The organism is Plantactinospora sp. GCM10030261, assembly GCF_042666615.1.
GTDB lineage: Bacteria > Actinomycetota > Actinomycetes > Mycobacteriales > Micromonosporaceae > KBS50.
Map to the genome: position 1 here is coordinate 1 of NZ_JBHTDD010000031.1, position 56509 is coordinate 56509.

General features: G+C 71.9%; 53 protein-coding genes. 27 read left to right on the top strand and 26 right to left on the bottom strand.

Going from position 1 to position 56509, the window contains the following annotated elements:
• Window positions 1–36: 36 nt before the first annotated feature.
• On the bottom strand, window positions 37–2328 hold the full coding sequence (locus tag ACFQUZ_RS27225) for an ATP-binding cassette domain-containing protein (protein WP_377447231.1): 2292 nt from the start codon (window positions 2326–2328) through the stop codon (window positions 37–39).
• Window positions 2329–2390: 62 nt separating this feature from the next.
• Here ACFQUZ_RS27225 and ACFQUZ_RS27230 point away from each other — a divergent pair, with 62 nt between their 5' ends.
• From ACFQUZ_RS27230 to mshC, 5 genes are all read left to right on the top strand, one after another.
• Window positions 2391–3116 carry a helix-turn-helix transcriptional regulator gene (locus ACFQUZ_RS27230; protein ID WP_377447232.1) on the top strand — a complete coding sequence of 242 codons (726 nt, stop codon included), beginning with the start codon at window positions 2391–2393 and terminating at the stop codon, window positions 3114–3116.
• 89 nt (window positions 3117–3205) lie between these two features.
• Entirely contained in the window at window positions 3206–3931 is a 726-nt protein-coding gene (locus ACFQUZ_RS27235) for a histidine phosphatase family protein (protein WP_377447350.1), read from the top strand.
• Window positions 3932–3995: 64 nt separating this feature from the next.
• The gene (locus tag ACFQUZ_RS27240) at window positions 3996–4589 is read left to right on the top strand and encodes a DUF3090 domain-containing protein (RefSeq protein WP_377447234.1); all 594 of its coding nucleotides are present in this window, start codon (window positions 3996–3998) and stop codon (window positions 4587–4589) included.
• Window positions 4586–5404 carry an SCO1664 family protein gene (locus ACFQUZ_RS27245; RefSeq protein ID WP_377447236.1) on the top strand — a complete coding sequence of 273 codons (819 nt, stop codon included), beginning with the start codon at window positions 4586–4588 and terminating at the stop codon, window positions 5402–5404. Before ACFQUZ_RS27240 ends, ACFQUZ_RS27245 begins: the two co-directional genes overlap by 4 nt.
• A 127-nt stretch (window positions 5405–5531) precedes the next feature.
• Complete coding sequence (mshC, locus tag ACFQUZ_RS27250) at window positions 5532–6770, top strand: cysteine--1-D-myo-inosityl 2-amino-2-deoxy-alpha-D-glucopyranoside ligase (RefSeq protein ID WP_377447238.1); 1239 nt, start codon at window positions 5532–5534, stop codon at window positions 6768–6770.
• 192 nt (window positions 6771–6962) lie between these two features.
• Here the strand turns inward: mshC and ACFQUZ_RS27255 are convergent, their stop codons facing one another.
• Entirely contained in the window at window positions 6963–7754 is a 792-nt protein-coding gene (locus tag ACFQUZ_RS27255) for a GntR family transcriptional regulator (RefSeq protein WP_377447240.1), read from the bottom strand.
• A gap of 88 nt (window positions 7755–7842) precedes the next feature.
• On the opposite strand from ACFQUZ_RS27255, the gene ACFQUZ_RS27260 reads away from it, so the two are divergent.
• Entirely contained in the window at window positions 7843–8883 is a 1041-nt protein-coding gene (locus tag ACFQUZ_RS27260) for an aldo/keto reductase family protein (RefSeq protein WP_377447242.1), read from the top strand.
• A gap of 9 nt (window positions 8884–8892) precedes the next feature.
• Here ACFQUZ_RS27260 and ACFQUZ_RS27265 read toward each other — a convergent pair whose 3' ends face one another.
• A complete protein-coding gene (locus tag ACFQUZ_RS27265; protein ID WP_377447244.1) occupies window positions 8893–9762 on the bottom strand; it encodes a PAC2 family protein in 870 nt (289 codons plus the stop codon).
• A 384-nt stretch (window positions 9763–10146) separates the two neighbouring features.
• Here ACFQUZ_RS27265 and ACFQUZ_RS27270 point away from each other — a divergent pair, with 384 nt between their 5' ends.
• Both ACFQUZ_RS27270 and ACFQUZ_RS27275 read left to right on the top strand, forming a co-directional pair.
• Window positions 10147–10425, top strand: a complete 279-nt coding sequence (locus tag ACFQUZ_RS27270; RefSeq protein ID WP_377447246.1) for a hypothetical protein — start codon at window positions 10147–10149, stop codon at window positions 10423–10425.
• 104 nt (window positions 10426–10529) lie between these two features.
• Window positions 10530–11360, top strand: a complete 831-nt coding sequence (locus ACFQUZ_RS27275; protein ID WP_377447247.1) for a hypothetical protein — start codon at window positions 10530–10532, stop codon at window positions 11358–11360.
• Here the strand turns inward: ACFQUZ_RS27275 and ACFQUZ_RS27280 are convergent.
• Entirely contained in the window at window positions 11342–11920 is a 579-nt protein-coding gene (locus ACFQUZ_RS27280; protein ID WP_377447249.1) for a hypothetical protein, read from the bottom strand. The two genes, ACFQUZ_RS27275 and ACFQUZ_RS27280, sit on opposite strands and share 19 nt — an antisense overlap.
• A 199-nt stretch (window positions 11921–12119) precedes the next feature.
• Between ACFQUZ_RS27280 and ACFQUZ_RS27285 the strand changes: the two genes are divergently transcribed.
• Complete coding sequence (locus tag ACFQUZ_RS27285) at window positions 12120–13364, top strand: hypothetical protein (protein WP_377447251.1); 1245 nt, start codon at window positions 12120–12122, stop codon at window positions 13362–13364.
• Here ACFQUZ_RS27285 and ACFQUZ_RS27290 read toward each other — a convergent pair.
• Complete coding sequence (locus ACFQUZ_RS27290; protein WP_377447252.1) at window positions 13327–13863, bottom strand: GNAT family N-acetyltransferase; 537 nt, start codon at window positions 13861–13863, stop codon at window positions 13327–13329. The genes ACFQUZ_RS27285 and ACFQUZ_RS27290 overlap by 38 nt on opposite strands.
• A gap of 53 nt (window positions 13864–13916) precedes the next feature.
• Between ACFQUZ_RS27290 and ACFQUZ_RS27295 the strand changes: the two genes are divergently transcribed.
• Window positions 13917–14699 carry an endonuclease/exonuclease/phosphatase family protein gene (locus ACFQUZ_RS27295; RefSeq protein ID WP_377447254.1) on the top strand — a complete coding sequence of 261 codons (783 nt, stop codon included), beginning with the start codon at window positions 13917–13919 and terminating at the stop codon, window positions 14697–14699.
• Between the two features lie 67 nt (window positions 14700–14766).
• Here ACFQUZ_RS27295 and ACFQUZ_RS27300 read toward each other — a convergent pair whose 3' ends face one another.
• Window positions 14767–16278 carry an LLM class flavin-dependent oxidoreductase gene (locus ACFQUZ_RS27300; protein WP_377447256.1) on the bottom strand — a complete coding sequence of 504 codons (1512 nt, stop codon included), beginning with the start codon at window positions 16276–16278 and terminating at the stop codon, window positions 14767–14769.
• Between the two features lie 34 nt (window positions 16279–16312).
• Window positions 16313–16879, bottom strand: coding sequence for a hypoxanthine phosphoribosyltransferase (gene hpt / locus ACFQUZ_RS27305; protein ID WP_377447258.1), 567 nt, complete (start codon window positions 16877–16879; stop codon window positions 16313–16315).
• A gap of 178 nt (window positions 16880–17057) precedes the next feature.
• Between hpt and ACFQUZ_RS27310 the strand changes: the two genes are divergently transcribed.
• On the top strand, window positions 17058–18080 hold the full coding sequence (locus ACFQUZ_RS27310; RefSeq protein WP_377447260.1) for a GNAT family N-acetyltransferase: 1023 nt from the start codon (window positions 17058–17060) through the stop codon (window positions 18078–18080).
• Window positions 18081–18088: 8 nt separating this feature from the next.
• Here ACFQUZ_RS27310 and ACFQUZ_RS27315 read toward each other — a convergent pair whose 3' ends face one another.
• Window positions 18089–19408 carry a hypothetical protein gene (locus ACFQUZ_RS27315; RefSeq protein WP_377447262.1) on the bottom strand — a complete coding sequence of 440 codons (1320 nt, stop codon included), beginning with the start codon at window positions 19406–19408 and terminating at the stop codon, window positions 18089–18091.
• Window positions 19409–19549: 141 nt separating this feature from the next.
• Here ACFQUZ_RS27315 and ACFQUZ_RS27320 point away from each other — a divergent pair, with 141 nt between their 5' ends.
• The 3 genes from ACFQUZ_RS27320 to ACFQUZ_RS27330 all read left to right on the top strand — a co-directional run bounded on the left by ACFQUZ_RS27320 (window position 19550) and on the right by ACFQUZ_RS27330 (window position 21714).
• Window positions 19550–19918, top strand: a complete 369-nt coding sequence (locus tag ACFQUZ_RS27320) for a hypothetical protein (RefSeq protein ID WP_377447263.1) — start codon at window positions 19550–19552, stop codon at window positions 19916–19918.
• A gap of 172 nt (window positions 19919–20090) precedes the next feature.
• A complete protein-coding gene (locus tag ACFQUZ_RS27325) occupies window positions 20091–20831 on the top strand; it encodes a neutral zinc metallopeptidase (protein WP_377447265.1) in 741 nt (246 codons plus the stop codon).
• 166 nt (window positions 20832–20997) lie between these two features.
• Window positions 20998–21714: an HAD family hydrolase gene (locus ACFQUZ_RS27330; protein WP_377447352.1), complete on the top strand. Its 717-nt coding sequence runs from the start codon at window positions 20998–21000 to the stop codon at window positions 21712–21714.
• Window positions 21715–21771: 57 nt separating this feature from the next.
• On the opposite strand, the gene ACFQUZ_RS27335 is transcribed toward ACFQUZ_RS27330, so the two are convergent.
• The 5 genes from ACFQUZ_RS27335 to ACFQUZ_RS27355 all read right to left on the bottom strand — a co-directional run bounded on the left by ACFQUZ_RS27335 (window position 21772) and on the right by ACFQUZ_RS27355 (window position 28449).
• Window positions 21772–24324: an ABC transporter permease gene (locus ACFQUZ_RS27335; protein WP_377447267.1), complete on the bottom strand. Its 2553-nt coding sequence runs from the start codon at window positions 24322–24324 to the stop codon at window positions 21772–21774.
• Window positions 24324–25091 (bottom strand): ABC transporter ATP-binding protein, encoded by a 768-nt coding sequence (locus ACFQUZ_RS27340; protein WP_377447268.1) that lies wholly within the window; start codon window positions 25089–25091, stop codon window positions 24324–24326. The genes ACFQUZ_RS27335 and ACFQUZ_RS27340 overlap by 1 nt, the downstream gene beginning before the upstream one ends.
• A gap of 275 nt (window positions 25092–25366) precedes the next feature.
• Complete coding sequence (locus ACFQUZ_RS27345) at window positions 25367–26065, bottom strand: response regulator (RefSeq protein WP_377447270.1); 699 nt, start codon at window positions 26063–26065, stop codon at window positions 25367–25369.
• Window positions 26062–27270, bottom strand: a complete 1209-nt coding sequence (locus tag ACFQUZ_RS27350; protein ID WP_377447272.1) for a sensor histidine kinase — start codon at window positions 27268–27270, stop codon at window positions 26062–26064. Before ACFQUZ_RS27350 ends, ACFQUZ_RS27345 begins: the two co-directional genes overlap by 4 nt.
• Before the next feature lie 96 nt (window positions 27271–27366).
• Window positions 27367–28449 carry a RecB family exonuclease gene (locus ACFQUZ_RS27355; RefSeq protein ID WP_377447274.1) on the bottom strand — a complete coding sequence of 361 codons (1083 nt, stop codon included), beginning with the start codon at window positions 28447–28449 and terminating at the stop codon, window positions 27367–27369.
• Window positions 28450–28543: 94 nt separating this feature from the next.
• On the opposite strand from ACFQUZ_RS27355, the gene ACFQUZ_RS27360 reads away from it, so the two are divergent.
• The 9 genes from ACFQUZ_RS27360 to prcA all read left to right on the top strand — a co-directional run bounded on the left by ACFQUZ_RS27360 (window position 28544) and on the right by prcA (window position 39487).
• The gene (locus ACFQUZ_RS27360; protein ID WP_377447275.1) at window positions 28544–29680 is read left to right on the top strand and encodes a M50 family metallopeptidase; all 1137 of its coding nucleotides are present in this window, start codon (window positions 28544–28546) and stop codon (window positions 29678–29680) included.
• 4 nt (window positions 29681–29684) lie between these two features.
• Window positions 29685–30722, top strand: a complete 1038-nt coding sequence (locus tag ACFQUZ_RS27365) for a tRNA (adenine-N1)-methyltransferase (RefSeq protein WP_377447354.1) — start codon at window positions 29685–29687, stop codon at window positions 30720–30722.
• Window positions 30719–31291: a hypothetical protein gene (locus ACFQUZ_RS27370; protein WP_377447277.1), complete on the top strand. Its 573-nt coding sequence runs from the start codon at window positions 30719–30721 to the stop codon at window positions 31289–31291. The genes ACFQUZ_RS27365 and ACFQUZ_RS27370 overlap by 4 nt, the downstream gene beginning before the upstream one ends.
• Before the next feature lie 164 nt (window positions 31292–31455).
• Window positions 31456–33237 (top strand): proteasome ATPase, encoded by a 1782-nt coding sequence (arc, locus tag ACFQUZ_RS27375; RefSeq protein WP_377447279.1) that lies wholly within the window; start codon window positions 31456–31458, stop codon window positions 33235–33237.
• A 158-nt stretch (window positions 33238–33395) separates the two neighbouring features.
• A complete protein-coding gene (locus ACFQUZ_RS27380) occupies window positions 33396–35387 on the top strand; it encodes a hypothetical protein (RefSeq protein ID WP_377447281.1) in 1992 nt (663 codons plus the stop codon).
• 139 nt (window positions 35388–35526) lie between these two features.
• Window positions 35527–37044 carry a depupylase/deamidase Dop gene (gene dop, locus ACFQUZ_RS27385; RefSeq protein WP_377447282.1) on the top strand — a complete coding sequence of 506 codons (1518 nt, stop codon included), beginning with the start codon at window positions 35527–35529 and terminating at the stop codon, window positions 37042–37044.
• Window positions 37045–37241: 197 nt separating this feature from the next.
• Window positions 37242–37457 (top strand): ubiquitin-like protein Pup, encoded by a 216-nt coding sequence (locus ACFQUZ_RS27390; RefSeq protein WP_377447284.1) that lies wholly within the window; start codon window positions 37242–37244, stop codon window positions 37455–37457.
• A gap of 208 nt (window positions 37458–37665) precedes the next feature.
• Window positions 37666–38505 (top strand): proteasome subunit beta, encoded by an 840-nt coding sequence (prcB, locus tag ACFQUZ_RS27395; protein WP_377447285.1) that lies wholly within the window; start codon window positions 37666–37668, stop codon window positions 38503–38505.
• 55 nt (window positions 38506–38560) lie between these two features.
• The gene (prcA, locus tag ACFQUZ_RS27400) at window positions 38561–39487 is read left to right on the top strand and encodes a proteasome subunit alpha (RefSeq protein ID WP_377447287.1); all 927 of its coding nucleotides are present in this window, start codon (window positions 38561–38563) and stop codon (window positions 39485–39487) included.
• Between the two features lie 36 nt (window positions 39488–39523).
• On the opposite strand, the gene ACFQUZ_RS27405 is transcribed toward prcA, so the two are convergent.
• The 7 genes from ACFQUZ_RS27405 to ACFQUZ_RS27435 are packed head-to-tail and all read right to left on the bottom strand — an operon-like array spanning window position 39524 to window position 45430.
• A complete protein-coding gene (locus tag ACFQUZ_RS27405; protein ID WP_377447289.1) occupies window positions 39524–40546 on the bottom strand; it encodes a glycosyltransferase family 2 protein in 1023 nt (340 codons plus the stop codon).
• Window positions 40543–41841 carry a polysaccharide biosynthesis protein gene (locus ACFQUZ_RS27410; protein ID WP_377447291.1) on the bottom strand — a complete coding sequence of 433 codons (1299 nt, stop codon included), beginning with the start codon at window positions 41839–41841 and terminating at the stop codon, window positions 40543–40545. The genes ACFQUZ_RS27405 and ACFQUZ_RS27410 overlap by 4 nt, the downstream gene beginning before the upstream one ends.
• A 2-nt stretch (window positions 41842–41843) precedes the next feature.
• On the bottom strand, window positions 41844–42545 hold the full coding sequence (locus ACFQUZ_RS27415) for a glycosyltransferase family 2 protein (protein ID WP_377447293.1): 702 nt from the start codon (window positions 42543–42545) through the stop codon (window positions 41844–41846).
• Entirely contained in the window at window positions 42538–42918 is a 381-nt protein-coding gene (locus ACFQUZ_RS27420) for a DUF2304 domain-containing protein (RefSeq protein ID WP_377447295.1), read from the bottom strand. The genes ACFQUZ_RS27415 and ACFQUZ_RS27420 overlap by 8 nt, the downstream gene beginning before the upstream one ends.
• A complete protein-coding gene (rfbD, locus tag ACFQUZ_RS27425; RefSeq protein ID WP_377447297.1) occupies window positions 42915–43802 on the bottom strand; it encodes a dTDP-4-dehydrorhamnose reductase in 888 nt (295 codons plus the stop codon). The genes ACFQUZ_RS27420 and rfbD overlap by 4 nt, the downstream gene beginning before the upstream one ends.
• Window positions 43799–44779 (bottom strand): dTDP-glucose 4,6-dehydratase, encoded by a 981-nt coding sequence (gene rfbB / locus ACFQUZ_RS27430; RefSeq protein WP_377447299.1) that lies wholly within the window; start codon window positions 44777–44779, stop codon window positions 43799–43801. Before rfbB ends, rfbD begins: the two co-directional genes overlap by 4 nt.
• A 15-nt stretch (window positions 44780–44794) precedes the next feature.
• Complete coding sequence (locus ACFQUZ_RS27435; RefSeq protein WP_377447301.1) at window positions 44795–45430, bottom strand: class I SAM-dependent methyltransferase; 636 nt, start codon at window positions 45428–45430, stop codon at window positions 44795–44797.
• A gap of 147 nt (window positions 45431–45577) precedes the next feature.
• Between ACFQUZ_RS27435 and rfbA the strand changes: the two genes are divergently transcribed.
• The 4 genes from rfbA to ACFQUZ_RS27455 all read left to right on the top strand — a co-directional run bounded on the left by rfbA (window position 45578) and on the right by ACFQUZ_RS27455 (window position 48745).
• Window positions 45578–46447, top strand: coding sequence for a glucose-1-phosphate thymidylyltransferase RfbA (rfbA, locus tag ACFQUZ_RS27440; RefSeq protein ID WP_377447303.1), 870 nt, complete (start codon window positions 45578–45580; stop codon window positions 46445–46447).
• Window positions 46448–46451: 4 nt separating this feature from the next.
• Window positions 46452–47075: a dTDP-4-dehydrorhamnose 3,5-epimerase gene (gene rfbC, locus ACFQUZ_RS27445; RefSeq protein ID WP_377447305.1), complete on the top strand. Its 624-nt coding sequence runs from the start codon at window positions 46452–46454 to the stop codon at window positions 47073–47075.
• Between the two features lie 68 nt (window positions 47076–47143).
• Window positions 47144–48502: a Pup--protein ligase gene (pafA, locus tag ACFQUZ_RS27450; RefSeq protein ID WP_377447307.1), complete on the top strand. Its 1359-nt coding sequence runs from the start codon at window positions 47144–47146 to the stop codon at window positions 48500–48502.
• 45 nt (window positions 48503–48547) lie between these two features.
• Complete coding sequence (locus ACFQUZ_RS27455) at window positions 48548–48745, top strand: hypothetical protein (protein WP_377447309.1); 198 nt, start codon at window positions 48548–48550, stop codon at window positions 48743–48745.
• Window positions 48746–48914: 169 nt separating this feature from the next.
• Here ACFQUZ_RS27455 and ACFQUZ_RS27460 read toward each other — a convergent pair whose 3' ends face one another.
• The 6 genes from ACFQUZ_RS27460 to ACFQUZ_RS27485 all read right to left on the bottom strand — a co-directional run bounded on the left by ACFQUZ_RS27460 (window position 48915) and on the right by ACFQUZ_RS27485 (window position 56449).
• Window positions 48915–49391, bottom strand: a complete 477-nt coding sequence (locus ACFQUZ_RS27460) for a S26 family signal peptidase (RefSeq protein WP_377447310.1) — start codon at window positions 49389–49391, stop codon at window positions 48915–48917.
• Window positions 49384–51219, bottom strand: a complete 1836-nt coding sequence (locus ACFQUZ_RS27465; protein WP_377447312.1) for an ABC transporter ATP-binding protein — start codon at window positions 51217–51219, stop codon at window positions 49384–49386. Before ACFQUZ_RS27465 ends, ACFQUZ_RS27460 begins: the two co-directional genes overlap by 8 nt.
• Window positions 51216–51779 (bottom strand): hypothetical protein, encoded by a 564-nt coding sequence (locus tag ACFQUZ_RS27470; RefSeq protein WP_377447314.1) that lies wholly within the window; start codon window positions 51777–51779, stop codon window positions 51216–51218. Before ACFQUZ_RS27470 ends, ACFQUZ_RS27465 begins: the two co-directional genes overlap by 4 nt.
• A 96-nt stretch (window positions 51780–51875) precedes the next feature.
• Window positions 51876–52118: a hypothetical protein gene (locus tag ACFQUZ_RS27475; RefSeq protein ID WP_377447316.1), complete on the bottom strand. Its 243-nt coding sequence runs from the start codon at window positions 52116–52118 to the stop codon at window positions 51876–51878.
• 167 nt (window positions 52119–52285) lie between these two features.
• Window positions 52286–55342: a BTAD domain-containing putative transcriptional regulator gene (locus ACFQUZ_RS27480; RefSeq protein WP_377447318.1), complete on the bottom strand. Its 3057-nt coding sequence runs from the start codon at window positions 55340–55342 to the stop codon at window positions 52286–52288.
• A 9-nt stretch (window positions 55343–55351) separates the two neighbouring features.
• Window positions 55352–56449 carry a DUF3866 family protein gene (locus ACFQUZ_RS27485; protein WP_377447319.1) on the bottom strand — a complete coding sequence of 366 codons (1098 nt, stop codon included), beginning with the start codon at window positions 56447–56449 and terminating at the stop codon, window positions 55352–55354.
• Window positions 56450–56509 lie beyond the last annotated feature (60 nt).

Here is a 56509-nt window from a genome sequence, read left to right on the forward strand (position 1 = left end):
GGGTGGGGTGGGGCGTGGGGTGGGGTGGGGGTGGGGTCAGTCGGTGGACCGTAGGATGGCGCCGGTCCGTGAGTCCGGGTGCCGGGCGAGTTCCTCCGGGGTGCCCTCGAAGACGATCCGGCCGCCGTGCCGGCCCGGACCCGGGCCGAGGTCCACGACGTGGTCGGCGCGCCGGATCACATCGAGGTTGTGCTCGACGACGACGACGCTCCGGCCGGCCCCGATGAGCTCGTCCAGCGCCCCGAGCAGCACGTCGATGTCGGTCAGGTGCAGGCCCGTGGTGGGCTCGTCGAGGACGTACAGGTCGCCGGGGGTGCCCTCGGCGAGTTCCTTGGCGATCTTGACGCGTTGGCCTTCGCCACCGGACAGCGTGCTGAACGGCTGGCCGAGCCGGAGATAGCCGAGACCGACGGCGCTGAGCTGGCGGAGCGCGCGGTGGATGACCTTGTCGTCCCGCCAGGCCATGGCCTCGTCGATGGTGAGGTCGTCGACATCGGCGATGCTGAGCCCGGCGACCCGGTAGCCGAGCACCTCGGGCCGGAACCGCCGCCCGCCACAGGCGGCGCAGGTGACCTCCTGGGTGTCCAGGAAGGCGAGATCGGTGCGGATGACCCCGAGCCCGCCGCACTCGGGGCAGCCGCCCGCGGAGTTGGCGCTGAACAGCTTCGCGCTCACCTCGTGCGCGTCGGCGAAGATCCGCCGGACGGCGGCGGCGATGCCGGCGTAGGTCATCGGGGTGGACCGCCGGCCGGTACCGACCGGCCGCTGGTCGATGATGGTGGCGTGGTGCCGGTCCACGATCTCGGCGGCCAGGCTGGACTTGCCCGACCCGGCGACGCCGGTCAGGACGGTGAGTACGCCGGTGGGGATGTCGACCCGCACGTCCCGCAGGTTGTTCCTGGTCGCCCCGGCCACGGTCCGCGAGCCGGTGGGGCGGCGCCGGCTCCCGGCGGGGCGGGACCGGGTCCGGCGCAGGGCCCGGCCGGTGGGCGTGTCGGCCCGCCGGAGGTCGTCCCAGGTGCCCCGGAATACGAGTCGGCCGCCGGCGCCACCGGCACTGGGTCCGAGTTCGACGATCTGGTCGGCGGCCCGCATCACGTCGGGGTCGTGCTCGACCACGAGTACGGTGTTGCCGTCGTCGCGCAGCCGGCGCAGCATGTCGATCATCGCGGTGACGTCGGTCGGATGCAGGCCGACGGTGGGCTCGTCGAAGACGTACAGCATCTCGGTGAGGCTGCTGCCCAGGTGCCGGACGGTCTTGACGCGTTGCGACTCGCCGCCGGACAGGGTCGTCGTGGCCCGGCTCAGGCTGAGGTAGCCCAGGCCGATCCGGGTCAGGGCGTCCAGCCGGTCGCGCAGGCCCGACAGGACGGGCGCGACGGCCGCGGACCGGACCCCGGCGATCAGGTCGGCCAGATCGCTGATCTCCATTCGGGTCAGTTCGCCGATGGTGTGCCCGTCGACGGTGGCCGTCCGGGCCGCCTCGTTGAGCCGGTCGCCGTGGCAGTCGGGGCACGCCGCGGACCGGGTGAACCGGTCCAGCGCCTGCTGCTTGCGTTCCGAGAGGTTGTCCGACGTGCGCAGGTGGATCCGTTCGAACCGCTCGACGATGCCTTCGTAGTCCTTCGGTGGTCGCGTGCCGAGCCGGGCCGCGGCCGCGCCGCCGTACAGCAGCGCCCGGCGTTCGTCCTCGGACCACTCCCGCAACGGCGTGTCGGCGTCGAAGGAGCCGATGTCGGCGTACTTCCCGTACCAGTAGCGGCCCGCGCCGAAGCCGGGCAGCAGGATCGCCCCGTCGGCCAGTGACCGGTCCAGGTCGAGGAAGCGGTCGACCGCGCTCACCAGCGTCTCACCCAGGCCCGAGCAGGTGGGGCACATGCCGGCCGGATCGTTGAACGAGAAGTGGTTGGCCTCGCCGACGTGCGGCTCACTCAGCCGGGAGAACAGTAACCGCAGGTAGGCGTACGTGTCGGTGATGGTTCCGACCGTCGACCGCGCGTTGCCCCCGATCCGGCGCTGGTCGACCACCACGACCGGGGAGAGCCCGCTGATGTGGTCCACCTCCGGCCGGCGCCACCGGGGCAGTCGGTTGCGCAGGAACGGGGGGTAGGTCTCGGTCAACTGGTGCCCCGCCTCGGCCGCGACGGTGTCGAACACCAGCGACGACTTGCCGGACCCGGACACCCCGACGAACACCACGAGGGCGCCGCGGGGCAGCTCGATGTCCACCCCGTCGAGGTTGTTGGTCCGGGCGCCCCGGATCCGGATCAGCCGGTGGGCCGCCGGGCGCTCGCTGGGCATCGACGCGGTGACTCGTTCGGGTGCCATGTGGTCGACACTAGGATCAGATGTGGTCGGATTCTGACCGCGTCTGCTGGAGAATGGGCGGCATGGCCGATGTCACCCGGCGCATGCTCGCCCTCCTGGCGGTCCTCCAGAGCGGCCGGAGTTTCCCCGGCGACGAACTGGCCCGCCGGCTCGACGTGAGCCCGCGGACGCTGCGCCGCGACGTCGAGCGGCTGCGGTCGTACGGCTACCCGGTGACCACCCAGCCGGGGCCCGGCGGTTACTACCGGCTGTCGGCCGGTAGCCGGCTTCCGCCGTTGCTGCTCGACGACGACGAGGCGGTCGCGACGTTGGTCGGGCTGGCTGCCCTGGCGGCGACCACGGCGCCGGACGGACCCGCCGGGCTGGACATCGCCGCGCGCACCGCGTACGACAAGATCGATCAGCTGCTGCCCCCGGCGTTGCGGCCCAAGGTCCGCGCGCTGCGGGGCACGCTGGAGGCCGCCCCGCAGGTGGGAGCGCCCGCGGAGCCGCGGGTGCTCACCGAACTCGCCACGGCGAGTCAGCGGCACGAGATCGTCACGTTCGACTACCGCACGGTGCGCGGTGTCACCGGTCGCCGCGAGGTCGAGCCGTACCGTCAGGTGCTGCGCCGCCTGCGCTGGTACCTGTTCGGCTGGGACCGCGACCGCGCCGACTGGCGGGTGTTCCGCACCGACCGGGTGGTCGACCTGCGCCGCACCGGCCGGTTCTTCGCCCCGCGGCCGCTACCCACCGACTCCGCGCAGGCCTACCTGCGCGACGTGATGGGAGCGCCCGATCCTGCGTGATCTTGCATTTTCGGTGTCGCGAAACACGGATGGAAGGCACGTAACAACCACCCGAAGTGCAAGATCGCGGGAGGGATGGTCCGCGTAGGCTGGTGACCGTGGCGACCCTCCTGCTTCTGCGACACGGCCGAACGACCGCCAACGCCGACGGCGGCCTCGCCGGACGGCAACCGGTCGAACTCGACGACACCGGCCGGACCCAGGCCCTCGCCGTCGGCGCCCGGCTCGCGGGCCTGCCGCTGGCGGCCGTGGTGACCAGCCCGCTGGTGCGGTGCCGGCAGACCCTGGCGCTGGCCCTGCCGGCGGCGACCCCGATCGAGGAGGACGGTCTCGTCGAGTGCGGGTACGGCGCATGGGAGGGGCAGCCGCTCAAGACCCTGGCGAAGGATCCACTCTGGCCGGTGGTGCAGCAGCACCCGAGCGCCGCGGTCTTCCCCGGTGGCGAGGCGATGGCGGCGATGGCGACCCGGGCGGTCGGGGCGGTCCGGGCCTGGGACGCCAAGCTGACCGCCGAACACGGGCCCGAGGCGATCTGGTTGGCGTGCAGCCACGGAGACGTGATCAAGGCCATCGTCGCGGACGCCCTGGGCATGCACCTCGACCTGTTCCAGCGGATCACCGCCGACCCCGCATCGGTGACCGCGATCCGCTACACCACCACCCGACCGTTCCTGCTCCGGCTCAACGACACCGGCGGTGACCTGGGCAATCTCGTCGTACCGAAGAAGACCCGGCGGCGGCGGTCCCGGGTCACCGACTCGGACGCGCCGGTCGGCGGGGGCGGCGGCAGCGCGGAGCCGGGCGCCGACCGGTGAACCGGTCGACCGATCCCCGAGGTGCGTCGCGCGGTCGCGCGGCGCTCCGGATAGGGTTTGACGCATGACCCACCAGGTACACGCCTTCGAACCGCCTGAGCGGTTCGTCGCTGGGACCGTGGGTCCGCCGGGGGAACGGACGTTCTTCCTGCAGGCCCGCGGCGGTGGCCGCGTGGTCAGCGTGGCCCTGGAGAAGGTCCAGGTTTCCCTGCTGGCCGAGAAGCTGGAGGAACTGCTCACCGAGGCGAACCGACGGTTCGGTGTGCAACTCCCCGAACCGCCCACCGCGACGAACGACAACGAGCCGCTGGACACCCCGGTCGACGAGGAGTTCCGGGTCGGCACGCTCGGCCTGGCCTTCGACGTCGACACGGCGACCGTGGTGATCGAGGCGATCGCCGCCGGCGAGGCGGAGGCCGAGATCGAGCTGGCCGGGGCCGAGACCGAGGTGGAGGCGGTTGCCGAGGAGGTCGTCGTCGAGGAACCGGACGACGACCTCGACCGCCTCCGGGTACGGCTGACACCACAGGCGGCGCGCGAGTTCATCGACCGGGCCCGTCGGGTGGTGGCCGCCGGCCGACCACCGTGCCCGCTGTGCGGTCAGCCGTTGGACCCCGCGGGCCACCTCTGCCCGCGGCACAACGGCTACCACCGGTGACAACGTCGGACCTGCGGCCGGTGCTTGACGAGGAGACCGCGTTACGACTGCTCCGCAACGGTGCCTTCGAGATCGAAGGTCGGCTGGTCGACGCCTCCAACACCACCCTGCGGGGCATCCTGACCCTGGACGGGCTCACCGCGCGCTGCGTCTACAAGCCGGTGGCGGGGGAGCGACCGCTGTGGGACTTCCCGGACGGCACCCTCGCCGGCCGGGAGGTGAGCGCCTACCTGGTGTCCCGGGCGACCGGCTGGGACCTGGTGCCGCCCACCGTGCTGCGGGACGGGCCGCTCGGTCCGGGAGCGTGCCAGCTCTGGATCGAGGAGCCGGACGACGCCGAGCCGCTTGTCGGCTTCGTGCCCGCCGCCAGCCTGCCGCCCCGGTGGTTCCGGGTCGCCTCGGCACGAGACGAGGACGGTACGCCGTACGCGCTGGCGCACGCCGACGATCCGCGGCTGGCCCGGTTGGCGGTGCTGGACGCGGTGATCAACAACGCCGACCGCAAGGGCGGTCACGTGCTGGTCGGCCCGGACGACCGGATCTACGGGGTGGACCACGGGGTCAGCTTCCACGTCGAGGACAAGCTGCGTACCGTGCTGTGGGGTTGGGCCCGGCGTCCGCTGCCGCCGGACGCGGTGGAGATGCTGACCGGTCTCGCGGCGGCACTGCCCGGCGAGCTGGGCGACGAACTGGCTGAGCATCTGACGCTGGCCGAGCTGACCGCACTGTCCGGCCGGGTGGACCGGCTGCTGGCCGGCGACCGTTTCCCGCTGCCGTCCGAGGACTGGCCGGCGGTGCCCTGGCCGCCCGTCTGACGCGCACGGCGTGTCGCGGTGTGCCGCGCCGGGCTTCGCGGCCCTGGGTTCGCGCCAGATTTGTCGCGCCGATCACTTCGCGGTCGGCACCCCGGAGGGTCCCTGAGCGCTCGCTAGGCTGACAGGCATGGAATCTTGGGCGGGGCACGAGGTGCCCGGGCTGCCGGGGTCCGGCCAGCCGTTGGCGTTGTTCGACTCGGCGCGCCGCGCCGTCCATCCGGCAACTCCGGCGGGAGCGGCGACGATGTACGTCTGCGGGATCACCCCGTACGACGCGACCCACCTTGGACACGCTGCCACCATGATCACCTTCGACCTGGTGCAGCGGGTGTGGCGGGACAACGGCCACCCGGTGCTGTACGTGCAGAACGTCACCGACATCGACGATCCCCTCCTGGAGCGGGCCCAGCGCGACGGCGAGGACTGGGTGGTGCTCGCCATGCGGGAGACGGCCCTGTTCCGGGAGGACATGGAGGCGCTGCGGATCATGCCGCCGGCGCACTACGTCGGCGCGGTCGAGTCGATCCCGGACATCGCCGAGAAGGTGCAGGTGCTGCTCAAGGACGGTGCCGCGTACCGGGTTGAGGACGGCACCGGGGATGTCTACTTCGACGTGGCGGCCGCGCCCCGATTCGGTCACGAGTCCAACCTGTCCCGCGAGCAGATGCTTGCCTTCTCCGCCGAGCGGGGCGGTGACCCCGAGCGGGCCGGCAAGCGCGACCCGCTGGACCCGCTGCTCTGGCGCGGTGCCCGGGCGGACGAGCCGTCCTGGCCCGGCGGCGACCTGGGACCCGGTCGGCCGGGTTGGCACATCGAGTGCGCCGCGATCGCCCTCAACCTGCTCGGTCCCACCATCGACGTGCAGGGCGGCGGGAACGACCTGCTATTCCCGCACCACGAATGCTCGGCCGCGCACGCCGAGCGGCTGACCGGGGTGACGCCGTTCGCTCGGCACTACGTGCACGCCGGGATGATCGGACTGGACGGCGAGAAGATGTCGAAGTCCAAGGGCAACCTGGTCTTCGTCTCCCGGCTGCGCGCGGACAAGGTGGACTCGATGGCCGTCCGGCTGGGGCTGCTCGCCGGCCACTACCGGTCCGACCGGTCGTGGACCGACGCGGTGCTCGCCACCGCGACGGCCCGGTTGGGTCGGTGGCGGGCGGCGGCCGCGGCCCCCGCCGGGCCGTCCGCCGTCGAACTGCTGGCCCGGGTACGCGGCCGGCTCGCCGACGATCTGGACACCCCCGGGGTGCTGGAGTTGGTGGACGGCTGGGCGGACGCCACACTCGCCGGCTCGGGGACCGACGCCGAGGCGCCGGCGCTGATGGCGCGGACCGTCGACGCGCTGCTCGGCATCCGGCTCTGACCCGCCGCGCGCCGCGCGCCCCGGGCGTCGCACCACGCGTCCCGCCGCGGGTCGCCCGCATGAGCGCGATCATGACCCGTGACGGGATCACCGCCGGCCTGGCGTACGAGAGAATCCGCCGGGAGGTGGGGTCAGCCTGCCGAGCCGACTTACGGCCGTGTCCAACGACGTCCAGGCCCACCTGCGGCACGGTCAGCCGAGCACCAGACCGGGGTCGGGGTCGGCCTCGGGGGCCGGCGCGGGGATCCGGTATTCCTCGGTGAGCGTCGTCATCGGACCGGGCCAGGTGGCCTGGGACACCTCGATCGGCTTGCCGGCCTGATCTCGGGCCACGTGCAGCAGGTGCAGCACCGGGGTGTCCGGCCGGATCTGGAGCAGTTCGGCCTCCTCCCGGCTGGGCTGCCGGGCGCTGATCTGGTCGGAGGCGGAGACGTACCGCCGGCCGATCTCCTCCTCGGCCTCCTGGTAGAGCGGGCGGCCGAACGCCTCGGCCCGCTCCAGGGAGGTGCCCGCCGCGTCGGTGACCCGGAACCAGGCGGCCCCGATCTCCACGGGGGCGTCCTCGGTGCGGACCAGGTGCCGGCGGACCAGCAGTTCGGTGCCGTCGGACACGCCGAACGCGTCGGCCACCTCCGGTGGCGCGGGCGCCCGGCCGACCTCGGTCAACTGCTGCCGGTACCGGGCCGCGAGGTCGGCGTGGTAGCCGCGGAAGCCGCCGTACCGGCCGCGGGACAGCCGGTTCAGCCGGCGCCGGGTGCCCCGGACGTACGTACCGGAGCCGGGTTTGGTGATCAGCACGCCCTCGACCCGCAACTGGTCGATGGCGCGCTGGACGGTCTGCTTCGCCACCCCGAACATCTCGGCGATGGCCGGGATGGACGGGAGCCGTTCACCAGCGGCCCAGTCGCCCTGCCTGATCCGGGCCCGCAGTTGAGCGGCGATCTGCCGATGCGGGAACTCGGCGGCCCCGGGATTGATCTGCATGCGTCCTCCCACCCATAACAGCTAGGTTCCTAGGATGCCCTACGGAGGGTGGCGTGTCCCGTACCGACACGCCGTAAAATGGATCTTCATGGAGCATCGCCAACTTGGCCGTAGCGGCCTCATGATCAGCGAGATCACGTACGGAAACTGGCTCACCCATGGCGAGTCGGTCGCCCGGGAAGCGGCCCTGGCCTGCGTCCGGGCGGCGGTCGACGCCGGCATCACCACATTCGACACCGCAGACGTCTACGCAATGGGGGCCGCCGAGGAACTGCTCGGCGAAGCCCTGCGCGGGGTACGGCGGGAGTCGGTGGAGATCGCGACCAAGGTGTGCCTGCCGATCGGAACCGGACCCAACGACCGCGGCCTGTCCCGCAAGCACATCATGGAGTCCTGCCACGCCTCGCTGCGTCGACTCGACACCGACTATGTCGACCTTTACCAGGCACACCGCTTCGACGGGAACACCCCGTTGGAGGAAACGCTCATCGCCTTCGACGACCTGGTACGCCAGGGCAAGGTGTTGTACCTGGGCGTGTCGGAGTGGACCGCCGCACAGTTGCGGAAGGCGCTGGATCTCGCCGACGAACTCGGACTGCGCTCTCGCATCGTGGCCAACCAGCCGCAGTACAACATGCTCTGGCGAGTGGTCGAACCCGAGGTGGTGCCGCTCTGCGTGGCCGAGGGGATCGGCCAGATCGCCTTCCAGCCGTTGGCGCAGGGCGTACTGACCGGCAAGTACCTGCCGGGACAACGACCGCCGGCCGACTCCCGGGCCGCCCGCGACGGTCGATCCCCGATGTTCATCCGGCGGGTGCTCGGCGACGAGCTGCTGCACCGGGTGAGTGAGCTGCGCCCGGTGGCCGAGGCGGCCGGCCTGTCGATGGCCCAACTGGCGATCGCGTGGACGCTGAACCGCCCGGGGGTCAGCTCGGCGTTGATCGGCGCGTCCCGGCCCGAGCAGGTGACGGAGAACGTCCGCGCGGCCGGCGTACGGCTGCCCGATGAGGCGCTGGCCCGGATCGACGACGTTCTCGGCGACCTGGTCGACACCGACCCCGCCAAGACCGCGCAGATGATGGCCGTCAAGCCGGAGTGGAAGGCCGCCGAGCCGGCCCCGACCGGCTGAGCCGCCGGCTTACCAGGAGCCGGCCGTGGGGCCGGCGGAGCCGCCACGCCGCCGCAGGTACTTCTCGAACTCCTGGGCGATCTCGTCACCGGTGATCGGCTGGATGCCCGCGTCACCGACGCGTTCTTCCAGCTCCCGCACGTACTCACCGAGTTCGGCGTCCTGCTCGGCCGCGGCACGCACCCGCTGCTCCCACTCGGCGGCCTCCTCGGCCAGGTCGGCCATCGGCACCGGCAGGTCGAGCACCTCCTCCACCCGGTGCAGGAGCGCCTGGGTGGCCTTGGGGCAGGGCGGGTTGTTGGCGTAGTGCGGCACGTGCACCCAGAACGACAGGGCGTCCACCTCGGCCTTGGCGCTGGCGTCGTGTAGCACGCCGACGATGCCGGTCGGGCCGTCGTACCGGGTGGGGGTCAGCTGGTATCGCTCCGCGGCGTCCCGGTCGGAGGCGCTGCCGCTGATCGGCAGGGGGCGGGTGAACGGCACGTCGGCGAGCAGCGCGCCGAGCAACACGATGCGGTCGATCTCCAAGCTGTGGCACAGCTCGAGCACCTGCTCGCAGAAGGTGCGCCAGCGCATGCTCGGCTCGATGCCACGGATCAGCACCACATCCCGTTCGACCCCGGGCGGGCTGGCCACCATGAATCGCGTGGTCGGCCACTCGATCCGGCGGGTCTCCCCGTCGGACATGGTGATCACCGGCCGGCTCACCTGGAAGTCGTAGAACTCCTCCGGGTCCAGTTCGGTGATCCGCCGGGCCTGCCACACCTGCTCCAGGTGTTCGACGGCGGCGGTGGAGGCGTCGGCGGCGTCGTTCCACCCCTCGAAGGCGGCGATGGCCACGGGGGACCGGAGCACGGGCAGTCCGTCGAACTCACTCACGTCCGCCAGCCTACGTGCCAGAGCAGGTTGGGGCCCGCCGGCCGCGCCGTGGGTGGCAACCCCCGTTAACGACTTTCAGGTACGGATCGGACACAATGCGACGGCGGTCACAGTACGTGGCGCCGCCCGGTGAACGGGGTCCGCCGCGCCGGTCCGGCTCCAGCGCTGGACCAGCCCGGACCGCCCGTGGGACAGCCCCGGGAACCAGCCGGGACCAGCCAGCGGGCCAGCCCTGACACATGATCGACTCGGGGTGCGGGAGGCCGTCGGGAGAAGTGGGTTTCACCGCGCGACACCCCGCACCCCCGAGCGGATCATCACTGAGCGTTCGACCGGTCCTACTACCGTCGGGCACGCCGTCAACCGTCCCGAAGGAGAACCGGCATGACCATCACCGTCACCCGAAAGGGTCTCGCCGTCAGCCTCGCCATCGCGGTCACGCTTATCGTCGCCGGCTGTTCGAAGATCACGGAGCCGTTCAACGACGCGCCCCGGTCCAACACCACGAACAGCACCCCCGCCGATGTGATCACGTTCCCGGACGGCTTCTCCAACGCGTCGACCAAGTGCGATCACGGCAACCGGCTGTACGTGGCGTACCACGGTGACAGCCCGTACGCCGCCATCGCGGTCGTCCCCAACGACCCCTCCTGCCGGGAGTAGCCGGCGACCGGCCAGCCGGTCGCCGCCGCACTGTACGGCGACGGCCGGTGCTGCGAGAATCATCCATCAGCGGCGATGCGTGAAGCGTTGCGGGGTGATCGGCGATGACCGCCTACACCTGGATGACCGGCCTGCTCGACGTGGTGGGCAGTGGACCGGCCGGGGGTACGGTGCGTCAGTGCCCCGCGCACCGGGACGAGATCCCGTCGCTGTCGGTGCGCGGTTTCCCCGACGGAAGCCTGAGTCTCAAGTGCTTCGCCGGCTGCACCACGGCCGACATCCTGACCGCCTTGCGGTGCTCCCGCGACCGGCTCCGCGCCCCGCCGCCGGTCTCTCCCGACCGGTACGCGGCGATGGTCGGCCTGCGCCTCGACTTCCCGCCGATCCGGAGCCGTCGGGCGGGGTCACCGGCCAGCCGTGGGTTCCGGTTGGACGCGGTCCACGACTACGGTCCCGCGGTGCTCGAACGGTGGCGCCACGGCCCGTACAAGGAGTTGATCTGGGAGACCGTCCTGCCCGCCGGCGGTCGACGGCCCGGCCTGCACGGCATCGCCATCGCCCAGTTGCCGCTGTACCGCGAGTCCGAGGTGCGGATGGCTCTCGCCGCTGGCGAGCCGGTGCTGCTTGTCGAGTCGGAGTCCAGCGTGGACGCCCTGCGCGGCTGGTACGCCACCACGTGGGCCGGTGGCGCCGCCTCGGTCAACGTCGATCGGCTCGCCCGGGTCCTCGCCGGCCACCCGTCCCTGGTGGTGATCCCGGACCACGACCCGGCCGGTCTCGCCTGTCTCGCCCGGTTGCGGTCGGCCGGTCTCGCCCGGCACGTCCTGATGCCGGCGCCCGGACACGACGCCCGCGACCTCTACCACGGGCTCGGCCGGGACCGGTTCGCGGACGCGGTGCGGCGGGCCTGCACCGGTCACCGCGAGGCGGCCTGATCAGCCACGGCTGGTCGGCGGGCCGCTGTCCGGCGGCGCAGGTAGTAGGCCACCGTGACCATGGCGAGCAGCGGCGGCCAGGCGAGTTGCGGGGCGTAGGCGGCGGTCATCAGGAAGCCGGCCAGCCCGTGCGGTGCGTCCGGGTCGCCGTTGTTCTGCGGGCCGTACCACAACGCGACCGTCGGCACGGCGATCGCGGTCAGGGCGACGACCCCCAGGGTCGCCAGGGTGACCGCGAGCCAGGTGGGCACCCGCCGGCCGCCGACCCACGGCAGCCGACGGGGCAGCACCTCGCCCCACGGCCGCACCAGGCCGAGGGTGAGCAGGGCGGCGGCCTCCGCCAACACGGTCAGACCGAGGACGTACGGGGTGATCCAGCCCGGCGCGGCGTAGAGCCGGGCCAGTTCACCGCTGAAGCCGACCGGGATACCGACGCCGAGGGCGATGCGCCACAGCCCCGACGGCACCGTCAGCAGGGTCACCGTGTACGCCGCCCACCTCGCCCAGCGTGGCGTCAGGTGGGCGGTGGTGGCAGGCCAACCGGGGGTCGACGCTGGCATGGCTGCTCCTCCCATCGGACGGCTCGTCACCATGCTGTTCGGCTCCGCCCGCGTGGGCGTCCCTCCGGAGGGTGAACGCGTTCACCTGGCGGCGGGTTCCCGGCGAGGGCGGTCCCGCGGAGCGGTCAACCGGCCTCCGCTCGACGGGGTCGCCGCGTACGCTCGGGGTCTCGTGCCGTCGGGACGGGGGGTGGGGGCGATGCGCGACGGCGCCGGGTGGATGCCCCGGCGGGGGAGGCTGGCCGCGCTGGCCATCACCCTCGTCGTGACGGCGGCCCCGGGTCTGGGCATGACGGGCGGCGCCATGGCGGCGGCCTCGGATGCGGTCGCGGCGGCCCCGGGTGCGTTCGCGGCGGCTCCGGACGCCGCGTTCGCGGGCGGCGTGGCCCCGGGCGCCGCGTTCGCGGGCGGGACAGCGTCGGCGCGGGCCACGTCGCCGGCGCCGGTGTGCCAGGTGCGGGACGGCCGGCTGGTCGAGATCTCCGGGATGGCGGCCACGAAGGACGGGTACGTCGTGGTGAACGACGGCTCCGACGAGGAGTCCCGCCGGCGGATCTTCTTCCTCGGTCCGACCTGCGCGGTCACCCGGGCCGTCGGTTATCCGTCCCGGCCGTTGGACACCGAGGACCTGGCCCTCGGCCCCGACGGGACGATCTGGGTGGCCGACATCGGGGACAACGACCGGTCCCGGTCGACCGTCGCGGTGTGGAAGCTGTCCCCGGGAGCCAACAGGCCGGTGCTGTACCGACTGGCGTACCCGGATGGTCCACACGACGCTGAGGCGATGCTGCTCACCGGCGACGGTCGGCCGCTTCTCGTGACGAAGTTCTCCGGCGTGCTGTACGCGCCGCAGGCACCGTTGACCCGGGCGGGGGCGACGACACCGTTGACCCGGGTGGGGCAGGTCCGGCTGCCGGCGACCACGACCAGCAACCCGTTCTCCTTCCTGGGCCGCACGTCGATCACCGGCGCGGCCACCGCCCCCGACGGACGCCGGGTGCTGCTGCGCACCTACGCGGACGCGTTCGAGTTCGACGTCCCCGACGGCGACGTGGTCGCCGCGCTGACCGGCGGAACACCCCGGATCGTGCCACTGCCCGACGAACCGCAGGGCGAGGCGGTGACGTACAGCCGGGACGGCCGGATGATCCTGACCGTCTCGGAAGGCACCGGACAAGGTAGGACACCGACGATCCTGCGTTATCCCGTCAGCGCTCCCGAGCCGACCTCGTCCGCGCCTAGCCCGCGGGCCAGCCCAGTCGAGCCCAGCCCGCCCACGGCGGCGCCCACGCCTCCGGCCGGCGCGGACAACGCGGCCGGGCGACCCGGGGGCAGCGTCGTCCTGGCCGCCGTGCTGACCGTGGCGGGCGTCGTCCTGGTCGGCGCACTCGCCGTCGGACTCGCCCTCAGATCCGTTCGTCGCCGGAGACGTGCCGCCGGCTGAACCAGGGCCGTCCGAGTCCCTTGATCAGGAAGCGGCACGGGTCAGCCACATGGTGCGTCCCCGCGTCGTCGACGCGGTCGTACTCGTCGAGATACCGGCATCCGGCGTCGAGGTATCCGAGTCGTTCGTAGAGGACGGTGGCGCGGTCGTTGCCGTCGGCCACGCCGAGCCCGATCCGGGTGCTGCCGCGTCGGGCCAGGTGTTCGGCGTATGCGATGAGTGTTCGGCCGATGCCCTGTGACCGCAGCCGTTCCGGCCACACCTGCAGACCGTTGAGCTCCGGACAGTCGGGGAACCGCGCTCGGACCGCGGGTGCGCGTGGCCCGTCCCACAACACCTCCACCGATCCGACCGGGGTGTCACCCCGCCAGGCCACCAGAAACGTACTCGTGCCCTCCTGCTGGCGGGCGAACCGTCGGGCATGGTCCCCGGTCGGCCCGGTGGGGAGCCAGCTCTCCAGGTGGGACACTTCCTCCTCCCGGACAGCACGGATCTCCATGGCGGGCCACGATAGCGGCGCGCGGCCCGCCTGACGAGCGATCGAGGTGACAGATGCGGACTGCGACGATGAACATCTTCGGTGAGGGACCGGACTGGGAATACCGGCGAACGGTCCTGGCGGCCGGCTTCGCCGACCTGGCGCCCGACCTGGTGACCCTCCAGGAGGTGGTAGTCGACGGTGGTCGGGACCAGGCCCGGGAGATCCTCGGAGCCGGTTATCACCTGGTCCGCCAGCGGGAGGTGGGGGCTGCCAGGATGAGCGCGGTCATCGCCAGCCGCTGGCCGATCGGCCGAACGGTGGAGGTCAACCTGCACCTGACCGAGGGGTCCGCGAGCACCACGATGATCAGTGAGATCGACGCGCCGGCCCCGATCGGTCCGTTGTGGCTGGTGCACCATCTGCCGGACTGGTGGCTCGACCACGAGCACGAGCGTCAGCTTCAGGCGGTGGCCGCCGCCCGTACGGTGGCGGAGCTGGCCGCCGAGCGGTCCGGTCATGTCGTGCTCGCCGGTGATCTGAACGCGGATCCGGAGGCCGCGAGTGTGCGGTTCTGGACGGGGCACGCGGCGTTGGACGGGATGAGCGTTTGTTACCGGGACGCCTGGGTCAGCGCCCGTCCGGGCGAGCCGGGGCGGACCTTCGTTCCGGAGAACCCGTACGCCGCCGACGGGGACTGGCCGTTCCGCCGGATCGACTACGTCATGGTGCGGTGTGGCACGCACGGCGGACCGACGCTGCGGATCACCGGCTGTGAGCGGATCTTCGACCGGCCGGGCGCGGTCGCGAGCGACCACTACGGTCTGGTCGCCGACCTGGAACCACCGGGGCGGTGAGCGGCGTGAGTCGCGGCGCGGCCGGCCCACTGCGCCGCCCGCGCCACGACCGGCGTGACATTCCGGCTCAGAGCTGGCCGGGATAGAAGCCGAGCCGGCTCAGCGGTTCCACGATGGACCGTTCCTCGTACGACAGGTGGGACAACAGGGTGTCGCTGAGCAGGTCCACCGCCTTCCGCAGTTCTGTCAGGTCGCCGGGCCGTTGGGTGAGGGCGACCAGCGCACGGTCCACCTCCTCGATCACCTCGTGGATGACCACGTGTTCCTGCTGGAGTCGGTCCAGCACCGGTGCCAGGCCGGGTTCGGTGCGGCGCAGGTGTGGGAAGATCGCGCCGTCCTCCAGGCTGTGGTGCTGGGTGACGACCGCGCAGTATCGGGCGCAGAACGCGCCGAGCGTCCAGTCGTTGGACCGCAGGGCGAGCCGGTTGAGCTGACCGCGTGCCTCACCCGCCGACAACGCTCCCTGTTCGACCTGCTCCAGCAGGTCGCGGACCTGGGCCAGCTCCGCCCGCAACCCGTCGTGTACGTCGATCAGGTGTTGGCCGGCCGAGCGTCCGATTTCGGTGTAGGTGTGTCCCGCGGGGGCGGGCGGGGCCTGCGGCCGGGTGGACTCGTCCCACGGGTGGCGGTCGCTGAGGCGTACCCCGGGATCGGCCGTGGGGGAGGCGGTGTCGGGCTCGGACCGGTCGCGGTCGGCGGCGACCAGTTCGCGGACCGCGGGGGCGACCTCGGCGCCGAACCGGTCGATGGTGTCCGGGTCGTCGGTGGCCAGGATGAAACCGGAGATCCCGTGTTCCAGGGCGAGCCCGGCGAGTTCCTCGACCCACTGCGCGGGCGGCCCGGTGAGCGGACCGGAGCCGGCGGTGGTGAACTCGCCCGAGATGTTCAGCAGCCGGCGGACGGCGGTCGGATCGCGGCCGGCGGCGGACGCGGCGTCGTCGATCCGCGCGTTCAGGTCGCGCAGGTCGGCCGGGCCGCCCGGCAGGTATGACAGGCTGGGCAGCCAACCGTCGGCGACCCGCCCGACCAGGCCCAGCATGCGCGGCTTGTAGGCGCCGATCCAGACGCCGATGTCATGCGCGGGGGCCGGTCCGCGCTTGGCCCCGGCGACGCGGTAGTGCTCGCCGGCCACCCGGACTCCGCCGCGCCGGTCCGCCGCCCACACCTCGCGGATGATCCGGATCGCCTCGTCCAGCGCCTCGACGGCCTGACCGGGGGAGAGCCGGCGACCGCCGGACGCCTCGATGGCGTCCCAGAACGCGCCCGCCCCGAGGCCCAGTTCGACCCGGCCACCGCTGAGCCGGTCCAGACTCGCGGCGGCGCGGGCCAGCACGACCGGCTGGCGCAACGGCAGGTTCAGCACGTTTCCGGTGAGCCGGATCCGGTGCGTCGCCGCCGCCACGTACGACAGCAGGGTCCACGTGTCGAGGAACGCCGGCTGGTACGGGTGGTCCTGGAAGGTGACGAGGTCGAGGTCCGCCCGTTCGGCCCGCCGGGCGGTCGCGACGACTCGCGCCGGGTCGGCCGCGGCCGGGGTCTGGAAGGTGCCGAAGAGCAGATCGTGTCCGTAGTCGCTCATGGTGCCGGCAAGCGTAACGCGATCACCGTAGGAGCTACCGGGCGCTCACGGCGCCGTACACGTGCGGGGCCAGCACCGCCACGGAGCGCAGGTTTCGGTACCGCCCCGCGTAGTCCAGCCCGTAGCCGACGAGCATGCCGGACCCGGCCTCGAACCCGACGTACACGGGGATGCCGTCGAACGACGGCGCCGCCGGCTTGCGCAGCAGCGCGCACACGGCCAGCGAGGCCGGTTTCCGCCGCCTCAGGTGGTTGACCAGCCAGGCGATGGTGAGACCGCTGTCGATCACGTCGTCGACGATCACCACATGCCGGTCGGTGATCTCCAGGTCCAGGTCCTTGAGCAGGCTGACCGTGCCGGACGAGGACGTGCCGGAGCCGTACGACCGCACCGCCATCCAGCCGACCTCGACGTGCCTGTCGAACGACCGGGCGAGGTCGACCGTGAGCGTCGCGGCGCCGCCGAGCACCCCGACCAGCAGGAGGTCCCGCCCCGGATGGTCGCGTTCCAGCGCCCTGGCCAGCGCCGCCACCCGGTCGAGGATCTCCGCCTCGGTGAACAACACGTCGTCCAGGTCGTCGGCCACGTGGCTGGCGTCCACGTCGTCTCCAATCCCCCGAGAATGGTGCGATTCCCCGCTGACGGGACGATCAGCCCGACGGACGCTGGCGGGTGCGCCGACGCTACCACCGCCCGGTGACCGGAACACCCCTCGGCGCCGTCGGTCGCCCCAGCGGAAATGCGTTGCCGGCGGCGGAACCGGCTGCCAGGCTGCCGGCGTGCTCGATATCCACGATGTCGATCCGCACGACGAGGACGCGCTGCGGAACTGGTACATCGCCCTGCACGCCGGGGCGACCGCCGACCGTCCGGCCGCGCTCGTGACGGACTGGCCGACCATGCGTCGGCGGCTGCGCCGCGACGGCCCGCATCATCGCTGGCTGGCGGTCGCCGCGGTCAGCGCCGGACGCACGGTCGGTGCCCTGCTGGTCGGCCTCCCGCTCACCGAGAACCGGACCACGATCGACATCGAGATCGACGTCCCGCCGGAGCACCGGTGCCGCGGCGTCGGCACGGCGCTGTGGGGTCGGGCGGTCGAGATCGCCGCGGCGGAGCGGCGCACCGTCGCGCAGCGCGAGATCGACGTGCCGGCCGGACACACGACCCGGAGCTGGCCCGGCACCCGATTCGCCGAGCGGCTGGGATTCACCAGCAAGCACGTCGAGGACCACCTGGCCCTGCCGCTGCCGGCCGACGACGGTCTGCTCGACCGGCTCGCCGAGGCCGCCGCCGAGCGGGCCGGCGAATACCGGCTGACCCGGTGGGCCGGGCCGTGCCCCGAGGAACACCTGGCCGGGTTCAGCCGGATGCTGACAGCCATGTCCGGCGACGTGCCGTCCGGCGACCTGACCCGGGACCAGGTGGTCTGGGACGTCGAGCGGATCCGCGCCAGGGACAGCCGGCTGGCGGAGAGCTATCGGGAACTGGTCGCCGTAGCGCACGACGCCACCGGCGAGCCGGCCGGGTACAGCATCATTGACGTGCCGCACGACGACCCGGCGAACGTCCTGCAGGACGACACGTTCGTCTTCGCGGCGCACCGTGGCCACCGGCTCGGCACCGCGCTCAAGGTGGCGAACCTGCGTCAACTCGCCCGACATCGCGGGGACCGGCACCGGCTGCACACCTGGACCGCCAAGAGCAACACCGCGATGCAGGCGGTCAACGCGCGGTTCGGCTTCCGGCCGGTCGAGACGACCCACGCGTACGAGCGGACCATGCCACCCGCCGACGGCGGTTGATCGTCCGGTCAGGACAGCGGCACCTTGAAGTCCGACGTGGGCAACACGACGTTGGCCGTCTGCTGCCAGGCGCTGTAGCGGTTGGCCACCTTGCGCGGCGTCATGGTGGAGGAGCCGTCGTCGCCGTCGAAGTTCTGCGTGTCGCGCCGGCTCGGATCGACATACGACAGGATCACGTTGGTGCTCGGCGCGGTGGGCCTGCCGTCACCGTCGCGGGGCAGCACCCACCAGAAGCAGGCGTACACGGTGTTGCGGGTCCGCCGGAACACCTCGTTGCCCTCGGTCAGCACGCCGCTGAACAGGACATAGTCGTCTCCGGGCTCGCTGGCCCAGTCGGGGCCGTCCCGCACGTGCCGGACCCCGTCGCCGTCGAACGACGTCTCGGCCTGGTCGTAGCCGTCCAGCTTGGCCCGGTCGCCGCGCAGGTAGTAGAGCCGAACGGACAGCTGCACCGACGTGTAGTCCACCGGAGCCCTCAGGTGCACGATCTCGGTCAACCGGGTCTCGTCGCCGGGCGCCAACTCGGTGCCGGGTCTGAGCAGGTGACCGGCCTGGAGGAACTCCTCCCGGGCGACGTCGGTGGTGGCCGACGGGTCGCGTTCCCGGCTCAGGTCGGCGCGTAACCGGGCCGCGTCCCGACCCGGCCGGATCTCGGCCACCGTGCCCTGCACCGTGTAGGTGGCGGCGAGCAGCACCAGCGCCGTCGGCCCCACCTTCACGGTCACGGACACCGGGACCGACACGTCCGGCCGGCCGGGCGCCCGCGACGGCGTGCCGAACTCCGGCTTGACGGACACCGACGGCATCTGCGCCGCCGGCAGATAGATCTGCGAGTACGCGAAGTTCGCCACCCCGATCAGTGCGGTCACCGACAGCCCCACGGCGAACTTGCGCGGGCTCAGCACCGGTATCTCCACCCGCGCGCTCAGCAGGGTGAGCACGGTCAGCGCCAGCACGATCAGGACGATCCAGAGCACCACGGCCGGCCCGGGATCGCCGCTCCAGACCTGGGTGACCAGGAGCGTGAGACCCAGTGACAGCACCGCCAACGCGCCCACCAGCACCAACGCCGGGGAGGCGCGGAACGCCGGCCGGCGCCCGCCGGCGGACCGGGGGACCGTCGACCGGTAGAGGTCGACCGCGGCGAACGAGCCGGCCAACATGGTGACGCCGGCGACCACGATGAGCGCTCCGGTCAACCGGCCGGCGTAGGTGAGCCCGTTGCCGAGGCTGTACACGCCCAGCCAGAACGCCACCACGCTGCCGAGGCCGAGGGCGACCGTGGCGATCAGACACATCGCCCGCTGGTCCACCGTCGGCGCCCGCACCCGCCCGCCCTCCCCAACAACCGCCCGACCTGGTCCCGTCAGCGGCGAGACGGGAGGCGGCTACCCCCTCTGGCCCGCTTCACACCCGAGCGGCCGGCGGAGGGCTTCTCGCGTACCCCGCTGATGCGGCATGCTGAACCCATGGCAGAGATCGGTTCGGAACACGACCGGGGAGCGATCTTCGCCGACGCGCGCGGCGAGGACCGGGGAATGCGGATCACCCACCACCCCGAGTTGGGGATCGTGGTGGTCTCGCTGTGGCTGGGGCCCCTGTGCCGGGGCTCGTTCCGGCTGCCCGCCGACGACGTGGACCGGCTGGTGGCCGCCCTCACCGCGGGTCGGGAGGTGACCGTCCGGTCCGGTGTGACGCAGTCGGTGGACGTGGGACCGGAGCCGGCGCAGGAGCCGACGCCCGAGCAACCTGCCGGACCAGCCAAGCCCAAACCCCCCGGCACCGGGACGGTCGACCCGACCGCGATCACCGCCGCCGTGCAGGCCGTCCCGGCCTGACCCGGCACCCGTGCGGTTGCGCCCGCCGTAACCGTGGTCCCGCGGCGCGGAGGCGGTGCGTCGGAACGTCCCTCACCGGCCCGCGCCCGCTTGGACGGCAGGCGTCGAGCGGCGGAAGGTGGGGTAAGTACCGTCCGTCGACGGTGGTCGAACCGTTATCGAGGAGGTCGCCGTGTCCGCGCAGCACCGCATCGGGATCAGTCCGCGACTCGGTGCCCTGATCAGCGCGGTCGCCCTGGTCCTCGCCTGCGGTGTGGGGGTGGATCCGGACGAGCGGGGCGCGGGGGAGCCGAACGGGTCACCGCCGGCAGCCTCCGGCGAGCAGGACGGACCCGAGGGCACCGACACAGTCGAGGAGTTCGAACGCGACATCCGAGGCGCCGTCGGCCTCGCGGAGCGGTACTGGGGCGAGCGGTTCAGCCAGTCCCGGCAACGGTTCCAGCCGATTCGCCAGGTCGGGGCGTACCAGCGGGAGGGTGAGGTCGCCTGCGGCGGCCAGCCGGTGCCCCGCAACAACGCGGTCTACTGCTCGGCGGGCGACTTCATCGCCTACGACGTGAACTGGGCACTCGCCGCGTTCCGGCAGGTGGGCGACGCGTTCCTGTTCTACCTGCTGGGTCACGAGTACGCCCACGGGATCCAGACCCGGCTCGGCGTCCGCTACGACTACACCATCCAGCAGGAGTTGCAGGCCGACTGCATGGCCGGGGCCTACATCGGCGACATGGTCCGCACCGGGGACCTCTCGCTCGACGACGGAGACCTCGACGAGTTCCGCACCGGGCTGGCGGCCGTGGCCGACGACCCGGACCAGCCATGGTTCGCCGAGGGTTCGCACGGCAGCGTCGAGCAGCGCACCACGGCGTTCTTCAACGGGTACGAGGACTCGCTGGCCGCCTGCGGGCTGGGTTGACCCGGCCGGGCCGGGCTCGCCGGCGCCGGTGAGGGACGCGCCACATGTCCGGCCGGCGGCGCTTCCCGGCCGCCGTCGGGTTGACACGATCAGTCGGCGCGTCGAGCGGAGCACCCGGTCGGCCGCCTACCGGCGAGGAGGGTCGAGAATGCCGCATCCGGCCGCCGTGCTGTTCGACATGGACGGCACGCTTATCGACAGCGAACCGCTGTGGGGCATCGCCATCGCCGAGCTCGCCGAGGCGTACGGCGGGACGGTGTCCCCGGCCGCCCGGCTGGCGATGATCGGCTCCAGCATGGCGCACTCGATGGCGATCCTGCACGAGGACCTGGGGCAGCCGTGGCGCGACCCGGACGCGGGAGCGGCCTGGCTGGAGAGCCGGGTGGCCGACCTGCTGCGGGCCGGCATCGAATGGCGTCCCGGCGCGTACGCCCTGCTGCGGGCGGTGCGGAGCGCGGGCATCCGTACCGCGCTTGTCACCTCCACCGCGCGGCACCTGGTGGAGGTGGCGCTGGCCACCCTCGGCCGGGAGAACTTCGACGTGGTGGTCTGCGGGGACGAGGTCGGCAACACCAAGCCGCATCCGGAGCCGTACCGGACCGCCGCCCGGATGCTCGACGTGCCGATCGGGCGGTGCGTGGCCATCGAGGATTCGCCGGCCGGCGCGGCCAGCGCGTTGGCCGCCGGGGCGGCGGTGCTCGTGGTGTCCGAGGTGCCGATCGACCCGGCCGACGGTCTGCATCTGCTGGACAGCCTGGCCGGCGTGGACCTGGACCTTCTCGCGGCGCTGCGCACCCGCGAGGCGGGGGTGGCCGGCACCGCCAGCGGCGCCGCCAGCACTGCCAGCACCGCCAGCGGCACCGCCAGCACCGCCGGCGGGTAGGCGGCCGACTGGGCGACCACCTACCCGTCCCGTGCGGACCTCCGGGCGCCCCGGCCGTCACTCGTGCGCGATCGCTCCGAGCACGTTGATCCGGGCCGCCCGGATCGCCGGCAGCACCGCCGCGACCACGCCGATCAGCGCGGCCAGGCCGAGGAACACACCCATCTGCGTCCAGGGCAGGACCAGTTCGGAGATGCCGTCCTCCTCGAGCGCCCGGACCACGGCCGATCCGAGGCCACTGCCGACCAGCACGCCGAGCAGCGCGCCGAAGACCGAGATGACCACCGCCTCCACGGTCACCATCCGCATGGTCTGTGCCCGCCGCAGCCCGATGGCGCGCAAGAGTCCCAGCTCGCGGGTGCGTTCCAGCACCGACAGGGCCAGCGTGTTGACGATTCCCAGTACCGCGATCACGATGGCCAGCGCGAGCAGGATCTGGATCATCTGGAGCAGCGAGTCGAACTGGCCGCTCTGCTGTTCCAGGTAGGCCGACCGGTCGACCACCGACACCTCGGGGCTGTCCGCGACCAGCGCGTCCAGGCGCGGCTGCACCGCGGCGACGTCGGTCCCCGGGGCGAGTTGCACTAGGGCCAGGTACGGCTTGGGGTTGGCGAAGTCGGCCGCCGCCTCCCGGGGCAGCAGGATCGACCCGGTGATCCGGTCGTCCGGCACGACCGCCGTCACCGTGTAGGTGTGCGGCTCGCCCCGGCTGAACTGCGCGGTGAGCTGGTCACCGACCGTCTTGCCGAGGTCCGTGGCCTTCGACTCGCTCAACGCGACCTGGTCCGGCGCGAGGGTGCCGAGGGTGCCGGCGGTGGCCTCGGCGTGGTAGATCCGGCTGGCCGCGGCCAGGTCGGTGCTGGCGTTGACGTACTCCCGGTTGCCGTCGATCAACGCGATGTCGTTGAAGAACCCGGCGACGGCTCCCACTCCCGGTAGCTCGGCGGCCCGGGTGACGACCTCGGGGTCGAAGCTCGGCGGGCGGGGCCCGGTCTGCACCCCGGAGATCACCAGTTGCGCGTCGATGGTCTGCTCGGCCCGCCCGGTGATGCTCGACTTGGCCGAGTCCAGCACCACGGTCACGCCGGTGACCAGCGCGATGCCGACCATCAGGGCGGCGGCCGTGATCGCGGTACGGCGCGGGTTGCGGCCCGAGTTCAGCCTGCCCAGTCGGCCCGGCACCGACCAGGCGAAGATCGACCCGAGCAGGTGCACCACCGGCCGGCTGATCACCGGGGTGAGCAGCGCCACGCCGATGAACGCCAGCAGCACGCCGCCCAGGATGGCGGCCAGGGCGTTGCCCGCGGCGTTGTCGGTGAGCCCGAGGCCGAGCAGCGTCCCGCCGGCCGCGGTGACCACCGCGCCGGTGACCGTCACCTTGGTCAGTGGCCGGTCCGGGGTGGCGACGTCCTGCATCGCCGCGATGGGTGGAATCCGGGCGGCCCGCAGTGCCGGCAGCAGCGCGGCCACCACGGTGATCACCAGGCCGACGCCGAACGCGCTGATCACCGCGATCGCGGGTACGCCCAGACCGGCAAGCGTGAGGCCGCCAGCGAACTGCCCGAACAACCAGGCGAGCAGCGCGCCGACGCCGACGCCGGCGGCCAGGCCGAGGATCGAGGCGATCAGTCCGACCGCCACCGCCTCGATCACCACCGAGCCGACGATCTGCCGGCCGCTGGCCCCGATGGCGCGCATCAGCGCCAGCTCCCGGGTGCGCTGCGCCACGATGATGGAGAACGTGTTGAGGATCAGGAAGGTGCCGACCAGCAGGGCGACGGCGGCGAACCCGAGCAGGATCCGGTTGAAGAACTCCAGGCCGGCCTTGAGGCCCGACGCGGCGTCGGCGGAGGCCTGGGCGCCGGTCTTGACCTGGTACTCGCCGCCGAGCGCCGCGGCCACGTCGTCGCGCAGCCGGTCATCGGTCACCCCGTCGGCGGCCGTGACGACGACACTGTTGAACGTGCCGGTCTCGCCCAGCATCGACCGCTGCGCCACCGGCGTGGTGAACATGACCTCGTTCACCCCGCCGAGGGAGTCCCGGCCGCCGCTGTAACCGTAGAGGCCGACCAGGGTCAGCTCCTGCTTCTCCGCGTACGGGGTGAGCACCCCGACCCGGTCGCCGACGGCCACCTTCGCGGCCTTGGCCAGCCCGGCGTTGATCGCGATCTCGCTGTCTGTCGTCGGTCCCCGCCCCTCGCGGAGCTGGACGAGGTCGCTCTCGCCGGTCCAGTTCTGGCCGAACTGCGGCGCCCCGAACGAGGTGACCGCCTTGCCGTTGGATCCGATCAGCACGGCACCGTCGGCGAGCACCAGACCGGTCGTCTCGGCCACCCCCGGCACCGCACGGACCTGGTCCAGGGTGGTAGCCGGGAACGCCGGGTTTGTCTGCTCGCCCTCGGCCTCGTTGATTTCGATCTTGGGCTTGGCGGTGACCTCGACGTCGACGCCCTGGTACGCGTCGGAGAAGATCGAGTCGAAGGACCGGCCCAGCGTGTCGGTGAGCACGAACGCGCCCGACACGAACATGACACCCAGCACCACGGCCAGCGCCGAGAGGGTGAGCCGCAGCTTGCGGGCCAGCAGGCTCTTGAGGGTCGCGCGCAGCATCAGTGGGCCGCCTCGTCCGGGGCGTCCAGCTTCTTCATGGTGTCCAGCACCGTCTCGGGTGTCGGCTCGACGAGTTCGGAGACGATCTCACCGTCGGCGAGGAACACCACCCGACCGGCGTACGAGGCGGCCACCGGATCGTGCGTGACCATGACGATGGTCTGCCCGAACTCGCTCACCGAGCGGCGCAGGAAGTTGAGCACCTCCGCGCCGGACCGGGAGTCCAGGTTCCCGGTCGGCTCGTCCGCGAAGACCACGTCCGGGCGGGAGACCAGCGCCCGGGCGCAGGCCACCCGCTGCTGCTGGCCGCCGGAGAGCTGGCTGGGCCGGTGCCCGAGTCGCTCCCGCAGCCCCACCGTGTCGATAACCGTGTCGAACCATTCCCGGTCCGGCTTGCGGCCGGCGATCGCCAGCGGCAGCAGGATGTTCTCCTCGGCCGACAGGGTCGGCAGCAGGTTGAACTGCTGGAAGATGAAGCCGACCTTGTCCCGACGCAGCTTCGTCAGACCGGCGTCGCCGAGACCGTTGACCTGGGTGTCGCCGATCTTGATGGTGCCGCGGGTGACCACGTCGAGCCCGGCCAGGCAGTGCATCAAGGTCGACTTGCCCGACCCGGACGGACCCATGATGGCGGTGAACCGGCCGCGTTCGAACTCGGCGCTGACCCCCCGCAGGGCGACCACCTGGGCCTCGCCGCTGCCAAACACCTTCCACACGTCCCGGGCACTGGCCGCCACCCGGTTGTCGCGGTCCACCGTCACGGTCACTGCGTACTCCCTCTGTTGGCTGTGGTCCGGCCGGGCACCCCCCGGGCCCGGCCGGCCGTTTCATCATCGGCTCCGCCCGCGCTGATTCCTCCGACCGCAGAGGGACCGGACCGCGGATTTCCGCTGCGGGTGAGCCCGGAGCCCGGCTCGGGGTTGTCCCCGAGCCGGTGCCCACCTGCCACGGTAGGGACCGCGGGCAACGCGTGCGTCGCGCTGGAGAGGGAATTCGGTCTCCACCGGTTGGTGGAGCGGGGACCGCCCTACGGTGGAGGGGACTACGCCCCCGGGCGGACCAGGCCCGTCTCGTACGCCAGCACCACCGCCTGCACCCGGTCGCGCAACTGGAGCTTGGTGAGCACGTGTCCGACGTGGGTCTTGACGGTGGTCTCGCTTACCGACAGCTCCCGGGCGATCTCGGCGTTGGACAGCCCGCGGGCGACCTGCACCAGCACCTCCCGTTCCCGCTCGGTCAGGGTGTTGATGACCTTGCCCGGCGTGGCCGCCGGATCGGGCAGCGCCTCGGCGAACCGGTCCAGCAGCCGCTTCAGGATCCGGGGCGCCACCACCGCCTCACCCGCCGCCACGGTGCGGATCGCGGTCACCAGGTCCTCCGCCGGTACGTCCTTGGCCAGGAACCCGGAGGCGCCGGCGCGCAGCGCGCCCACCACGTACTCGTCGAGGTCGAACGTGGTAAGGATGAGCACCCGGACCGGCAGCCGGGCGTCGACGATGGCTCGGGTGGCGCTCACCCCGTCCATCCGGGGCATCCGGATGTCCATGAGCACCACGTCCGGCAGCAGCCGGCGGGACAGGTCGACCGCCTCGACCCCGTCGCCCGCCTCCCCGACGATGTCCAGGTCGTCCTCGGCACCGAGCACCATCCGGAACCCGGTGCGCAGCAGCGGCTGGTCGTCGACCAGCAGGATCCGGATCGGTCGCTGCGTCGCCCGATCCGTGGTGTCCTGCCCCGTCATGCCGCTCCCTCACCGACCGGCGCACCCAACTGCTCCACCGGGATTCTCGCGTGGACCAGGAAACCACCCCCCGGGCGGGGGCCGGTGCGCAGACTTCCACCGTAGAGGGCGACCCGCTCCCGCATGCCCACCAGCCCGTGACCGACCCGCTCGCTGTCCGGACGCGGGCCCCGACCGGTGTCGGTGATCTCCAGCACCAGCCAGGCGGACCCGAAGGTGATGCGGACCTGGCCGGTTGCCCGGCCGGCGTGCTTGAGGGCATTTGTCAGCGCCTCCTGCACGATCCGGTAGATCGTCAGCGCGACCCCGGGATCCAGCGGCCGCGGCTCGCCATCGACCGTCAGCGTCACCGGCAGGCCCGCGTCGCGGACCTGCTCGACAAGCGACTCGATGCCGGCCAGACCCGGCTGTGGGGCGAGGTCGGCGGCCGGTTCGGCCTCGGTCCGGAGCACGTCCAGCAGCCGGCGCAGCTCGCGCAGCGCGGTCCGGCTGGTCTCCTCGATGTTGCCCAGCGCGCCGTCCACCGTGTCGCGGTCCTTGGGCAGGACCCGGCGTGCCCCGGTGGCCAGCACCCCCATCACGCTGACGTGGTGGGCCACCACGTCGTGCAACTCGCGGGCGATCCGCCGACGCTCGTCGGCCACCGCCTGGTCGGCAAGTGCCCGCTGGCTCTCCTCGGCCACCCGGGCCCGCTCGCGCAGTGCCGCCACGGAGGTGCGCCGGGCGTGCACCGTACGCCCTACGAAGAACGACACCAGGGCGATCAGCAGGTTGTTGAGCAGCACGTAACCGCGGTTGTCGCCAAGTGCCTCGCTGCTGATCGGGGAGAGCAGGTTGAGCGCCATCACCGGCAACCAGAGCAGCGCCGTGCCGACCACCGCGCGGCGCATCGGCCGGCCGGCGGCGATCGTGAAGGTGAGCACGATGAAGGCGAGGCTCTGCGACGCCGGGGCCTGCCGCAGGAGCGCCGGGACGGTCAGCGTGGCGAGGGCCGCCGCGACGGCCAACCGGGTCGCCATCCGGCGCAGGATCACCGGGACCGCGCAGACCACGCTCAACAGCACCATGGAGCCGACCCCACTCGGGCGCACCTCCGGCGGTAGCAGCATGACCAGCGAGACCTCCAGGCCCACCAGCGCTGCCGCCAGCAGCACGTCGGCGGGCAACGGATGGCGCCGCAGCCAGCCGAGTCCGGGCGTGGTCATGCGAGTCCGGGCGTGGTCATGGCAGCGACGCTAGCCGCCGTGACGCCGGATGGATCGCCTTCAGGGCCGAGGTCCGCTCCTCCCGGGGGAGGAGGCTCACTCGTCGGCGCCGGGCGCCTCCGGGGTTGCGGTGACGGGAGCGGACATCGGCACCACCTCCGGGAACGGTGGTGGCGTGCCGCCGTACGCCGGGCAGTGGGCCTGATGGTTGCACCAGCCGCACAGCCGGCTCGGCTTGGGCCGGAAGTCCCGCGTCGCGGTCGCCCGCTCGATCGCCCGCCACAGGGCCAGCAGGGTGCGTTCGAACCGGGCCAGCTCCTCGGCGTCCGGGGTGTAGTCGCAGATCTCCTCGTCGCGCAGGTAGAGCAGGCGCAGCACGCGGGGCACCGTGCCCCGGGTGCGCCACAGCACCAGGGCATAGAACTTGAGCTGGAACAGCGCCCGTGCCTCGAACGCCTCGCGTGGCGCCCCGCCGGTCTTGTAGTCCACCACCCGCAGCGCGCCGTCGGGCGCCACGTCGAGCCGGTCGATGTAGCCGCGGATCAACAGCTGGTCCTCGACCACGGCGGAGACCAGGGCCTCCCGCTCGGCCGGCTCCAACCGGCGCGGGTCCTCCACCGCGAAGTAGCCGGCGAGCAGGGCGCGGGCCGAGGCCAGGAACTCGGCCTGGGCGGCCGGGTCGCCGGCCGGCGGCACGACCAGGTCGTCGCCGACGAGAGGCGTGTCGGCGGGCTGGTCGGGGTCGTCGGGCGGGTCGGTCGCGAACAGCTCGGCCAGGCCGGCCTCGGCCTCCCGTAACCGCTGCCACTGCGGCTCCACGAGGGCGGCGGCGGCGTCCGGGGTCCGGTCCCCGGCGGGCAGGTCGAACAGCCGCTCCAGCACCGCGTGCACCAGGGTGCCGCGGGCCTGCTCGGCGGTGGGCCGCTCGGGCAGCCGGTCGATGGTGCGGAACCGGTAGAGCAGCGGGCAGGTCTTGAAGTCGGCGGCCCGCGACGGGGACAGGGAGGCCAGCCGGGGGGCGGCCGGCCCGCCGTCGGCGTGGGGTGGTCCCGCCGGTGTGGCGGTGACGGAGTCGGGTGGTCCCGCCGGTGTCGTGGTGGCGGCGGTGTCCGCGGCGCCGCGCCGCGCCGGGATGGTTGGTGCGTCCTGCGTCGATTCGGTCGCCGTGTCCGCTGCCATGTCCGAAGGCTATGCCAACCGGCTGACAAGATCACGGAACCGGGTGGCGGGTCGGGCGGCGGCGCGCGCCGGGCCGATGCGTAGCATCTTCGGAATGAGGGAGACCGCGGCGCGGGGGCCGGCGCGCACCGGGCTGAGCGTGGGCCGGGTGTTCGGCGTACCCGTCCATCTGCACGTCTCGCTCGTGCTGCTCGCCGCGCTTGTCGCCGTCACCTACGGGGAGACCGCGAGCCGGGACCTGGGCCTCACCGCGGCCAGCGGATACCTCGTCGGGCTGGCCTTCGCCGGTTGCCTGGTGGGGTCGGTGCTGCTGCACGAACTGGGACACGCGGTGGCGGCCCGCCGGTTCGGCATCGGGGTGCGGGGCATCACCCTCGAACTGCTCGGCGGCTACACCGAGATGGACCGGGATGCCCCGGCGCCGCGGGTCGATCTGGTCATCTCGCTCGCCGGGCCGGCCGTTTCCCTGCTGCTGGGCCTGGGTGCGGTCGGAGCCGCCATCGGGCTGCCCGACGGCACCGTGGCCGACCGGCTCGCCGCGCTGCTCGCGGCGGCCAACCTCGTCGTGGCCGTGTTCAACCTGCTGCCCGGTCTGCCGCTGGACGGCGGTCGGGCGCTGCGCGCCGCGGTGTGGGGTATCACCCGGGACCGGCACCGCGGCACCGAACTCGCCGGTTGGGGTGGCCGGGTCCTCGCCGTGGCCGCCGTGACGGTGGTGCTGGCGCTGACCCTGCGCGGCGTCCTGCGACCGTTCGGTCTGGTGCTGATGCTGCTGGTCGCCGTGGTCCTGTGGCGGGGTGCCAGCCAGTCGATCCGCGCGGCGCGGATCGGGCGCCGGAGCCCGCTGGTGGACCTGCGTCGGCTCGCCCGGCCGGTGCTTACCGTTCCGGCCGGCACGCCGCTGGCCGAGGCGCAGCGCCGGGCCGGTGCCGCGGCTGGTCCGACCGCACTGGGCGTGGCCGACGGCGGTGGCCGGCTGGTCGCCCTGGTCGACACCACGGCCGCCGCGGCGGTGCCCGCGGAGCGACGCCCGTGGATCGCCGTGGACATGGTGGCCCGCCGGTTGGCGGCGGTGCCCGGACTCCCGGTCGGTCTGCCCGGGGAGGATGTGCTGCGCGCGGTGCAGGAGCACCCGGGCAGCCAGTACGTGGTGACGGCGGGCGAAGATGTGGTCGGCGTACTGCACCTCGACGATCTGGCGCGGGTGCTCGAACCCCATGACGAAAGATGACCCATTGACGGCACAACCCACCGCCACCGAGGTCAGCGCCGAGACTCCGGCGCACCGAGGCCCGTTCCGGGCCGGCGACCGCGTGCAGCTCACCGACCCCAAGGGACGGCTGCACACCATCACGCTGGAGCCGGGCCGGTCGTTCCACACCCACCGGGGGGCTCTCGCGCACGACGACCTCATCGGGCGGCCCGACGGCAGCGTCGTCACCTCGACCGGCGGCACGGCCTACCTCGCGCTGCGGCCGTTGCTCGCCGACTACGTGTTGTCCATGCCGCGCGGCGCCCAGGTGATCTACCCCAAGGACGCCGCGCAGATCGTCGCCATGGGCGACATCTTCCCGGGCGCCCGGGTGCTCGAGGCCGGAGCCGGTTCCGGAGCGTTGACGTGTTCGCTGCTGCGGGCCGTCGGGCCGACCGGGGCGGTACACAGCCACGAACTGCGGGAGGACTTCGCGGCGATCGCCCGGCGCAACGTGGAGGCCTTCTTCGGCGGTCCGCACCCGGCCTGGACGCTGCGCACGGGTGACGTGACGGAGTGCGCGGAGACCGGGTTCGACCGGATCATCCTCGATCTGCTCACCCCCTGGGAGGCGCTGGACCTGGTGGAACGGGCGCTGGTGCCGGGTGGGGTGTTCATCGGGTACGTGGCCACCACTCCGCAGCTGTCCGAGCTGGTGGAGGCCCTGCGCGAGCGGGGCGGCTTCACCGAGCCGCGGGCGTGGGAGTCGTTGGTGCGGGACTGGCACGCCGACGGGCTGGCGGTCCGTCCCGACCACCGGATGATCGCGCACACCGCGTTCCTGGTGTCGGCACGTCGGCTCGCCCCGGGGGTCACCGCGCCGCCGCGCCGGCGGAAGCCGAGCAAGGGGGCCGAGGCGTACGCGTTGCGCAAGCGCGGGCTGCGGGCGGCGGAGGAGTTGGCGGCCGAGGAGTTGGCGGCCGAACGGGCCGGGCCGGCGGAGCCGGTGGCCGCAGCGGCGACGGCGGCCGAGCCGGCGACGGCCGGAGAGGAGACCCCGCCCGGCGGGGAGCGACCATGAGTCGTCCCGCGTTCAACGGTGGTGACCTGCCGGCCGTATTCCCGGACTGGTCACCCTACCGGGATCTGGAGTCCGCCGCCCGGGCGTACCTGCGGGACCCGGAGGTGGCCCTGGAGGCGTTGCAGGGCGTGCTGGACGGCGGGTCGGTGCTCGGGTTCACCCTGGAACGGTTCGTCAACGAGGTGAACGGTGTGTGGCAGGAGGTGGCCGTCTGCGACGGCAGTCGATTGATCCTGTGGCACGGTGAGGACGTCCCGCCCGAGGAGGGGCCGCCCGGTGCGATGACCTCCTCGCTGCGGGTGGTGGCGTCCTCGGCGGTGACCGAGGTGGGCGTCCGGCGTCGGTTGACCCGCACCTCGGCGGGGGAGTTGCGGGTCGACAGCGTCGATGTCTACCTGCTTTTGACGTCGATGGACGAGAGCGGGTCGGTGGACGAGGGGCAGGTGACGCCCCGGCACGACGCGCTGCGGTTCGGCAAGACGCTTGACGACGGGGGAGCAGGACAGATCAACCGGTTGGAGGAGTTCGCCCGGTTGGTCGCCTCCGTCATCGGTCGTCCGGTTCTCTGACGGCGGGCTCCCCTTGTTGGCGCCCGCGTTGACCAAGGGTGTCACCGTGCCGCGGTGGGGAAGAAGTGATCAAGCTTCGGTGACGAGGGTGTTGCGCGGGACCGAACGGGCCATCCAGCGGCTAGTGTTAGGGCAGAACGTTCAAGCCCCCGGGGAGGTGGGACGTGGCACGCAGCGACGACGCGGACTCGCGCGCCGCACGGTGGGAGAAGGAGGCCCACGATCTCTCCACCCAGGTCGCGTTCCTGACAGAGGAACTCGCACTGGTTCGGCGCAAGTTGACCGAGAGCCCCCGACACGTCAGGCAGCTCGAGGAGCGGCTGGCGGCAACCCAGGCCCAGCTGGCCAGGTTGACGGAGAACAACGATCGGCTCGTGAACACGCTCAAGGACGCACGGGCGCAGATCGTGACCCTGAAGGAGGAGATCGACCGGTTGGCGCAGCCGCCCAGCGGCTACGGCGTCTTCCTGGGTCGACACGAGGACGGCACGGTGGACATCTTCACCGGCGGCCGCAAGCTCCGGGTGGCGGTGTCCCCGTCACTGGATGTGAACGACCTGCGTCGCGGGCAGGAGGTTCTGCTCAACGACGCGCTCAACATCGTCGACGCGTTCGGCTACGAACGCGCCGGTGAGGTGGTCACCTTCAAGGAGCTGCTGGAGAACGCGACCGGTGGTGCCCCGGATCGGGCGCTTGTCGTGTCGCACGCCGACGAGGAACGGGTCGTCCACCTGGCCGAGACGCTCATCGGGGTCGGCCTACGGGCCGGCGACTCGCTCATGATCGAGCCGCGATCGGCGTACGCGTATGAGCGGATTCCCAAGAGCGAGGTCGAGGAGCTCGTCCTCGAGGAGGTGCCGGACGTCGACTACGGCGACATCGGTGGCCTGCATTCCCAGATCGAGCAGATCCGGGACGCGGTGGAGCTGCCGTTCCTGCACGCGGACCTGTTCCTGGAGCACCAGCTCCGGCCGCCGAAGGGCATCCTGCTCTACGGGCCGCCCGGCTGCGGAAAGACCTTGATCGCGAAGGCGGTGGCCAACTCGCTGGCCAAGAAGATCGCCGAGCGGCGGGGTGAGGAGAAGCACACCAGCTACTTCCTCAACATCAAGGGTCCGGAGCTGCTCAACAAGTACGTCGGTGAGACCGAGCGGCACATCCGGCTGGTGTTCCAGCGGGCCCGGGAGAAGGCCGGTCAGGGCACGCCCGTCATCGTGTTCTTCGACGAGATGGACTCGGTGTTCCGGACCCGGGGTTCGGGCGTCTCCTCGGACGTGGAGAACACGATCGTTCCCCAGTTGCTCAGCGAGATCGACGGCGTCGAGGGGCTGGAGAACGTCATCGTCATCGGCGCCTCCAACCGGGAGGACATGATCGACCCGGCCATTCTGCGGCCGGGCCGGCTGGACGTGAAGATCAAGATCGAGCGGCCGGACGCCGAGGCGGCGAAGGACATCTTCTCGAAGTACATCCTCACCGGTCTGCCGTTGCATCCGGACGACCTGGCCGAGCACGGCAACGACGCGCAGGCCACGGTGAGCGCGATGATCGAGGCCGTGGTGCTGCGGATGTACTCCGAGACCGAGGAGAACAGGTTCCTCGAGGTCACCTACGCCAACGGTGACAAGGAGGTCCTGTACTTCAAGGACTTCAACTCGGGCGCCATGATCCAGAACATCGTCGACCGGGGCAAGAAGATGGCCATCAAGGAGTTCCTCAGCTCCGGCCGCAAGGGGCTGCGCCTGCAGCACCTGCTCGACGCCTGCGTCGACGAGTTCAGGGAGAACGAGGACCTGCCCAACACGACAAACCCCGACGACTGGGCCCGGATCTCCGGCAAGAAGGGCGAGCGGATCGTCTACATCCGTACGCTCGTCTCCGGTGGAAAGGGCACCGAGGCCGGTCGGTCGATCGAGACCGCCAGCAACACCGGCCAGTACCTCTGATCCATACGACGGGTGGGCGTCCGGCGGACGCCCACCCGTCGTATGCTTCTCCGGCGTCGGACACCGGCTGGCCGCCACCCCCGCGGGTGGCGCCGCGCCATTGCCGCTGAAGGTCACCCGTCCGGTCGCGTCCGTATCCGACCGGTCAAAGGAGTGCTGTGTCCGCCGAGGCGTTGACAGACCCAGCGTCGCGGGCGGCGGCGCCCGCCGAACCCGCCCCCGGACACCCCGCGCGCAGCCGCCCGGGCCCGGGTAGGGCCGGCTGGGTGGCCCTCGCCCTGCTGGCCGCGTGGCTGGTGCCGGCGGGCCTCCACCTGGTCCACGCCGGCGCGCTGCTCCCACCGCTGGTGCTGCTGCTCACCGCCGCCCTGCTGCGCGGCGGCGAAACGCTCCTGGACCGGCTGGTCACCGCCGCCGCGCTGCTGATCGGGTTGTGCTGTGCGGTCGGGCTACTGTTCTCGGTGTGGCCGTGGGGGTTCCACCCGGTCGCGGTGACCGGGGCCGCGCTCACCGTCCTCGTGCTGCTCGCCCTGGCCACCGGACGGCGTCCCCGGTTCTCCCGGCCCGGCTGGGCCGACCTGCTGCTGGCCGGTGGTGCCGGGCTCCTCGCGCTCTACCTGGCCAAGCCGTACCTGCTGGCCGCCGGGTTCACCCAGCGCCTGGGCCTCGCCATCGGCGGCGAGGACAACTCCCGGCACCTGGCGCTGTTCGACCTGCTCGGCCGGATCGACGGGTACGCGTTCGTGGCCCCGGAGGAGGCGCGGCAACTGATCTTTTCCGGGATGGTCTACTACCCGCAGGGTTGGCACCTGACCGCCGCGTTGCTCGACGGCTTCACGCGTCAGCCCGGGGCGGAGCCGGGCGTCGCGGCCTTCAACCACTACGTGTTCTGGGTGCTCGCCGGCTACGGATTCATGCTGCTGTCGTTGATCTGGGCGGCCCACCGGATCGCCAACCGGCCGCCGGTGCTGCCCACGATGGTGCTGACGGCCGTGGTGGGCGCGCTCTGCCTCGGCACCGAACTGCCGCGGCTGCTGGCGGCCGGCTACCCTACCGAGAGCCTCGGCCTGGCCCTCGTCGCCATCGTGGCGGCGCTCGTCGTCCGCCCGGTGGACAGCACCCGGGAGCAGATCCTCCTGCTGGCCGCCCTGCTGGTGGCCGTCGGGTTCGTCTACTACCTGTTTGTCGCGCCCGCCGCCGCTATGGTCCTGGTCTGGCTGCTGGCCGATCACCGGGCGGCCCGCACCCACTGGCGGACCCTCCTGGCGATCGCACTGCCCACCATCGTGCTTGCCCCGCTCACCGCGGTGCTGGGAGTGCTTTACGCGGGTCAGAGTGAGGCGCTCAACGCACCCGGCCCACAGGTGTTCGGGTCGTACACCACGATGCTGGGTGTCGGCGCCGTGGTCGTCGCCGGCCTGGCCGCCGGCGGGGCCTGGCGCGATTCCGGCTGGCGTCGCTACCTGGCCGTGGTGTCGGTCGCCCTGTTGTTCGCCTTCGGCATCGCCGCGGTCAACCTGGCGCAGGGCCTCAAGCCGGCCTACTACTTCGGCAAGGCCGCCCACCTCTGCGTCGCCCTGCTGATCGTCGGCGTGGGAGCCGCGGTCCGGCTGCTGCCCGGCCCGCGACCGGCGGAACAGCCGGTCGCCGGTCGGCGGCGGATCGTGCCGTGGATCGGTCCGTCGGTCGTCGCCGCCGCTGTCACCCTGGCGGTCGCCGTCACCACCGGCGTGGCGGGGTGGACCGGTGGCGCCTTCCACCGCAGCAAGGAGGACATCACCTGGGCCGACGCGTGGGTACAGCAGCACCCGCGCAAGGCACCGCAGACGGCCCGGGTGGCTGCCCTCGCCTACCGGCAGTATCCGCCGCAACCGGGAACTATGACGCTTATCGTCGACACCACCGCCATGCACGGTTACCTGGAGTCGACGTTCTACTCCGCCCTCCAGGGCACCACCGCGCGGACCGAGCCGGGTCTCTACGGCATGAAGTTCAAGGAGCCGGAGCGAACGCGGCAGATCCTCCGGCGGGCGCCGGGGCCGGTCCGGCTCATCGTGGCCGACCCGAACGCCCAGCAGGCCATCGACACGGTTCTCGCCGAGGAGCCGGAGCTGGCCGCCAAGGTGACCGTGGTTTCTCTCAATCCCTGAGTCGCGCGGCGAGCCGTGCGCCACGGTGCGATGTCGGTCCGGCTACCGTCCGTACCACCGACTGTCCGGGGTGCGGACTACCCTCAACACCATGGCCATTCGTTGATGGCCGGACGAGCGAGCGAAACAGGTTGGCGGCATGAGCGTACGACGGATCATGGGTACCGAGGTGGAGTACGGCATTTCGGTGCCGAGCCAGGCGGGGGCGAATCCGATGGTCACCTCGTCGCAGGTGGTAAATGCCTACGGTGCCCGTCCGGAGCTGACTCGGGGCGGCCGGGCCCGGTGGGACTACGAGGAGGAGTCACCACTGCGCGACGCCCGCGGTTTCACCTACTCCGGCGCGGCGTACGACCCGGCCGAGGCCCTCGCGGACGAGGACCTGGGACTGGCCAATGTGATCCTCACCAACGGCGCTCGGCTTTATGTCGACCACGCCCACCCGGAATACTCCACACCGGAGGTCACCAACCCGCTGGATCTGGTGCGGTGGGACAAGGCGGGGGAGCGGGTGATGGCCGAGGCGGCCCGGCGCGCCGCCACCATCCCGGGCAGCCACCCCATCCATCTCTACAAGAACAACACCGACAACAAGGGCGCCAGCTACGGTGCGCACGAGAACTACCTGATGCGCCGGCAGACCCCGTTCGCGGACATCGTGGCGTACCTGACACCGTTCTTCGTCACCCGGCAGATCGTCTGCGGCGCCGGCCGGGTCGGCATCGGTCAGGACGGCTCGCAGCCCGGCTTCCAGATCTCCCAGCGGGCGGACTTCTTCGAGGTCGAGGTGGGGCTGGAGACCACCCTGAAGCGGCCGATCATCAACACCCGGGACGAGCCGCACGCCGACGCCGACAAGTACCGCCGGCTGCACGTCATCATCGGTGACGCCAACCTGTCGGAGATCTCCACCTACCTCAAGGTGGGCACCACCGCGCTGGTGCTCACCATGATCGAGGAGAAGGTGCTCACCGCGGATCTCGGCATCGCCGACCCGGTGGCCGAGTTGCGCGCGGTCAGCCACGACCCGGGCCTCGGGCACCTCATGCGGCTCCGCGACGGACGCCGGCTCACGGCGCTGGACCTGCAGTGGGCGTACCTGGAGCGGGCCCGCTCCTTCGTGGACGACCGGTACGGCGCCGACGCCGACGCGGACACCATTGACGTGCTCGACCGGTGGGAGAGCGTCCTGGATCGGCTGGGCCGGGATCCGATGCGATGCGCCGGAGAACTCGACTGGGTCGCCAAGCTGCGCCTGCTGGAGGGCTACCGGGAGCGGGAGAATCTCGGCTGGTCGTCGCACAAGCTGCAACTGGTCGACCTGCAGTACTCCGACGTGCGGCCGGAGAAGGGGCTCTACCACCGGCTGGTGTCCCGTGGCTCGATGGCCACCTTGTTGCCGGACGAGTCCAGCCGGACCGCGATGGTGGAACCGCCGGAGGACACCCGGGCCTACTTCCGGGGCCGGTGTCTGGCCCAGTACGCCTCCGAGGTCGTCGCCGCGAGTTGGGACTCGGTGATTTTCGACGTCGGGCGGGAGTCGCTGGTCCGGGTGCCCATGATGGAACCGGAACGCGGCACCAGGCGGCATGTCGGTGCCCTCTTCGACCGCTGCGCCAGCGCCAAGGACCTGCTGGAGGCCATCACCGCCGGCTGACCGCGGCGACGGCGACCGGCTCGGGACGGGTGACGTGACGGCGAACGGCGGGAACGACCGGACGGTGCTGGTGACCGGCGGGACAGTGCCGGGTGCCGACGGTGGCGGTGACGGCGGCTGGATCTCGCGTGTGCGGGGGCCGGTATGTCGCCCCCGCGAGGTAGGTTTTTCCCAGACGAACATGAGGAGGGACCGAGATGGCTACCCGTGACGCCGGCGGTCAGTCGCAGTCCAAGAAGCCGCAGCAGGACCAGGAGGTCGAGGAGGCCGCCGTCGAGGCGAATCCTGAGGTCGCCGAGCGGCACGCGGAGATCACCGAGGACGTGGACGACCTGCTCGACGAGATCGACTCGGTCCTCGAGGAGAACGCGGAGGAATTCGTCCGAGGCTACGTGCAAAAGGGCGGACAGTAGGATTAATCGGGCACGGTCCGCTGAATCGACCGGGCGAGCCGCACCGGCCGATCGGCTGATCGGCGGGCGATCCGGCCGGATGGCCGGACCGCGAAGATCGCGCCGATCGGGGCGCGGGATACTCTGCTTCAACCGCAACGATGGTCTTGGCGGCTCCGGGCCGGTCGACCCGGGTGACCAGGGCCATCACGTATCGGAGAGGAACCACGTGGCAGCGGCTTTCGATCCATCCGGGCGTCTTCCAGATGTGTTCACCAACGCGGGGACGTCCTCCTTCACCCAGTTCCTGAGCCAGTTCGCCCCCGAGATGCTGCCCGGCCGCCGGCCGCTGCCGCCGGGCACGGCCGCCGAGCTGGCGCCGCACGCCACCACCATCGTCGCCCTGGTCAGCGCCGACGGTGTGGTCATGGCCGGGGACCGCCGAGCCACCATGGGCAACATGATCGCCCAGCGGGACATCGAGAAGGTGCATCCCGCCGACGCGTACTCGCTTGTCGGGATAGCCGGGAGCGCGAGCATCGGGATCGAGATGATCCGGCTGTTCCAGGTGGAGTTGGAGCACTACGAGAAGATCGAGGGCGCGATGCTCTCGCTGGACGGCAAGGCCAACTACCTGGCCGCGATGATCCGCGGCAACCTCGGCGCCGCGATGCAGGGGCTGGCTGTGGTGCCGCTGTTCGCCGGGTTCGACCTGGCCGCCTCCGAGCCGGCGAAGGCCGGCCGCATCTTCAGCTTCGACGTCACCGGCGGCCCCTACGAGGAGACCGGCTTCGACGCGGTCGGCTCTGGCTCGCTGTTCGCCAAGTCGGCGCTGAAGAAGCGCTACCGCCCCGGCCTCAGCACCGCCGAAACGGTGCGGCTGGCCGTCGAGGCGCTGTACGACGCGGCCGACGACGACACCGCCACGGGTGGCCCGGACCTGACCCGGAAGATCTACCCGGTGGTCATGACCGCGACCGCCGAGGGCACGCATCGGCTCACCGAGACCGAGATCGCCGAGATCGCCCAGTCGGTGGTCACCGGTCGGATGGAGAACCCGGGCGGCTGAGCCGCCACCCCAGTTCCGCCCGCTCCACCCCGCGCGCACGAAGGAGAAGCAGCACGTGGCCATGCAGTTCTACGCCTCGCCCGAGCAGATCATGCGGGACCGCTCCGAACTCGCCCGCAAGGGGGTGTCCCGGGGGCGCAGTGCGGTGGTGCTCAGCTACGCCGGTGGCGTGCTGTTCGTGGCCGAGAACCTCTCCAGCGCGCTGCACAAGGTGAGCGAGATCTACGACCGGATCGGCTTCGCGGCCGTCGGACGGTACAACGAGTTCGAGAACCTGCGCCGGGCGGGCGTGCGGATGGCCGACGTCAACGGGCTGCGCTACGACCGGCGGGACGTCACCGGCCGGGCGCTGGCCAACGCCTACGCGCAGACTCTCGGGGCCATCTTCACCGAGCAGTCCAAGCCGTTCGAGGTGGAGATCTGCGTCGCCGAGGTTGGCGCCACCGCCGAGTCCGACGAGTTGTACCGGATCACCTACGACGGTTCGGTGAATGACGAGCCCGGCCGGATGGCCATGGGTGGGCAGGCAGAGGCGATCTCCAGCGTGCTGCGCGCCGACCACCACAGCGACATGCCGCTGGCGGACGCGGTGAAGCTGGCGGTCAAGGCACTGAGCAGTGTCGGCGGGGACAGCGGCAACCCCCGCAACATCGCGGCGGACCAGCTCGAGGTGGCCGTGCTCGACCGGCAGCGGCGTGGCCGCACCTTCCGGCGCATCATCGGGGCGGCGCTTACCGGGCTGCTCAACGGTGCCGCATCGGCGGGCACGGGCGCGGCGCCGGATGGGCCGGCGAAGACCGCGGCCGAGGCCGCGGGCGCCGACGCACCGGCTCCCGGCCCCGACAAGCCGACCAGTTCTGCCGGCTCCGCCGACCTGGAGGGCTCGTCCGACGACCTGGCTGCCCGGGGCGAGCCGAAGTCGGGTGAGCCCAAGCCGGGCACGTCCGCGTCGGACGACGACGCCGGTTCGAGCGACGCGTAGCCACGGCGACCTCGGGGTGACTCGGGTCGCCGGCCGCTAGCGGGTCCGGAGCAAGGGTTTCGCGGCGGCCCAGTAGGCGCCCGCCAGGGCGTTGAAGACTCCCGTACCGGGCGGCGCCTCCACGTTCGACGCGGCGATCCGGCCGGTCATCAGGTCCTTCAGCGCCCCGTCCGGGACCCGGCGCTCGGCCTGCAACCGGCGCCGCCGCTCCCGCAGCCAGGCGCGGTGCCGCCACAGCCAGCCCCAGCCGCGTGCCTTCTGCGGCAGCCAGCCACCACCCAGCGCCGCGAGCACCATCGCGATTTCGGTGACCAGCAACATGGGCGCCAGGACCGCCAGCGTCCGTCCCTCGTACGCGGTGAGCAGGGTGATCAGCCGGTTGCGCTCGACCAGGTAGAGCTTGAGCGCGTTGCGGGAGAACTCGTAGTGATGTCGGACCACCGCGTCCGGCACGTACTCCTGCCGCAGCCCGCGTTGCCACAACCGCAGGCTGAGTTCGGTGTCCTCGTGGTAGGCGAAGTATTCGGCGGCGAAGCCGTCCAACTCCCGCCACAGGTCGCGCCGGATGGCGAAGCAGCACCCGCTGAGCGACGGCACCGACCGGCGTTCGGCGTGCCGGCTGGCCGGTTCACCGTTGCCGCCGGCCCACGACAGACCGGTGAAGTGCAGCGGGTTCCCGGAAGTGTTGATCAGGTCGGGCTGGTCGGCGAGCCGGACGGAGGCCATCGCGCCCCCCACCCCGTCCTCGCCAGCGACCGCCACGATGCGGGCCAGGGCTGTCGGGTCGACGATCGCGTCCGAGTTGACGAACGTCAGGAAGTCACCGGTGGCGTCGGCGGCGCCGATCCGGCAGCCCCCGGAGTAGCCGGTGTTCTCCTCGGGGCGGATGATCCGCACACCCGGTAGTCCCTTGACGATGTCGATGCCGTCGCCGGTGCAGCCGTTGTCCACCACGATGAGCTCGACGTCCACGTCGGAACTCGCGAGGACCGCCCGCGCGGCGTCGACCAGCCACGGCTCGGGTCCGTAGGCGAGCATCACGACGGAAACCGAGGTCATCGGAGGCCTCCAGGGCTGGCAGCAGGTGCGATATCGGGTGCGGCAGTGGCGGCCGCTACGCGATCCCGCCGCAGCGCGGCGGCCATGGCGGCGGCGACGGCGAGTGTCCCGGTGGCGTAGGCGATCTCCACCCGGAGCACGACGGCCATCGGCAGCAGGGTGACGATGATCAGTGACACCACCCCGACGACCCAGGCCACGGCCTGGGCGCGGTGCCGACCCGAGGCGAGGAGCGCCTGGCCGAGGACCATGGCCCACAGACAGCCAAGCGTGCCGGCGCTCAACCAGATGAAGTCGATGGGCCCGAGGATGTTGGGCTGGTCGAACAGGACGCGTACCAGCCACGGACCGAGCGGGACGGCGACCACGGCGCCCGCCACGCCAACCGCCGTGACGAGGGTCAGGGCTCGGCGCAGCAGACCACGGAAGGCCGATAGGTCGCCGGTGGCCGTGGCGGTGGACAGGCCGGGTAGCAGCGACGCCTGGATCGAGGCGAACGCGAACAGCGGGATCCGGACGAGAACGAGAGCGGACAGCAACGCGCCGGCCGCCGCGATGTCGGCGGGCGCGAGCAGCTTAACGTTGATCACGCCGACGTTGATGATGAACTGCATGAGCAGGCTGGACGTGGCGAGCAGGCCCAGGCCGCGCAGCATGGGCCGCCACGGCACCGCTGGGCCTGACCCGAGCAGCCGTACCGCCGGCGGCAGGGTGAATACGACTGCCACGAGTGGGGCTACTACAAGCACCAGCCCGTACCAGAGGGTGGAGTCGACACCGGCCAGGCCGAGTCCGGCGACCAGGACAACCCGTAGCCCGCCGTCGAGACCCAGCTGGGTTCCGTACGCACCGAACATCTGCCGGCCGGAGAAGAGACCCCTGGCGGTGTGTACGGCGGCGAGCCCGGCCAGCCCGCCCGCCAGCGCCCAGACCAGGCTGCGGTCGCCATCGAAGAGGCGCTCGGCAAGCACGTCAGCGGTGAGCGCCAGCGCGCCGAACAACACCGCGAGGATGCCAACCGCCACGAGGCCGGCCCGAGCCAGGACCGGACCTGAGGACAGGCCCTGGCTGTGCCGGGTGGCCACCAGTCGGGCGGTCTCCTGCTCGATCGGTGTGAAGACTCCGATGCCCACGGTGAAGACGATGGACCAGAGCACCGACAGGGAGGAGTAGCCACTGGCGTCGAGGTTGTGCCCGGCGACCGCCAGGTGGACGTACGAGGCGAGGCCGAGCAGCGTCAGACCGCCACCGACCGCTATCGTCCCCGCCGGTACGAGGTTGAGTAGTCGCCGCATAGCTACCGGCGGATCAGGGCCAGGGTCAGCACAGCGAACGCGCGGCCCAGGTAGATCATCGCCTTGGTCGGCGAGTGGCTCGGGGTGCCCGCGATCCGGCGGCGCATCGCCACCGGGATCTGCCTGATCCGGTGGCCGCGCCGGGCGGCGTGGACCAGGGTCTCCACGGTGTCGCCGAGGTACTCGACCGGGTACCACTGGGCGAACATGTCGATGACCCGACGATTGGCCGCCCGGAAGCCCGAGGTGGTGTCGGTCAGTCGGGTGCGCGCCACGAGTGACAGGACGCCGGAGAGCATCACCATCGCCCACCGCCGCGGACCGCGAACCCGGTAGTCGCCCTCGCCCGCGAAGCGGGCGCCGATGACGAGGTCCGCGTCGTCGAGCGCGTCGACCATCTTCGGCACGTACCGGGGATCGTGCTGCCCGTCCGCATCGACCTGGATGGCGACGTCGTAGTCGTTCTCGCGGGCGTACCGATAGCCCAGCCGCATGGCGCCACCGACGCCGAGGTTGTACGGCAGTTGGGCGACGAAGGCGCCGGCCGCTCTGGCGACCGTGGCAGTGCTGTCGGTCGACCCGTCGTCGACCACGAGCACGTCCACGCCGGGTAGTTCGCCGCGCACCTCCCGGACCACGTCTCCGATGGAGCCGGCCTCGTTGAGGGCCGGAATGATGATCAGGACCCGTCGGTTGTTAATCATCCTGGCCCACCATCTCGGTCGTCACACGGGGACTGCGGAGGTCCGCCCGGACCTCCGCCCGGAGCAGCGCGAGGTCCTCCGCCAGCGTGCGGGTCTCCTCCTCCAGCCGGCTGACCTCCCAGCTCAGGTGCACGGCGACCAGCAGCAGGAAGACAATGCCGAGGAACAGGACAAGGCTGACGCCGGAGACCACGCCGAGCGTTTCGGCGACATTGTCCAACAGCCGGGGGAAGAGCGAGAGTGGTACGACGATCAACAGGACGCCGAGCCACAGCATGGCGTACTTTTCCCGGAGTTGGCGTCTGCGCAGCAGTTCGACGATGGTTCCGAAGAGCAGTAGGCCGGTCAACCCGGTTACGAGGGTGAGCTTCATGAGGCCTTCCATGGAGCGGACACGTCCGCGGCAGACAGGGCGTGTGTGAGGGTGGTGTGCCAGTCCGGCAGAGGGGCCAGACCGGCGGCTGCCCATCGGTCGTGGCTCAGGACACTGTACGTCGGCCGGCGCGCCGGGCGGGGGTAGCGGTCGCTGGTGGTGGGGTGAACCCGGTCCGGGTCCAGGCCCCGGCGGCTGAAGACCGCTTGAGCAAGGCGGTACCAGGTGGTCTGACCGCTGGCCGTGCCGTGGTAGATACCGGGAGCGGCCCGGCCCGTCAACGCCGCCGTCCCCAGCTCCACCAATCGGCCGGCCAGGGCGTACGACCAGGTGGGTTGGCCGTGCTGGTCGTCGACCACGGCCAGGTGCTCCCGCTCGCCGGCCAGCCGAAGCATGGTCGCCACGAAGTTGGGCCCGTGCGCGCCGTAGAGCCACGCGGTGCGTACCACGTAGCCGGTCTCCGGCAGCAGGTCACGGACCGCCTCCTCGCCGACGAGCTTGCTGCGTCCGTACGCGTTGACGGGCGCGGTGGGGGCGTCTTCGGGGTAAGGGCTGGTGGCATTGCCGGCGAACACATAATCGGTGGAAACCTGGATAAGACGGGCATCTTCGGTAGCGCAGGCCCGGGCCAGGTGAGCCACCGCGGTGCCGTTGACCGCAGTGGCGGCGGCCTCCTGGGTCTCCGCGCCGTCCACGTCGGTCCAGGCGGCAGCGTTGATCACCAGGTCGTGTCCGGTCACGGCGGCGTTCACCGCCGCCGGGTCGGTGATGTCGAGTTCGGCCCGACGTGCGGCGGTGACCTTGAGGTCAGGCTGCTGCCGCAGGACGGCTAGCAGATCACGACCGAGCATCCCGCCGGCGCCCGTGACCAGGACTCGGGTCATGCCGCCGTCTTCGCCTTGAGCGGCTGCCACCAGGACCGGTTGTCCCGGTACCAACGAACTGTCGAGGCCAGGCCGGTTTCCAGGTCAATGGAGGGCCGGTAGCCCAGCTCGGCCGTGATCTTGCCGATGTCCAGGGAATAGCGGCGGTCGTGGCCCTTGCGGTCCGCCACCGGCACCACCCGGTCCCACCCGGCGCCGCATGCCTCGAGCAGCATCGCCGTAAGTTCCTTGTTGGTCAGTTCCGTCCCGCCGCCGATGTTGTAGACCTCCCCGGCGCGGCCCTTCTCCTGAACCAGCGCGATGCCGACGCAGTGGTCGCGCACGTGCAACCAGTCGCGGATGTTGCCGCCGTCGCCGTACAGCGGCACCGTGCCGCCGTCCAGCAGATTCGTGACGAACAACGGGATGACCTTCTCCGGGAACTGGTAGGGACCGTAGTTGTTGGAGCACCGCGTCACCACGACGTCCATGCCATGGGTGCGGTGGTAAGCCAGCGCCAACAGGTCCGAGCCAGCCTTGCTGGCCGAGTACGGCGAGTTGGGCGCCAACGGCCACGTCTCGGTCCACGAACCGGAATCGATCGACCCGTACACCTCGTCGGTGGACACGTGGACGAAGCGACCCGTCCCATGCCGTAGGGCGGCGTCCAGCAGCGTCTGGGTCCCGAGAACGTTCGTGGTGACGAACGGCGCGGCGCCCAGGATCGAACGGTCGACGTGCGACTCCGCGGCGAAATGGACGATCACGTCGTGCCCGGGCAGCACCTCGTCCACGACGTCGGGATCGCAGATGTCACCCTGCACGAAACGCAGCCGCGCGTCATCCCGGACGGTAGCGAGGTTGGCGAGGTTGCCCGAGTAGGTCAGCTTGTCCAGCACCGTCACGGCCGCCGGTCCGCCGCCGGCCGCGTCGGTCAGGAGCATTCGTACGTACTCTGAACCGATAAAACCGGCTCCACCGGTAACGAGGATTCTCACAAGGCGCGAGTGTAATCAGTGAGCCCTACGCAACGCGTAAAGGACGTTGTTGCGCCGTGGCGGGATCCGGCTCTCGCTGACGACGGCGAATCCGGGCAACCCCTCGTCGACGACGCGCCGGAGTTCCTCCCGACTCGGGAACCGGACGTTCTGATCGCCACTGATGTACCGGTCCGCCGTGTAGGCCATGACGTGAGCCACGCCGGCGCCGCGCTCCCAGTCCTTGATCGCGATCAGCCCATCCATCGCGGTGAGTTGGTCGGCGTCGCGCAGGATCGGAATACGCTGCGGTTCCGGGACGTGATGCAGCACGTCACAAATGACCACGAGGTCGAAGGGGGCCGGGCCCTCGGCGATCAGATCCGACGACGGCAGTGACCGGAAGGTGGCGTGGGCCCGGTCACCCTGGAACAGCCGGCCCGGGTCCGGAGCGATGTCGATGCCCAGGTACTCGGCGTCGGGGAAGGCGGCGCAGATCCGCTGGGCGAGGGCGCCGTCGCCGCACCCGATCTCCAGGATGCGCTTGGCCGTGGTGAGGCTGGCCAGGTTGGCAGCGAAGTCGTCCAGATTGATGAACCGGTTGCGGTACACCTCGATCGCCGGAATCTCCCAGCGTCCAAGCCGTTGCCGAACCGCTGCCCCTAGTCCCACGGTCATCCCCTCTGGGCGATTTGTAGTGGGCGTCACTGTAGTAAGCACGGTGAGCCGCGAGCAAGGCGGGGCAGCCGTGGACCCGGCGAGGCCACAACGCATGCCGCGGACGCTGCGGCAGGGGGCGAGCAGATAAGCTCGGCCATCATGCGTGGCATTTTACTCGCCGGTGGGACCGGTTCGCGGCTATGGCCGATCACCCGGGCGGTGTCGAAGCAGCTCATGCCGATCTTCGACAAGCCGATGATCTACTATCCGCTCTCCACCCTCATCATGTCCGGCGTGCGGGAGATCCTGGTCATCACCACCCCGGAGGACCAGGACCAGTTCCGCCGGCTGCTCGGCGACGGTAGCCACCTTGGGCTCCGCCTGGAGTATGTGGCGCAGCCCCGTCCGGAGGGCATCGCCCAGGCATTCGTCCTCGGTGCGGAGTTCGTCGGCACCGAGTCCGTGGCGCTGATCCTCGGCGACAACATCTTCCACGGGGTTGGCCTGGGCGAGCAGTTGGCCCAGCACGCCGACCCGGTCGGCGGCCGGGTCTTCGCGTACCAGGTGGCCAACCCGGAGGCGTACGGTGTGGTCGACTTCGACGACGCCGGCCGGGTGCTGTCGATCGAGGAAAAGCCGGCCCGGCCGAAGTCCCGCTACGCGGTGCCGGGGCTGTACTTCTACGACAATCGGGTGGTCGAGATCGCCGGGAAGTTGACGCCGAGCGCCCGGGGCGAGTTGGAGATCACCGCGGTCAATGAGGCGTACCGGGAGACCGGAGACCTGTCGGTCACCGTCCTGGACCGGGGCACGGCGTGGTTGGACACCGGCACGTTCACCTCCATGATGCAGGCCGGGGAGTTCGTCCGGGTGATCGAGGAGCGGCAGGGCCTGAAGATCGGCTGTGTCGAGGAGGTCGCCTGGCGGACCGGTCTGATCGACGACGACCAGTTGCGGGTCCTGGCCGAGCCGCTGACCAAGAGCGGCTACGGCGACTACCTGCTCCGGCTGCTCCCGGACGGGCGGTGACGGAATGAAGATCCGGGAACTGGGCATCGAAGGCGCCTGGGAGATCACCCCGCAACAGCACGGCGACCCGCGCGGGCTGTTCCTGGAGTGGTTCCGGGCCGACCGGCTCGCCGAACACGTGCGGCATCCGGTGCACTTCGCGCAGGGCAACCTGTCGGTGTCGGCACGGGGTGTGGTCCGCGGGATCCACTTCGCGGACGTGCCGCCCGGCCAGGCCAAGTACGTCAGTTGTGTCCGCGGCGCGGTGCTGGACGTGATCGTCGACATCCGGGTTGGTTCGCCGACGTTCGGCCGCTGGGAGGGGGTACGGCTGGACGACGTGGACCGCCGGGCCGTGTACCTCGCCGAAGGGCTGGGGCACGGGTTCTGCGCGTTGACCGACGACGCCACCCTCGCCTACCTCTGCTCCACCACCTACAACCCGACCGCTGAGCGGGCCGCGCACCCGCTGGATCCGGAGCTGGCCATCGACTGGCCGGCGGCGGAACCCCAGCTGTCGGCCCGGGACGCCGCCGCTCCCACGCTTGCCGAGTTGCGTGCCTCCGGCCAACTACCGGACTACCGGGCGTGTCGCGCCTACGCGGAAAGCCGCCGATCGCCCGATATGCCGCCGCCGGACGGTATTTGACCGCGCTGTCCCAGGATCGCGCGCTGCGACGGTGACCGTTGGGACCTCCGGGCGGTTAGTGTCTGTCCATGGAGCGGCGAATCTTCGGCCTCGAAACCGAGTACGGCGTCACCTGCACCTACCGCGGGCAGCGGCGGCTGTCGCCGGACGAGGTCGCCCGGTACCTCTTCCGTCGGGTGGTGTCCTGGGGACGGTCCAGCAATGTGTTCCTGCGCAACGGTGCGCGGCTGTACCTCGACGTGGGTTCCCATCCGGAGTACGCGACACCTGAGTGCGACTCGGTCGCCGATCTGGTCGCCCACGACCGGGCCGGGGAACGGATCCTCGAAGGGCTGCTCATCGACGCCGAGAAGCGACTGCACGACGAGGGGATCGCGGGGGAGATCTACCTCTTCAAGAACAACACCGACTCGGCGGGTAACTCGTACGGCTGCCACGAGAACTACCTGGTGTCCCGGCACGGGGAGTTCGGCCGGCTTGCCGACGTGCTGATCCCGTTCCTGGTGACCCGGCAGCTCATCTGCGGCGCCGGCAAGGTGCTGCAGACCCCGCGGGGGGCCGTCTACTGCCTGTCCCAGCGGGCCGAACACATCTGGGAGGGTGTCTCCTCGGCGACCACCCGGAGCCGGCCGATCATCAACACCCGGGACGAGCCGCACGCCGACGCCGAGCGGTACCGCCGGCTGCACGTGATCGTCGGCGACTCGAACATGAACGAGGTGACCACGCTGCTCAAGGTGGGCAGCGCGGACATCGTGCTGCGCATGATCGAGGCCGGGGTGGTGATGCGGGACCTGACCCTGGAGAACCCGATCCGGGCGATCCGCGAGGTGTCCCACGACGTCACCGGCCGGCGCAAGGTGCGGCTGGCCTCCAACAAGGAGATCAGCGCGCTGGAGATCCAGCAGGAGTACCTCGCCAAGGCGACGGAGTTCGTCGAGCGTCGGGGCGGTGACCAGACCGCGAAGCGGGTGGTCGAGCTGTGGGGTCGGGTGCTGCGCGCGGTGGAGAACGGCAACCTCGATCCGGTCGCCCGGGAGATCGACTGGGTGAGCAAGCTGCGGCTTATCGAGCGGTACCAGGAGAAGCACGACCTGCCGCTGTCGCACCCGCGGGTGGCGCAGATGGACCTGGCCTACCACGACCTGCGCCGGGGCCGAGGGCTGTACGGGCTGATGGAGCGGCGCGGGCAGGTGGACCGGGTGGCCACCGATGTGGAGATCTTCGAGGCCAAGGAGACCCCGCCGCAGACCACCCGGGCCCGGCTGCGCGGCGAGTTCATCCGGCACGCCCAGGAGAAGCGCCGGGACTTCACGGTCGACTGGGTGCATCTGAAACTGAACGACCAGGCGCAGCGCACCGTGCTGTGCAAGGACCCGTTCCGGGCGTACGACGAACGGGTGGAACGCCTGATCGCCAGCATGTGACCGGCGTGCGCCGGCGTGGTCCGGGACGGGTAGGCTGACCGCGCTATGACGAGTCCCCGCCCCGGCACCGACCCGGCCGGCGACGACGGCCGCCGGCAGACGTGGGTCGAGCGTCGCCGCAACAAGATCGCCGAGGAGATCGCCCGCAACCGCCGGGGCGAGTACACGGTGCCGACCTGGGTCCTGGCCCTCGCCCTGGTGCTGATCGTCGGAGCCTGGGTCGCGTTGATCGTCTTCAGCTGACCGCCGCTCCTCGCACGCCCCTCCGACGCACTCTGACAGGCTCCCCGCACGCGTGGACCAGGCGCCCCCACCGCACGCGTGGACCACGCGCTTCGCCCCCCGGCCCCCCGCAGCGTTGATCAAGAGCTTCGCGTCACGTAACCCGCTCGTGCTGACGCAAACCTCTTGATCAACGCGTGCCGGGCGCGGGGGTGCGGTGGGTGGCGGGGTGGGTGGGGTGGGCGGACCGGATCCGGCGGACTACCACCGCCGTGACCGATGACTCGGGCACGAAGCCCAGCCGGCGCGAGTCGAGGCTGACCGGGTTGTCGCCTCGGACCAGCAACTGCCCCACCGGGACCCGGCTCGTCGTGACGACCGTCCGCAGGTCGGCGGGCACCTCGTCGCCGGACACCGCCCGAACCCGTTTGACCAGGACCGCCGGCTCGGTCGCCGGGGTGCGCAGCGGATGGGCGAAGACGACGGCCTGACCGCGCCGGAGGTGTCGGCCCTGGCGGGCGAGCAGCAGATCACCATCGGCGTACGTGGGTGACATGCTGTTGCCGCGCACGGTGACGAGCAGATACCGCCGGCGCAGCAGGGCCCGGGCCGCGCCCGCGCCGACCAGCGTGAGCCCGGCTACCGCGGCGGCTAGCAGCTCAATCACCGGAGTCGCCGCCCACCGCCACCGGTTCCCGGTAGCCGCGGGCCTGGAGGTTGAACAGCCGGGAGTAGGTGCCGCCGCCGGTCATCAACGCGTCGTGGCTGCCCTGCTCGACGACCCGGCCCGCGTCGATGACGACGATGGTGTCCGCGTCGCGCAGCGTCGACAGCCGGTGTGAGATGAGCAGGCTGGTGCGGCCGTGCCGGTGGTCGCGCAACGAGCGGTGGATCCCGTACTCCGCCTCGGCGTCGAGGCCGGCGCTGGGCTCGTCGAGGATGAGCAGGTCGGCGTCGCCGCGCAGCACCGAGCGAGCCAGCGCCAGCCGCTGCAACTGCCCGCCGGACAAGGCCACGCCGCGGCTGTCGTCCTCCTCGGAGAAGTACATCCGGCTGAGCATCGTGTCGTACCCGGCCGGCAGCGCGGAAATCGTGGTGTCGAGGTCGACCAGCCGGGCCGCCGCCCGGACCGCGGGTTGCTCCACGGGGCGGTGTACCGCGCCGAGCCGGATGTTCTCGCCGAGCGTCAGGTCATAGGTCATGTAGTCCTGGAACGTCACGGCGATCCGGCGGCGAAGCTCGGCCACCTCGATGTCCCGCAGGTCCACCCCGTCCCATCGGACGGCTCCCCGCTGTGGCTCGTAGAACCGGCAGAGCAACTTCACCAGGGTGCTCTTGCCGGCGCCGTTGACGCCGACCACACCTACCGTTCCGCCGTACGGGATGGTCATGGTGAGGCCACGCAGCACCCAGGGTCCGGTCTCGTCGTACCGGAACCAGACGTCGTCGAATTCGATGCTGCCGCGCAGCGCCGGTGCGGCCCGGCCGGCCGGGGAGATGTCCGGTGTCGCCGCGACCAGGCTCTGGAAGTGCCCGAACAGCCGCAGCGCCCGGCTGACCTCGCCCACCTGAGCCACCAGGGTGGACAGTCCGGCGGCGACACCGCCGACGGCGGCGACGAACAACATCAGGTCACCCACGGTGAGTCGCCCGTCGAGCACCGCGGCGACCACCAGCAGCGTGCCGACCGCCGTGGCCACCGAACCGAGCAGGGACAGCGATCCGAGGGCGAGCGCCCCCCGACGCTGGACCGCCAACTCCCGGCCGCTCGACTCGCGTAGCGCGTGCAGCATCCGGTCGTGGAACAGGTCACCGGTCCCGTACAACCGGACCTCCTTGGCGGCCCGGGGGTCGGTCAGCAGGAGGCGGTAGAACATCCGGCGGCGTTCCTTGCCGGTCGTCGTCTCGGCGACCCTGGCCCGTTGCCGGGCGATGCCGAGCTGGACGATCAGTTCGGCGGCGAGCACCAGGCCCAGCAGCACCGCCATCGGTGGCCAGATCACCAGCACCGCACCGAGCAGACCGGCGGCCGACAGCAACGCCTGGACGGATGACAGGACCGAGCCGGTCAGCACCCCGGGTGCCTCCAGGGCGGCAGCCTCGGCCAACCGCAGTCGGTCGTGGAACCTCGGATCCTCGAAGTATCGCAATCCCGGGAACCGGTTAACGACCCGGAACAGCCGTTCCTCCACGGCGATCGCGGTGGCTCGTTCCAGGCTGGCGCTGAGGTACCCGGTGATCCGGCCGAGCAGGAGGGCGGCGGCACCGGCCGCCGCGGCGGTCCCGGCGGCGGTGAAGACCCGGGTCCGGTCGGCGTTCCCGCTGGACAATTCGTTCACCAACACCTTGGTGGCCAGGGCGAGGACGACCGGGGCGGTGGCCCCGACCACCGTGCAGGCCAGCACCGCCGTCCAGCGGCCGGGGCCGGACCGCCAGGCAAGGAGGAGCGCCTGCCCGGCCGCGCGCCAGGCCCGGTCGGGGCCGGGTCCGGTCATCCGGCTCGTCCGGCGACCAGTGACTCTCCGGCGGGTGCCCGCTCGCCGAGGTCGCTGAGCCGGTGCCCGGCGGCGGCCACCGATCCGTCGGTGACGCGCAGCAGCGCCGGGAATCCGGTGACTCCCCAGCCGGCCTCCAGGTCGTCACCGAGGACGGTCACCACCGGTGCCAGGCCGCGCAGGCCGGCGATGAGGCCGGCCACCTCTGGCTGGTCCGCCTCGCCGACGAGGAGGACCAGGTCGATCGGGCCGTCCGGTCCCCAGCCGGCGATCTGGTCCGCCAGATCCTGGCAGGGCGGGCAGGTGGGGGAGATGACGGCCACGAGATGGGACCCACCGGAGACGTCCGGTGGCGCCAGGTCGCCCACGGCCTTGGCCGACGGTGGCAGCGCCGACACGGGGTGGCCGGGTGCGGGTAGCGCCGGGCTGCCGGAATTGCCGTGCGTCGCGTGCATGGTGGACACCTCGCGCAGCCTCCTCATCATGGCGAGGGTCAGGGCGAGATTGAGCAGGACCAGGGCGGTGAGGACCGCCACGGCAGCGGCGAGTAGCTGGGTCACGAAAGTCTCCTCCGGTCGGGTCCCGCCCGGGCGGTGGCGGGGGTGGGACCGGGGGCGTGCCGTGGCACGCCCCCGGGTCGGTCGCGGGGTGATCCGTCAGCAGCCCAGCTGCGTCCGCTCCGTGTAACAGATGGAGGCGCTGGACGAGGTGACGCAGCTGCCGCTGCAGTTGAAGGTGGCCCGGCGGTAGTACCGGTACCAGATACCGCCGGAGCAGTAGCCGCCGGACGGCTTGCAGCCGCAGTAGTCACCGTGCTCGGGTACGCACGCGCCCGCCTCGACGTCGTCGAGGAACAGGCCCAGCGCGCGGTCGCCGAGTCGCCTGAAGAGTGTGGTCATCGTGCCTCCTTGTTGGCTGGTGAACTGATCGTCATCACCGCCACTGCGGATGCGCTTCGATTTCCCTATGGCCGTCGCATAGCGCCAGCCCGTTTCCGCGTCGCGCTGGTCCGCCGCGCAGCGCCGGTCCGCCGCGCAGCGCCGGTCCGTCCCGCGTCGCTGGTGGGTCAGGCTTCGGCGGCGCTGGCAGCGCGGGCCCGGGACAGATCGAGCAGGGTCGCGGCCGTGCTCGGCATGTCGCCCACCGCCCGGAAGGCACTCACGGCGCGGTCCAGCTCCGCCACCGCCTCCCGGTAGCGGCCCTCGGCGAGCAGGATCCGGCCGAGCGTCCGGGCCGCCCGTGCCGTGCCCCAGCCGTGCCGCAGCCGCTCGAACCCGGCCCGGACCGAGTCGGCGAGCCGCCGCGCGGTGGCCAGGTCACCGGCGTCGAGGTGGATCTCGGCGAGTCCCTGGCGGGCCATCGCGAGGCCGAAGTCGTCACCGATGGACTCCAGCAACGCGACCGCGCGCCGGTAGTGCCCGGCCGCCGCCTCGGCCCGACCCTCGCGACGGTGCAGGGCGCCGAGGCACGCCACCGCGTTGGCCTCACCCCGGACGTCGCCACCGGCGCGGAACACCGACACGGCGCGGGTGAAGGCCGTTTCGATCCGGCCGTCGGCACGCCCCTCGTCGAGCCACAGGTTGCCGATGCCGATGTGCGCGTAGCCTTCCTGCACCACCGGGCCGTCGGCCGCGAACCGGTCTAGCGCCCACCGGAACTGCGCGTCCGCGACCCGCGGCGCGCCGAACAGCCGGGCCACCATGCCGAGTTCCGTCGCCACCGACGCCGCCCCCACGGGATCGCCGGCCCGCAGGTAGAGCCGCCGGGCCTGGCGCAGCCAGGGCAGCGCCTGCCGAGCCTCGTACCGGCCGCGCAGCAGCGCGCCCCGGGCGTGCGCCAGGACGGCCCGCTCCGCCGCGAACAGCCGCGGGTCCACCCTCGCCAACCCCTCGGCGGCCACGGTGACCATCCGTTCCCAGTCGGCGAACCGTACCGTCATGGCCAGGTAGTTGATCGTCACGGCGACCAGCCGGGCGGCGAGTTCCGGGGACGGGCCGGTCGCCGCCTGCCGCACCGCGGCCAGCAGTAGGTCGCGTTCGGTGTCGAACCAGGCGACCGGCGCGGCGGACGGCGGGTCCGGGACGGGACCGGGGCGGGCCCAGCCGGCGGGCACCGGGAAGGACCGGGCGGGCAGCGACCGGTCCGCCCGGATCGCCAGGTCCAGCAGCGTGCGGTGGGCCCGGTCGAGTGCCGCGGCCTGGGTCCGGTCGGTTTCCTCCGCCATCGCCCGTTCCCGGGCGTAGAGCTGCACCAGGTCGTGCAGCCGGTACCGGCGCGTCGTGTCCCGTCCAGGTGGCGCGTAGGGCTGGAGCAGGTGGGCACCGGCCAACGCGTCGAGTTGACCCGCCACGGCGGTGGTCGGTTGATCCAGCAGGGCGGCCGCGACCGGCACCGTGACATGGGGGGCGGGCAGCAGGCCGAGCATCCGCAACAGGTGGCGGCCGGGACCGTCCAGACTCTGGTACGCCACACTGAGCGACGCTCGGACGTGCAGATCGCCGGCGGACAACTCGTCCAACCGGCGGGCCTCGTCCCGAAGCCGGCCCGCCAGCTCGTCCACCCGCATGCCGGGGGTGGTCGCGATGCGGGCACCGGCGATCCGGATCGCCAGCGGAAGCCGCCCGCATTTGTCGAGCACGCGTCGTACCGCCCCGGGGTCAGCCGTCGCCACGTGCGGGCCCACCAGCGTGTCGAACAGGTCCAGCCCCTCGGCCTCGGTGAGCATCCCGAGCGGCAGCCGGTCGGCGGTCAGCCCGGCCAACCGGTTCCGCGCGGTGACCAGGAGCCCGTTGCCTCCGCCGCCGGGCAGTAGCGGTCGCACCTGTGCCTCGTTGGCGGCGTTGTCCAGCACCAGCAGCACCCGCCGGTCGGCCAACACCGACCGGTACAGCGCGAGCCGTTCGTCCGCCGGCTCCGGGATGGCGGCTCCCGGCACGCCCAGCGCCCGCAGGAAGGTGCCGGTCAGCTCGTGCGGGGACGCCGGCGCCGCGGACTGTCCGCGCAGATCCGCGTAGAGGCAGCCGTCCGGGTAACCGTCCCGTACCCGCCAGGCGAACCGGACAGCCAATGCCGTCTTGCCGGACCCGGCCATCCCGGTGATCACGGCGATCACGGGCAGCCCCGGCGCGGGCCGGATGAATCCGGTGGCGAACAGGGCGGTCAGCTTGTCGATCTGGCGGCGGCGCCCGACGAACCGGGGATCGTCGGGTGGGAGCTGGTTCGGCACGACCGGCCACGCCACGTCACCGGGGTCGGACGGGGAACGTACGACGGCGGGCGAGGGGGCGGCGGGGCCTGCCGCGGTGGACTCGCCGAGGACACTTGGCGGCGATGTCGCGCCCGTCGGGGTCACCGCGGCGGCGCCGACGAGCACCGCCTCGTGCGTCGCGCGCAACTCGGGGCCGGGCGGGATGCCCAGCTCGTGGTCGAGCACCCGGCGGCCCTCGTGGTAGAGGGCCAGCGCCTCGGCCTGTCGGCCGGTCGCCGACAGCGCCCGCATGAGCTGGGCACGGATCCGCTCGCGCAGCGGATGGGCGGCCACCAGGCGGGTCAGTTCGGGCAGGACCGAGCCGTACCGGCCGAGATCGAATTCGATGGCGATCCGGTCCTCGATGCCGGTCAGCCGCAGCTCCGTCAACCGGTGTGCCTCGGCGGCCCGCACCGGCTCGGGTGCCCCGTCCAGCGGGTCGCCCCGCCACAGCGCCGACGCCTCGCGCAACCGCTCGGCGGCTGCCTCCAGCCGGCCGGCCTCCCGCAAGCGGGCCGCCGTGTCCGCGAACCGGACGTACTGTTCGACGTCCAGAATGCGGTGCGCCAGCAGATAGCCCGGCGCGACGGTCGTGATGACGTGGTGTCCCGGCCCGGACGGGATGGCGGCCCGACGGATCCGGGACACCAGGGCCTGCACCCGGGTGCGGGCCGACGACGGCGGATCCGCCCCCCACAGCCGGTCGATCAGCGTGTCCGTCGACACCACCTGCCGCGCCGCGAGCGCGAGCACCGCGACGAGCCCGCATTCCAATTTGGACAGTGGCACGGTCCGGTCGTCGACGGTCAGCTCGACCCGTCCCAGCAGTCGTACCGTCACCGGCTCCCCGTGGCCCCCGTAGCCGCCGTTGCGCACACGCGGAGGCTACCCGGCTGGAGCGTCGGCGAGGTGGGCCGCGTGCCGGCCGGCCGCCGCCGCGGCGAGGAAGTAGGTGTGGTCGGCGTCCAGTCCCCGGCCCATCGTGGACAGTGGTACCGGCGATGCCCGCAGTGCCGCGTCCAGACCGTCGACGCCGACCCGGACCACGGTGTGCCGGGTGGTAAGCGGAGCCAGCGCCGTCTCGACCGCCTCGGCCAGCGACGGCTCCAGACCCGCCGGCACCACCAGGTCGGCGGCGGCGAGCGCGACCCGGCCGTACGCGGTGAGGCTGTGGTGTGACACGCCACGGTGTCGCGGGCGGGGGTCCGCCGTGGAGATCCGCAACGCGCCAACCGGCCGGCCACCCAGCACGGACACGGCGTTGATCGCCTCGCCGGCGGCCACCCCGGAGAAGCCCCACCGGGTGCCGGTGCCCAGGTTGCCCGGCCCCTGCGTGACGATCGTCAGATCGGCACCCAGCACATGGCGGGCGGCGAGTAGCCCGGTGTGTACGGTGGCCGCCTCCAGGTCCCCGCCGAAGGACTGCCCGACGGTGATCGTGCCGGCCAGGTGGCCGGCCAGCCCGTCCAGGGTGCGGGAGAACCAGGCGGGCAGCGCGGCGCCGTCGGTGAGCACGTACGCGATGCGGGTCGCCGGGGCGTCGGCCCGGACGCCGGCGACGACCGCCGGCAGCGCGGAGTGCAGGTCCGCGACGACCACCGGCATCCCGTCGATGCTGTCGGCCTCGGCGAGCACGGCCCGGTGCGGTGACGCATCCTCGTCGACGCCGAGCAGGATCGGTTGCAGGGGGGTGTAGCGGGCCTTCACCAGGTGCCCGGCGTCGCGGTTGCCGGCCGGTTCCGGCGGGTCCGGGGGCAGCCGGTCCGGCAGCGCGACCACCAGCGCGTACCCGCCGGTGCCCAGCCCCATCATCAGGGCGCCGACATTGAGCAGGACCCGGTCGCCCGGTTCGGGCGAGCCGACCAGTGCGGGATAGGCGAGGGCCCGGATGGTGCCGCCGTCGGACCCGACGACGTCGAGTTCCATCGCGCCGCGCCACTGGCGGCGTAGTCGCGCCACCGTTCCGGACCGCCATCGCACCATGACCGAAACGCTAGCCGGGCCGGCCGGTGGCGTCCCGGGCGGCCCCGGGCGGGTCCGGTG

Bases quoted from the DNA above. Each gene is read 5' to 3' on its own strand.
- ACFQUZ_RS27225 (WP_377447231.1), bottom strand. From the start codon at position 2,328: ATGGCACCCGAACGAGTCACCGCGTCGATGCCCAGCGAGCGCCCGGCG.
- ACFQUZ_RS27230 (WP_377447232.1), top strand. From the start codon at position 2,391: ATGGCCGATGTCACCCGGCGCATGCTCGCCCTCCTGGCGGTCCTCCAG.
- ACFQUZ_RS27240 (WP_377447234.1), top strand. From the start codon at position 3,996: ATGACCCACCAGGTACACGCCTTCGAACCGCCTGAGCGGTTCGTCGCT.
- mshC (WP_377447238.1), top strand. From the start codon at position 5,532: ATGGAATCTTGGGCGGGGCACGAGGTGCCCGGGCTGCCGGGGTCCGGC.
- ACFQUZ_RS27255 (WP_377447240.1), bottom strand. From the start codon at position 7,754: ATGCAGATCAATCCCGGGGCCGCCGAGTTCCCGCATCGGCAGATCGCC.
- ACFQUZ_RS27260 (WP_377447242.1), top strand. From the start codon at position 7,843: ATGGAGCATCGCCAACTTGGCCGTAGCGGCCTCATGATCAGCGAGATC.
- ACFQUZ_RS27270 (WP_377447246.1), top strand. From the start codon at position 10,147: ATGACCATCACCGTCACCCGAAAGGGTCTCGCCGTCAGCCTCGCCATC.
- ACFQUZ_RS27275 (WP_377447247.1), top strand. From the start codon at position 10,530: ATGACCGCCTACACCTGGATGACCGGCCTGCTCGACGTGGTGGGCAGT.
- ACFQUZ_RS27280 (WP_377447249.1), bottom strand. From the start codon at position 11,920: ATGCCAGCGTCGACCCCCGGTTGGCCTGCCACCACCGCCCACCTGACG.
- ACFQUZ_RS27285 (WP_377447251.1), top strand. From the start codon at position 12,120: ATGCGCGACGGCGCCGGGTGGATGCCCCGGCGGGGGAGGCTGGCCGCG.
- ACFQUZ_RS27290 (WP_377447252.1), bottom strand. From the start codon at position 13,863: ATGGAGATCCGTGCTGTCCGGGAGGAGGAAGTGTCCCACCTGGAGAGC.
- ACFQUZ_RS27295 (WP_377447254.1), top strand. From the start codon at position 13,917: ATGCGGACTGCGACGATGAACATCTTCGGTGAGGGACCGGACTGGGAA.
- ACFQUZ_RS27300 (WP_377447256.1), bottom strand. From the start codon at position 16,278: ATGAGCGACTACGGACACGATCTGCTCTTCGGCACCTTCCAGACCCCG.
- ACFQUZ_RS27320 (WP_377447263.1), top strand. From the start codon at position 19,550: ATGGCAGAGATCGGTTCGGAACACGACCGGGGAGCGATCTTCGCCGAC.
- ACFQUZ_RS27335 (WP_377447267.1), bottom strand. From the start codon at position 24,324: ATGCTGCGCGCGACCCTCAAGAGCCTGCTGGCCCGCAAGCTGCGGCTC.
- ACFQUZ_RS27345 (WP_377447270.1), bottom strand. From the start codon at position 26,065: ATGACGGGGCAGGACACCACGGATCGGGCGACGCAGCGACCGATCCGG.
- ACFQUZ_RS27350 (WP_377447272.1), bottom strand. From the start codon at position 27,270: ATGACCACGCCCGGACTCGGCTGGCTGCGGCGCCATCCGTTGCCCGCC.
- ACFQUZ_RS27355 (WP_377447274.1), bottom strand. From the start codon at position 28,449: ATGGCAGCGGACACGGCGACCGAATCGACGCAGGACGCACCAACCATC.
- ACFQUZ_RS27360 (WP_377447275.1), top strand. From the start codon at position 28,544: ATGAGGGAGACCGCGGCGCGGGGGCCGGCGCGCACCGGGCTGAGCGTG.
- ACFQUZ_RS27370 (WP_377447277.1), top strand. From the start codon at position 30,719: ATGAGTCGTCCCGCGTTCAACGGTGGTGACCTGCCGGCCGTATTCCCG.
- dop (WP_377447282.1), top strand. From the start codon at position 35,527: ATGAGCGTACGACGGATCATGGGTACCGAGGTGGAGTACGGCATTTCG.
- ACFQUZ_RS27390 (WP_377447284.1), top strand. From the start codon at position 37,242: ATGGCTACCCGTGACGCCGGCGGTCAGTCGCAGTCCAAGAAGCCGCAG.
- ACFQUZ_RS27405 (WP_377447289.1), bottom strand. From the start codon at position 40,546: ATGACCTCGGTTTCCGTCGTGATGCTCGCCTACGGACCCGAGCCGTGG.
- ACFQUZ_RS27410 (WP_377447291.1), bottom strand. From the start codon at position 41,841: ATGCGGCGACTACTCAACCTCGTACCGGCGGGGACGATAGCGGTCGGT.
- ACFQUZ_RS27415 (WP_377447293.1), bottom strand. From the start codon at position 42,545: ATGATTAACAACCGACGGGTCCTGATCATCATTCCGGCCCTCAACGAG.
- ACFQUZ_RS27420 (WP_377447295.1), bottom strand. From the start codon at position 42,918: ATGAAGCTCACCCTCGTAACCGGGTTGACCGGCCTACTGCTCTTCGGA.
- rfbD (WP_377447297.1), bottom strand. From the start codon at position 43,802: ATGACCCGAGTCCTGGTCACGGGCGCCGGCGGGATGCTCGGTCGTGAT.
- rfbA (WP_377447303.1), top strand. From the start codon at position 45,578: ATGCGTGGCATTTTACTCGCCGGTGGGACCGGTTCGCGGCTATGGCCG.
- rfbC (WP_377447305.1), top strand. From the start codon at position 46,452: ATGAAGATCCGGGAACTGGGCATCGAAGGCGCCTGGGAGATCACCCCG.
- pafA (WP_377447307.1), top strand. From the start codon at position 47,144: ATGGAGCGGCGAATCTTCGGCCTCGAAACCGAGTACGGCGTCACCTGC.
- ACFQUZ_RS27455 (WP_377447309.1), top strand. From the start codon at position 48,548: ATGACGAGTCCCCGCCCCGGCACCGACCCGGCCGGCGACGACGGCCGC.
- ACFQUZ_RS27465 (WP_377447312.1), bottom strand. From the start codon at position 51,219: ATGACCGGACCCGGCCCCGACCGGGCCTGGCGCGCGGCCGGGCAGGCG.
- ACFQUZ_RS27475 (WP_377447316.1), bottom strand. From the start codon at position 52,118: ATGACCACACTCTTCAGGCGACTCGGCGACCGCGCGCTGGGCCTGTTC.
- ACFQUZ_RS27485 (WP_377447319.1), bottom strand. From the start codon at position 56,449: ATGGTGCGATGGCGGTCCGGAACGGTGGCGCGACTACGCCGCCAGTGG.